This is a genomic window from Methyloceanibacter methanicus (genome assembly GCF_001723285.1).
Lineage (GTDB): Bacteria > Pseudomonadota > Alphaproteobacteria > Rhizobiales > Methyloligellaceae > Methyloceanibacter > Methyloceanibacter methanicus.
In genome coordinates this window covers 229,604-287,274 of sequence record NZ_LPWG01000010.1, presented here as the reverse complement: position 1 = coordinate 287,274, position 57,671 = coordinate 229,604, and the positions used below count along the sequence as shown (strand labels likewise).

Genomic DNA, 57,671 nt, shown 5'->3' with positions numbered 1-57,671 from the left:
GCGCGTTGGAGAAATAGGACGACGCATCATGACCGGGACGATGGCGGCAATGCTTCTGGAGCGGGCCGGGCAACCGCTCCGGTCCGCCGCCTTGCCGGTCCCCATGCCAGGGCCCGGGCAAATCTTGCTCAAGGTCCTCGCCTGCGGGGTCTGCCGCACCGACCTCCATATCTATGACGGCGAACTCGACCGTCCCAAGCTTCCGCTGGTCCTGGGCCACGAAATCGTCGGCCGCGTCGAAGCGCTCGGGCCGGAGACCTCCGGTTTTCAGGCCGGCATGCGCGTCGGGGTGCCGTGGCTCGGCTATACGGACGGCACCTGCCGCTACTGCCGCGAAGGACACGAGAATCTCTGCGATGCACCCCGTTTCACGGGTTACCAGATCGACGGGGGCTACGCGGCCTATACGGTCGCAGACGAGCGCTATTGTTTCGCGATCCCAGACGGTTACTCCGATGCGGAGGCCGCGCCGCTGCTTTGCGCAGGGCTCATCGGCTACCGCTCCTTGAAGATGGCCGAGGATGCGCTGCAGGGCGAGACCAAGCGGCTCGGCATTTACGGCTTTGGCGCGGCCGCGCATATCGTGGCGCAAGTGGCGCGGTATCAAGGCTGCGCGATCTATGCCTTTACCAGCCCCGGCGACACCCAGGCGCAGGAGTTCGCCCGGTCCCTCGGGGCCGTCTGGGCCGGCGGTTCCGACGAAGCCGCCCCCGACGAACTGGACGCGGCGCTCATCTTCGCGCCCGTGGGCCCGCTCGTGCCCGCCGCGCTGCGTGCGCTGCGCAAGGGCGGCGTCGTTGTTTGCGGCGGCATCCACATGAGCGACATTCCGCGTTTCCCTTATGATATCCTTTGGGAAGAACGCGAGATCCGGTCCGTCGCCAATTTGACGCGAGACGATGCCCGCGAGTTTCTTGCCCTCGCGCCGCAAGTTCCCGTCAAGACGACGGTCGTGCCGATGAAGCTTTCGGAGGCGAACGAAGCGCTGAGACGTCTCCGCGAAGGGGCCCTGACGGGCGCCGCCGTCCTCATTCCGTAAGAGTCGTACGACTTTTTGAGGATTGCGGCGGACTGCATTTCGGGTTTTCCGTGTTGGATGACCCAATAGCTAGGCGGCCGCAAACGATGACGAAGATCCTGATCGTCGACGATCACCCTATGTTTCGCGAGGCGTTGCGGAGCGCCGTCAAGTTCTCGCGCGACGACGCCGAGATCCTCGAAGCGGGGAGCATCGAGGCCGCGCACGAGGCCATTCAGGCCGAGCCGGGGATCGAAATCGTATTGCTCGACCTGTCGCTGCCTGGAACGACGGGGTTCGAGGGACTCATGCTTCTGCGCTCGTCGTTTCCACGGACCCCGATCATGATCGTTTCGGGCCTCGACGATCCCAAGATCGTCCACGAAGCCATCCGGCTTGGGGCCGCCGGCTTCGTCTCGAAATCCGTCGACAAGGCCACGCTGGCGAAAGGGCTCTCGGAGGTGTTGAGCGGTTCCGTCTTCGTCCCGCCCGAGTTGGCGCAGAAAACCGGCGGATCCAGCGAGGCGACGGATGCGAACGACATCGCCGACCGCGTTGCCGGCCTCACCCCGGCCCAGCTGCGTGTCCTACAGCTCATTCGCCATGGCCAGCTCAACAAACAGATCGCGCACGAACTTGGGGTCAGCGAGACGACCGTGAAGGCCCACGTATCGGAGATTTTGCGCAAGCTGAATGTGGTCAGCCGCACGCAAGCGGTAATCAAGACCTCGCAGCTCGATTTCGAGGCCATCATCGGCGACGACGCCGCGCCCTCGAGCGGCTAGGACGCCGGCGCGGAGGCCGCTCTCAAGAGGTGAGTCATCAGGGCGCGCAGTTCGGCCGGCCGCGTCGGCTTGCAGAGCAATTCGCATTGCGCCGCCGTCACATCGGCGGCAACGGCGTGGCTCCGGTCGCCCGTGACCACGATCGCGGGAAGCTCAGGGCCGAACCGCTCGCGCAGGGCCCTCACCATGTCCACGCCGGTCCGCCCTTCGTCGAGATTGTAGTCGACCAGCGCGATGTCGGGCGGACGCCCGAACGCGGCCAAGGCCGGTTCCAGATCCTCAAGCCGGGTGGCGGCCAAGGTGCGGCACGACCAGTTGTCGAGCAGCCTGACGGTGGCCTCCAGGACCTGCCGGTCATTCTCGATCACGACCACGGCTGCCCCGTGGGTAATGTCCAGGTCGGCATGGGCCTTCGTTTGAGCGGGCGCAACCAACGGCGCCGCGCCGTCACACGCCACGATCAGCCGAAACGTCGACCCCTTGCCAGGGGTGGACGTGACCTCGAGCCCGTGCCCCAAAGCCTGGACCGTGCGCTGGACGATGGAAAGACCAAGCCCCAGCCCGGCATGGTCGCTCTTCGCGGCTGCTGTGCCGCGATAGAACTCCTCGAACATGGTCTCGCGCTCGCTTTCGGAAATGCCGCAACCCGTATCGACAACGTCGATCAGGCAGTCCGTGCCGCGCTGCCGCGCGCCCACGACGACACCGCCCTGCGCCGTGTAACGCACGGCGTTCGAAACAAGGTTCTGAAGCACCCGCTGGAGCAGCAACGGATCGCTGTTGACGAGGAGGCCCGACCGGCGGACTTCCAGCTTGAGTTGTTTCGCCCCCGCCAGCGGCGCGAAACTCGCCTCGAGCCCGCTCAGCACCTGGTCGAGCGGAAAAGACTGGTAGTCCGGGGTCACGACGCCCGCGTCCAGCTTCGAAATGTCGAGCAGCGTCTTGATCAGGTCTTCGATGGTCTGGAGGGATTGGTCGACCCGCCCTGCCAGGCGGCGCGCGTCGTCGCTTTCCTGCATATCGGATAGAACCGATATCGAAAGACGCGCGGCATTCAGCGGCTGCAGGAGATCGTGGCTCGCGGCCGCGAGAAAACGTGTCTTGCTGAGATTGGCCCGCTCGGCCTCCTCCTTGGCCTCCACCAGCGCTTCGTTCGAGCACTCGAGGCGGCGCAAGACCGCGGTCAGTTCCTCGGTACGGGATCGAACCTTGGCATCGAGCCCGATCGCGGTCTGGAACAAGGAGAAGGCATTGCCCTGCTGATCCATCGACCGTTCGACACGATCCATCAGGACCGAATTGATCTTGACGAGCTTCTCCAGCCGACGCTCGAGCCCGTCCGGGTCGAGACCGTCAACCTGCTCGTCCTGCAAATCGTCCGGCATCAGCTGGTTCCGTGCCTCCCGATCGCGACCCCGGTGAAGGTCTGATTCAGATGCATGGCATTGTACTGCTCGCCATAGGTATGGAAACCGACCACGTGATAGCGGCGATACAGGTCGCTGACCTTGTGCTTCACCTGCCGGTTCTCGGCATCGAGCCTTCGGAGGACGCACTCGAACCCCAAGACGAAATCGACACCGCCGATGGCGGTGTCGAGATGTTCCAGTTCGGCTTCCATCGACTTCACCATGTCCCTCGGTTCGGCCACGGTGAGCACCACCCCATCGTCGATGGCACAGAAGAACGAAAGGGATCCATCGTCGTTCACACGTTGGATGGACCGGCAGTAATAGTCTCCGCCTATGCGCACGGTCGGGATGGCCGCGAAGCTCATGGGCGCCAAGGACGACGGCTCAAGGCCCACCGAACTCGCATATTCCTGGGCCGCCGGTTCCGCATTGAGCTCGTACACGGTTCGGGTCGAGGCGTCCGAGGACGTCACCACGAGCTTGGTCTCTGTCGGCTCGAAGTGGTCGCAATAGAAGCTGCGCACCGGATGGGCCGTTTCGACGAGAAGCAGCAAGGCGGCGCCCCGGTGGACCTGCCCGTCGTGCAGCAGGCTCGTCCCGGACAGCGTGAGGCCGTCGCCCGCGGAGCCCCCGACCAGTGGAATGTCGCCGAGCGCCCAGGCAATGGCCGAAACGATGGCTTCCTCGCACCTGGACAGCCCGTCGATCAACGACACGGCGAACAGGTTCTGGTAGCGCTTGCCATTCACCCGATCGAGGCCCTGACGCAGGGCCTGCACGGCCTCGGTCGCGCGTTCCACGCTCAGGGCCCGCACCTCGGGAATGACGCGGCTGACGAATCGGAAATCCGTCTTGGGGAAGGCCACCACCAGGACGCTGCGTTCGCTGAAGCCCGCCGGCGTGATCTCACCGGATGTACTGCAGCCCGCGACGGGCACGCCGGGGAATGCCTCCGACAAGGCCTGACTCAGCGCCTCGGCTTGGTAGGGCTGGGAGAAAAACACCAGGAGTTGGCCGAGATCCGATGGGTCAACGACCTCGGCGATCGCCGCGACTGCCGCCTCTGGGCTCTCGGCGCTCGTCCATGCGGTCTGGACACCGCAAGCCCGGCGGTTTGCATGCGCTCGGCGCACTGAACGCGTCCTCCATCGTCCACGACACGCCCGGTTCGTTTCGATCTGACCGAGGTCAACAAAATCCGGGTCTTTTTTGCCACACCTGCTGGCACTAATGGCGTTCTTCGACCAAAGTACAATACCGACGCTCAGAAGCAATAAATAGCGTTCTGGTTGAGGGTTAACGTGCGCGCACGAATAACAGCACACGACCCGCCGGGGGCGCTTTGCATCGCGCAAAGCTAAATATAGCAGGGAGAATAAACATCATGGGTCACGGACTTACAGGCGGAGCCAGCCGCATTGCGATGGCGGCCGCGCTGGGGCTTGGCATTGGGGCATATGCCCTGAGCGCGAGCCCTGCGAGTGCGCAAGGCTACGGGGGTGGCTGCTGCGCGGACTTGGAAGAGCGCGTTGCCGAACTTGAGGCGACGACGGCGAGCAAAGGCAACAAAAAGGTTTCGCTGACGATCTCGGGCTGGGTCATCAAGGCGATGAACTGGTGGGACGACGGCGATATGAGCTCGTTCTACGTGGGCGACAAGAGCTACGACCTTGGTAGCCGGTTCGCCATGACGGGCTCCGTGACGTTCGCGCCGGGCTGGTCCGCGGGCTACAACCTCACCGTCAACACGATGGGCTCGCAGTTCGGCACCGCCGGCACGGGCGCCGCTTCGAACCAGGTGAACGAGAACGCCGGCACATTCGGGTCGATCTCGACGCTGTACTCCTACATGTACATCAAGAGCGACGACTACGGCACGTTCAACTGGGGCCAGCTGAGCCCGGCTTCGGACAACGCCACGGTTCTGGCGGACATTTCCGGGACGGTGATCGAATCGAACGCACCGTTCTTCGAGGGCGCGAGCTTCTTCCTGCGTCCGAATGGCGGAAACGGCTCTTACACCGGACTTGCCGCCATTACCTGGGCGAGCTTCCTGCAGTGTAACGGCCTCCTGGCCGGTGGCGCAGGCATCGGCGCGGACTGCTTCGGCGCTGCAAACGATGCGATCCGGTACGACTCGCCGACGTTTGGCGGTTTCCGGTTCGAGACCTCGTATGGCAAGAACGACATCACCGGTCCCGCGTTCACGACGACACCGAATGCGCAGTTCTGGGATATCGCCCTGTTCTACAACAACGATTGGGGCAACTTCAAAGTGTCGGCGGCTTACTCCTACACTTGGCAGGAGACCGCTTGGGCATCGGTCATCAACCCGACGTCGGGCAAGACCAGCGGCAGCTCGCTTAATCAGATTGGCGCGACGGTGATGCATTCGCCGTCCGGCCTCGGCGTCTATGGCCTGTACCAGAACGAGCAGGTCGGCGACCTGCCCGACACGAACGTCTGGTACGTGAAGCCCTTCTGGAAGACGTCCCTGAACGCGCTGGGTATGACGACCTTCTACGGCGAGTACGCTCAGTACCTGGATATGTACGGCTCGATCGCGGGCGCGATCAGTGCGCGTCGTTCGCCGTGGCTGGCACCCGCACAGGCAACTTCTGCGGCGCCAACGCAGCCAACACGCTGTTCGTGACGGGCTCGGAGGTGGAGCGCTGGGGTCTTGGCGCGGTTCAGGAGATCGACGCGGCTGCCATGCACGTGTTTGCGCGCTGGTCGCTTCAGGAGATCGATCTGGACTTCGCCGGCGTGAACTCAGTCAACCAACGCCGGAACGTGAATCAGGGCTTCGACAGCTGGAACCTGTTCCAGGTCGGCGGAGTCATCTTCTTCTAGTTCTCCATAAACCAACTGACTAGTCCTACTTCGAGGCCGCCTTTCCCCAAACAGGCGGCCTCTTTTTTGTCTGCGCGCAGGCCCCTGCCCTTTGCTCCCAAAGTAGGATTTTGCCTTTACCGAAACTCGCCTAGTCTGGCGGCCAACCTGTCGAGCAGATCGGACCACCCCGCGTGGTATCGATGCTAAAATCCCGCTTGACGTTGGGTAAGAATTGGCAAAATCGCCGAGAGTTTCAGGGAGGTAACAATGCTTCACGAGGTCATCGAAACCCTCACGCGCGGGTGGCTGTCAGAACCCGCTACGACAATTTCATCGGCGGCGAATGGGTCGCGCCGGTCGACGGACGCTATTTCGACAATCTGAGCCCGGTCACCGGCAAATCCGTCTGCGAGATCGCCCGCTCCCAAGCGGCCGATGTCGAACTGGCCCTCGACGCCGCCCACAACGCGCGCGAGGCGTGGGGCAAGACGGCACCGGCCGAACGCGCCAAACTCCTCAATCAGATCGCCGATCGCATGGAGGAGAATCTCCAGCTCCTGGCCGCCGTCGAGACCATCGACAACGGCAAGCCGATCCGCGAAACGACGGCAGCCGACATCCCGCTTGCCATCGACCATTTCCGCTACTTCGCCGCCTGCGTCCGCGCCCAGGAAGGCACGCTCAGCGAAATCGACCACGAGACGGTCGCCTATCACTTCCACGAGCCTCTTGGCGTCGTCGGCCAGATTATTCCGTGGAATTTCCCGATCCTGATGGCGGCCTGGAAACTCGCGCCCGCGCTTGGCGCCGGCAACTGCGTGGTGCTGAAGCCGGCCGAGCAGACGCCCATGTCGATCATGGTGCTGATGGACGTGATCGCCGACATCCTGCCCCCGGGCGTCCTCAACGTGGTCAACGGCTTCGGCGTCGAGGCCGGCAAGCCCCTCGCCCAGAGCCCGCGCATCGCCAAGATCGCCTTCACGGGCGAGACCACGACCGGGCGTCTCATCATGCAGTACGCCTCGGAAAATCTGATCCCGGTGACGCTCGAGCTCGGCGGCAAGTCGCCGAACATCTTCTTCGCCGACGTCATGGCCGAGGACGACGACTTCTTCGACAAGGCGCTCGAAGGCTTCGCCATGTTCGCGCTGAACCAAGGCGAGGTCTGCACCTGCCCGTCGCGTGCGCTGGTGCAGGAATCCATCTACGACCGCTTCATCGAAAGGGCGGTCGAGCGCGTGGAGAAAATCAAGCTCGGCAATCCGCTCGACATGGACACCATGATCGGCGCGCAGGCCTCCAACGATCAGCTGGAAAAGATCCTGTCCTATGTCGATATCGGCAAGAAGGAAGGCGCCGAGCTCCTGACCGGCGGCGAGCGCGCCGTCCATGAGGGCGATCTCGCCGAGGGCTACTACGTGAAGCCCACGGTGTTCCGCGGCCACAACAAGATGCGCATCTTCCAGGAAGAGATCTTCGGGCCGGTACTGTCGGTGGCCACGTTCAAGGACGACGCGGAGGCGCTCGAGATCGCCAACGACACGCTCTACGGCCTTGGATCGGGCGTTTGGACCCGCGACATCAACCGCGCCTACAATTTCGGGCGTGGCATTCAGGCCGGCCGGGTCTGGACCAATTGCTACCACCTCTACCCGGCGCACGCGGCCTTTGGCGGCTACAAGAAGTCGGGCATCGGGCGCGAAACGCACAAGATGATGCTCGACCACTACCAGCAGACCAAGAACATGCTGGTGAGCTACAGCCCCAAAGCGCTAGGCTTCTTCTAGCCGCCTGGGGTTTCACCCAAGACGAACCTTCAGCGGCCTGGCGGGACCCCCCGCCGGGCCGTCCTGTCATAAGGGGTAGAGCGATGGTAGAGCGGGTTTTGGCGACGGACGGGGCGCTCCAGCTGATCGAAAAGCTAAGAGCCATGCATGGGCCCTTGATGTTTCATCAGTCGGGCGGGTGCTGCGACGGCTCGGCCCCGATGTGCTATCCGGCGGACGAGTTCCGGGTGGGCGCAAGCGATGTCCAGCTCGGAGAGATCGGCGGGTGTCCCTTCTATATGAGCGCCGACCAGTTCGACTATTGGAAGCACACCCAGTTGACGATCGACGTCGTCCCGGGCCGCGGGTCCGGGTTTTCGCTCGAAGCGCCCGAGGCGTCCGGTTTCTGACCCGTAGCCGCGTGTTCACGGACGAAGAGGCCGATGCGCTCGCGCCGCCGCGAGCTAGACGTCTCGGCATGGTGCGGCGCTAGCGCCCGCGAATGGGACCGGCATTCGCCATCCCGGTCACCGCATCGGTCAGTGGCCGCTCCTGCGCGTTCAATTCGCCCAGCATGGCCTTGCCGATCTCGTGCTCGCCCATGACCACGAAATCCGCGCCATGCTTGGCCAGGTGGTCGATTTCCGCCTCGGAATGGGCGCGGGCCACGATCCGGAGTTTGGGGTTGATGGCACGGGCCTGCTCGACACTTGCCCCCCTTCCGAAGGCATCGGGAATGGCTACCAAGAGACAGCGGGCCTCGTTGAGGTTGGCCGACTTGATGACCTCGGGGTCGGCCGCATTGCCGTTCAGGGCCTCAACGCCATTCGCGTTCAGATCGGCGGCATCTTCCGCATCGTCCTCGATGATGTAGACCGGCACGCCTCTTTCGAGGAGGGCCTTCGAAACGAATCGTCCAACGCGCCCATGGCCGACAAGCACGACATGGTTCGTCAGCGTCGTCTCGGGGATCGTTCGCGGGGTCGGCGTCGCCTCCTCTGCTTCTTCGCCCTCTTCGCTCTTTGCGTCCGGCGAAGCCTCCTCGATCCGCGCGCGATCCCGCCACTCGTAGTAGCGGTCGAGGGCGGAGAACAGGAGCGGGTTCAGCAGGATCGTGATGATCGACCCGGCCAGGATCAAATCGCGCCCCTCGTTCGGCAAGACTCCAAGCGCAAGGCCAAGACTTGCCAGAATGAACGAGAACTCGCCGATTTGAGCGAGCGATGCGGAAATCATCAGCCCCGTGTCCGACGACTGTCCAAACAGGCGCACCACCCCGAAAGCCGCGATGGACTTCGCAATGACGATGATGGCCACCGTCGCCAGAACCGCGAGCGGCTCCTCGACCATGATGGACGGGTGGAACAACATGCCGACCGAGACGAAGAACAGCACGGCGAAGGCGTCGCGCAAAGGCAGCGACTCCGTCGCCGCCTGCTGGCTCAGCTGGGACTCGCTCAGCACCATGCCGGCGAAGAACGCGCCGAGAGCCAGGGAGACCCCGAACAGCTCGGCCGCCACATAGGCAAAGCCAAGCGCAATCGACAGGACCGCGAGGCGGAACAGCTCGCGGCTCCCCGTATGGGCCACGTAGTGGAGAAGCGCCGGGATCACCTTCTTGCCGACCACAAGCATGGCCAGGGTGAAGACGAGCAGTTTGCCCACCACCTCGGCCACCTGCCGTGTCATCTCGATCGCGTCGGGAGGGGCTTCGCCTTGGAACAGCCCGGTAATGGCGGGCAGCAGAACCAGGGCCAGCACCATGGCGATGTCCTGAACGATCAGCCAGCCAATGGTGATCTTGCCGCGCTCGGTCTCGAGAAGGCGGCGCTCCTGCAACATGCGTAAGAGCACCACGGTACTGGCGACGGACAGCGCGAGCCCGAAGATGAAGCCGGCGGCGGGGCTCCAACCAAGTGCCCAGCCCACGGCCATGCCGAGCGGCGTGGCGACGAGACCTTGGGCAATCGCACCGGGAATGGCGATGGCACGCACCGACAAGAGGTCCTGCACCGAGAAATGCAGTCCGACGCCGAACAGAAGCAGGATGACCCCGACCTCGGACAGCTGGTTGGCGATGTTCTGATCGGCGCCCACCGCGGGGGGGAAGCCGATGACGATGCCGGCCACCAGATATCCCACGAGCGGCGGCAGCTTGAGGCGATGCGCCAGGACGCCGAGGCTAAACGCGAGCACCAGACCAATCGTCAGCGTGGAAACGAGAGGCGGCACGTGAAGCATTATTGGAGGCCCCAACTATCTGGCTTGTTTTCCGAAGACACAGGGGGCACAGCGTCTCAATGAATGCCGTAGACCGCAATCCCCCGGGGCGCAGAACCGTGTCCCCGCGACAATGTGGTACGCCCGATTTCATGTAAACGACATTTTGGCGCCGCCGCCCCGCTCGAAACGACACAGAGAAGCGCGGCAAAACCCGTTCCGCCAGAACAAAGGGCAGGGAAAGCGGTTCCCTGCCCTTAGCTCTTGCAGGTCACCGTTCCGGCGCTACATCGTGGACGCGCCGATGACCTCATGATCGGTGATCACGCAGTGCCAGGAGCCGACCGCCGGAAATTCGTGCAGGTCTTGCCGCTGCTGGAGGAACTGCATGGCAGCCATGTAGCCGCCGCGGCCAAGGCATGCATTGGGCGACATGGCGTCGGCCAGGAAATCCATCGGGACAGGAACGTCGATGCAGCCCGTCGCCAGGAGCAGGGCCCTGCGCTCATCGGCGGTCATCGATTTCTCGTTGTCGTAGATCTTGCCCTGATTGATGGGCTGAAGCGGCGTCTCGACGGCACGACAAGCCTTGACGATGAGTTGGACGTATACGGTTTTTTCCTTGTCCGTGCCCATGCGGGTCGGTTGATCGGAGTCTGCCATGGCTGCCCCCCCGCAAAGCAGGGAGCCGAGCGCAAAGGCGATAATCGCGGGACATTTCATAATCGGCGTCTCACGTTTCGAGAGCTGACGGCCACGCCCTCATGGAGAATCTCGCTTGCGGCTGGCCGGCGCCGCTCCGGAGCTGATGCCCCGATCTCCCCCAACGTTCAATTCTAACGGGAATTGCCAGATTTCCCAAATGGGGCGGGACTGCTTGCGGCGATTTCGGGAGCGCCGGCGGTCACGATGTCGTGACGACTTCGAGGCCGAACGCGGCGGCCGCGCTACGCAGCCAGCCCCAAAAACTGCCGCCCACGCTCCGAAAAAGGGCGATGTCGTAGGCCTCCCCGTCCCGCCAGAGCAGGGCGCCCATGTGGCCAATCGTGCTTGTCGCCGCGGCACCATCGCCAAAAACGCGGGGGTCGAGATCCAGAGCGAGCCCTTTGGCGAGCACCGCGCGGACTTCGGGCCCCTCGAGCCGAATGATGGCACGCCCGCTGCTGTGATCGGCCACGGAGGCAAGGCCCTTGAGCCTCTCCGCCAGATCGTCTGCCAAGGCCTCGTTCGCCAGCGTCTCGGACACGGCAAACCATTGGCCGGGCCCGATGCCGATGAAACGCACGCCTGGGCCGACCGCAGATCCGGGGCCGCTCGGCAGCACGGCGCCATAGGCCGCTTTGACGGCCGCCGTCAGGTCAGCCTCGTGTCCTTTGCGCGCGGCAATGGTGGCGAGGCCGATATCCCGCCGTTCGGATGCGACGACACCCGGTTCCCCATCCTGCTTTCCGTAACGCCCGGGGGACACGATGCCATGAAGCGCCGACATGGATTTCAGACTAGACACGCAACCGCTCCCCATCCGGATCGACAAAATGCGGGCTGCAGACCTCGGCCAGCGTCTCGCTCCCCCGCAAGGGATCGCACACCTTCAGCACCTCTCCGTGGCGCGCCGGCCCATTAGACAGCATGGCGAGCGCGACGAAGCTCTTCAGCTCCGGCGAATAGGCCTGGGAGGTCACGTAGCCCTGATCGTTGGCGGCCACGGCATCGGCCCCTTTCGGCACGAGATGCGCGCCCGCGCTGACGCGTACCTTCGGGTCCAAGGGTTTGAGGCCCACGAGCGCGGCGCGCGCCGGTTCGTTGAGGGCCTCACGCTCGCCCAGGAAGCGGCCGACGAAGTCCTTCTTCTTGGACATCATCCTGCCGAGCCCCAGATCGTGGGCCGTGGTCTGCCCGTTGAGTTCGGGTCCGGCCGCGTGCCCCTTCTCGATCCGCATGACGCCCAGCGCTTCGGTGCCGTAAGGCGCAATCCCGTGCGCGGCGCCCGCATCCATGATGGCGCGGATCAAACCGTCGCCATAGCGCGCGGGCACGCCGATCTCGTAGGCGAGCTCTCCCGAAAAAGATAGCCGGAACAGCCGCGCCGGGACGCCGCCACAAATCTTGAATGTACCGCAGGCCATATAGGGAAAGGCATCGTTCGAGATGTCCTGGCCGGAATCGAGCAAGGCCGCGATCACCGCGCGGGCGTTGGGGCCGGCAACCGCGTACTGCGCCCATTGTTCGGTGGCGGACACGGTCTGAACGTCGAGCTCGGGCCACAACACCTCCTGGCAGAACTCGAGATGTTGACTGACCCGAACCGCGTTCGCCGTTGTCGTCGTCATGTAGAAATGGTCTTCGGCCAACCGCGCGGTCGTGCCGTCGTCCATGGCGAAACCGTCTTCGCGCAGCATCAGCCCGTACCGGGCCTTGCCGACGGCGAGTTTCGAGAATCCGTTGATATAGACCTTGTCGAGGAACGCCGCCGCGTCGGTCCCTTGAACGTCGATCTTGCCGAGGGTCGAGACATCGCACACGCCGACATGGGCGCGCGTATTGGCGACTTCGCGATTGACGGTCTCCTGCGCGCTTTCCTCTGGCCGGGGAAACATCAGCGCGCGCATCCACATGCCGACCTCGACGAAGACGGCGCCCTGCTCCTCGGCCCAGCGATGGGACGGAGTCAGGCGCGTGGGGCGGAAGTCCGTCCCCCGATGGTGACCGGCGAGCGCCCCGATGCTGACCGGCGTGTAGGGCGGCCGGAAGGTCGTGGACCCGACCGCGCCGAGATAGCGCCCCGTGGCCTCGGCGAGAATGGCCGCACCGTTGAGGTTCGACGTCTTGCCCTGATCGGTGGCCATGCCCAGCGTGGTATAGCGCTTGACGTGGTCGGGAACGCGGAAGCCTTCCCGCGCGGCGAGCTTCACGTCCGACACGGCCACGTCGTTCTGGGAGTCGACGAAAGCCTTGCCGCGGCCGGTCTCAACCTGCCACACGGGCGTCGCAGGCGCGATTTGCCGATCCGGCGCGGGACGGCTGGGTGCCGAGGGAGAGAAGCCGCAATCCCTTGCGGCACCGGCACCCGCCGCCTCCCCGCTCGCCAGGCAGGCTTCCGTCGAGACCTCACCCACCGCCGCGCCCGCGACCCGCATTCCGGCCGGCAGGTCGCCGGGGACCAGGCAGGCACGGGAATCGTCCCATCTCGGTTTCCCGCCCAAATGGGTCGTGAGATTGAGCGCCGGGTTCCATCCTCCGGATATCGCCAGCAGATCGCATTTGATCGTCCGCGTTCCGCCCTGGTTGTCTCTGACGCCGACGACCCTGACACCGTGGGCGCCGCGCACCTTCTCGATGACGCCCCGGAGATAAAGCGCTCCCGTCCCGGCGGCGACCTGTTCGGCCGCGGCGGAACCTTGCGGCCGCGGATCGACAATCGCCTGCACGGTCAGCCCGGCATCGGCCAAATCCGTCGCCGTGCGCAGAGCCGCATCGTTGTCCGCGAAGATCACCGCATTTTGCCCGGGCGCCACGCCGAACCGATTGACATAGGTTCGAACGGCACCCGCCAGCATCACGCCGGGGCGGTCGTTGTCGCCGAAGACGATGGGACGCTCGAACGCGCCTGCGCAGACGATCGCCTGTTTGGCCACGATGCGCCACAGGCGCTGGCGCGGTGCGTGCTCCGGCGGGACGGGAAGATGGTCGCTCACCCGTTCCACGGCCGCATAGACCCCGCCGTCATAGGCTCCGAACACCGTCGTGCGGCGGAGGATCCGGCAGTCGGGCGGGCTCGAGTTTGGCCGCCGCGGCCTGCGCCCAGGCGCCCCCGATTCTCCGTCGACGTCGCCGCGTTCCGACAGCAGGCGGCCGCCCAGCGCGAAGTCCTCGTCGCAGAGAATGACGCGCGCGCCGGCCTTGGCGGCGGCAAGCGCCGCCGACAGCCCCGCGGGCCCGGCGCCGATCACGAGCACGTCGCAAAACGCATTGGTCTTCTCGTAGCTGTCGGGGTCGGCCTGTTTGGACGGGTAACCCAGCCCGGCCGCGCGGCGGATCATGGGCTCGTACAGCTTCTCCCAGAAGGCTGCGGGCCACATGAAGGTCTTATAGTAGAAGCCGGCGCCGAGCAGTGGCGCCGCGAGCTGGTTGAGCGACAGCAGATCGGCTTTCAGCGACGGCCAGCGATTCTGGCTCGCAGCCTCCAGACCGTCATAGAGTTCGATCGTGGTCGCCCGGGTATTCGGTTCGCGGCGGGCCCCTTGACGCAGTTCCACCAGCGCGTTCGGCTCTTCGGAGCCGGCCGTGAGAATGCCGCGCGGGCGATGGTATTTGAACGAGCGCCCGACCAGCCGGATGCCGTTGGCAAGGAGCGCCGATGCGAGCGTATCGCCCGGATGACCGGTGAGTTGCTGGCCGTCGAAACGGAACGACACCGTCGTGCCTTGGTCGACGAGACCGTGTCCGCGCAACCGGTTGGTTTGCCGACCGGCCATGTCAGCACCCCTTCCGCGCGAACGCGACGTCCAGAATTTCGTGTGTCACCGTATCGCGCGTCACTTCAAGCCAGGCGTGGCAGCCCGCGCCGTGGTGCCAAAGCTCCTTGTGCGGTCCCGCGGGATTGTCGCGGAGATAGACATAGTCGACCCAGGCCTCCGCGGTGTTTTCGTCGAGACTGTCGGGCCGCTTCACCGTGGCATCGCCGCGATAGGTGAATTCGTCCAGGGCGCGTTCGCCGCAATAGGGACATGTGATCCGCATCGCTTTCGTCCTCAATGAAGATTGGGCTGGGCGCCAACGCCCTTTTCGTCGATCACCCGTCCCGTTCCGAAACGATCGAAGCGGTAAGCGGTCGCGTGAGGGTGGGGTTGGCCGGTCGCGATCAGATGCGCGAAACACCAGCCGGCGGCGGGCGTGGCCTTGAAGCCGCCGTAGCACCAGCCGCCATTGAAATAGAGGCCCTCGACGGGCGTGTGGTCCATGATGGGCGATCCGTCCATGGACATATCCAGCAGACCCGCCCAAGAGCGGAGAATGCGCAAGCGGCCAATGGCCGGCATCAGGGCCATGCCGCCCTCGGCGACATCTTCCACGGCGGGCAGGTTTCCGCGCTGCGCATAGCTGTTGTAACCCTCGATGTCGCCGCCGAACACGAGCCCGCCCTTGTCGGACTGGCTGCAATAAAAATGGCCCGCGCCGAACGTGATCACGGTGTCGAGCAGCGGCTTGATGCCCTCGGTGACGAAGGCCTGCAGCGCGTGGCTCTCGACCGGAAGGCGCAAGCCGGCCATTTGGGCGACCCGGCCGGAACTGCCCGCGACGGACAGCGCGACCGTCTTCGCGCCGATGAAGCCCCTTTCGGTTTCCACGCCGAGAATGCGTCCGTTCTCGATGCGAAAGCCCGTCGCCGCGCAGTTCTGAATGATGTCCACGCCAAGGGTATCCGCGGAACGCGCATAGCCCCAGATGACGGCATCGTGGCGGACGGTTCCGCCACGGGGCTGAAGCAGGCCTCCGCGCACCGGGAACCGGGCGTTATCGAAGTCGATGAACGGCACGAGCGTGCGAACCTGTTCCCTGTCCAGAAGCTGCGCATCCGCGCCGTGCAGGAGCATGGCGTTTCCCCGCCGAACGAACGCGTCGCGCTGCCCGTCGGAGTGGAAGACGTTCAACACGCCCCGCTGGCTCACCATGGTGTTGTAGTTGAGATCTTGTTCGAGCCCTTCCCAGAGCTTCATCGACCATTCGTAGAAGGGCTCGTTCTCAGGCAGCAGATAGTTCGACCGGACGATGGTCGTGTTGCGCCCGACATTCCCGGATCCGAGATACGACTTGTCGATCACCGCGACGTTGGTGATGCCGTGTTCTTTGGCAAGGTAATGCGCCGTGGCAAGCCCATGCCCGCCCCCGCCGACGATCACCACGTCGTAAGCAGGCTTCGGCTCGGGCTCCCGCCAGACCGGTTTCCAATTGCGGTTTCCGGTGAGCGCATTCGCGACAAGGCTTGCGATCGAGTAACGCATGCCCGCAAGTGTGCGCGACTTTCGCCCGCTTATTTGACATTTTGCGACGCATATTTGACCTATTGCGCAGGCACGAGATTTTTCAATCTTCTGGCCCGGGCCGCGGTTGCCGCGACGGCGACGCCCCCCGCCTTGCCGCAACGAGGCATGACGGTCCGGACGGCCGGCGCCAGGTTCGAACTTGGAACATACGATGACCCGCGACGACACACAGCTTACCGTTGGCTTTCTGCTCGTTCCGGACTTCGCACTCATGTCGTACACGGCGGCCATCGAGCCGCTGCGGGCCGCGAATCTCTTGTCCGGCAAGCCCTTGTATCGATGGTGGCACGCGGCTCCGTCCGGAGAGATCGTCACGGCGTCCAACGGCGTCGGAGTCGTTCCGGACTGCAGTGTGCGCACCGAGCGCCGGGCCGACATCGTCTTCGTGTGCGCGGGTGGAAATCCCGCGATGTTCGATGACCGGACGACGTTTGCCTGGCTCCGGCGTCTCGCACGCAAAGGCACGGTGCTTGGCGGGATTTCCGGCGGTCCGTTCCTTCTGGCCCGGGCCGGACTTCTCGACCGGCGCCGCGCGACGCTTCATTGGGAGCACCTGCCGGCCTTCCGCGAAGCCTTCCCGGACGTGGCCGTCGTGCCCTCCCTGTTCGAGATCGACGGCAACCGGATCACGTGCTCCGGAGGCATTTCAGCGCTCGACATGATGGTCGCGCTGATCGAGCGGGATCACGGGCGTCCGCTGGCGGCGGCGGTCGGCGATTGGTTTCTCCACACCCATATCCGCGAGGGCTACGGACCGCAGCGCCTCGACCTGCGTTACCGGCTGGGGGTGGCGGACGAAAAGGTTCTGAGGGTCCTCGGGCTCATGGAGATGAATCTCGAGACGCCCCTGACTCGCGGAGAACTCGCCGAAGAGGCGGGCGTTTCACTGCGTCAACTCGAACGCCTCTTTCAGGTCCATGTGGGCCACGGCATCCACAAACACTATCGGTGGCTTCGGCTCGAGCGCGCACGGCACCTGTTGCGAGAGACACTGCTCCCCGTGCTCGACGTGGCGTTGTCGACCGGCTTTTCGTCGGCAAGTCAGTTTTCGCGCGCTTACGTCAAAACGTTTGGCGAACCGCCGAGCCAGACACGGTCGCGCTCGTAATTTGTCGCGCGTCCCAAATTATTGGTGCTAGGCTTGCGTGTATCTGACCAACGACCTTTTTCGGATTGCCCCCGAAAGGGAACTGATGACGTCTCGGCTGACCACAAAGAAACTTCGCGCGCGGACCCGTGCCCAGCGTTCGACGGATCCCAGGATTGCTGGGGATGACGCCGCCCTGGACGGGTCACTGGCGGACACGTTCTACGTGACCGGTTCGAACGCGCCTACGACCGACCTCAATCTCGAGGCTTCGATCGGCCGGCGCGTGCGGATGCTCAGGCAACGCCTCCAACTCACGGCAACCGACCTCGCAGCTCAAGCGGGACTCTCTCCAGGCATGCTGTCCAAGATCGAAAACGGTGGAATCTCGCCGTCTCTCTCGACGCTTCGATCGTTGTCCGAGGCACTTCACGTGCCCATGACCAGCTTTTTTGCGGATTTCGAGGAGCGGCGGGACTGCTCCTTCGTGCCGGCGGGGCAAGGCGTGCGCATCGAGCGCCGCGGCACCAAGGCCGGCCACCACTACGAACTCCTCGGCCATTCGCTCTCAGGCGACATCGTCGTCGAGCCCTACCTCATCAAGCTGGATGCCGATGCGAGCACCTACACCCAGTTCCAGCACGAGGGTATGGAGTTCATCCACATGCTGACCGGGAAGGTCATCTACCGCCACGCTGACAAGCTTTATCCTCTGTCGCCCGGAGACTCGCTCTTCTTCGATGCCGGCGCCCTCCACGGACCAGAGGAACTCGTTGAGACGCCAATGACTTACCTCTCAATCATCGTCTATCCGCGCCAATAGACGGATCGTTGTCCACACCGATCTGTTTTCTTCTTAGGAAATATTATTTCTTCTGGGTTGACGCCGGCCCGCGCTTCGTCGCATGCTGCCTAGCGTTGAAACCCGGAGGTGCAACCGATGTGTGGCATTGTTGGACTCTTTATTAAGGACCCCGCCCTCGAGCCGGAGCTTGGCCGCCTGACGGCCAGAATGCTCGAGACGATGACCGACCGCGGCCCCGACAGCGCGGGCTTCGCCGTCTATGGCGCAGGCACGGACGGTCAAACCAAGATCACTCTGCGCGGCGTCGCGGCAGACGCGATCGAGGAGACCGTGACAGCGATCGAGAGCGCCTTTCCCGGCGCGACCGCGGTGTTGCACGACACCCATGCGGTTGTCTCGCTCTCGAGCGGCGACGCGAGCCATCTCGGCGACTGGCTTGCCGAGAACAGCCCCGAAACGGAAATCGTGGGACGGGGCAGCCGGATGGAGATCTACAAGGAAGTCGGCTTGCCGGCGGATGTCGCCTCCCGGTTCGGGTTGGCCACCATGCGTGGCACGCATGCGATCGGTCATACGCGCATGGCCACCGAATCCGCGGTCACCACGGACGGCGCCCATCCCTACTCCACGGGTCAGGACCAGTGCCTCGTGCACAACGGCTCGCTCTCGAACCACAACAACCTGCGCCGCGTTCTGCGCCGCGAAGGGATCGCGTTCGAAACCGAGAACGATACGGAGGTGGCCGCCGGCTATCTGTCCTGGCGGATGCGCGAGGGCATGTCCCTCGGCGACGCGCTGGAGGTCGGCCTGACCGATCTCGACGGCTTCTACACGTTCGTTGTCGGCACCGAGAACGGGTTCGGCGTTCTGCGGGACGGCATCGCCTGCAAGCCCGCGATCATGGCCGAAACCGACCAGTACGTGGCCTTCGGGTCCGAGTACCGCGTCCTTGCCGACCTGCCTGGTATCGGCCAGGCGCGAGTCTGGGAACCGGAACCCGCAACTGTCTATTTTTGGGAGCGCTAGGAATGCCTGAAGTCGATCTCGGCATCACGCCACTGAGAGAGCTCAACGGGACACTGCATAATCTGCCTGCGGACACGAACGAGACGCACTGGATCGTTGACAATCCCGCAGGCCGACATGCGATTGCCGCGGGGCTCGACGCGCCGCTGAAAGTCGAGATCAACGGCCCTGTCGGCTATTACTGTGCCGGGATGAACAAGCTCGCCACGGTACAGGTCCATGGCAGTGCCGGCGTCGGTGTCGCCGAGAACATGATGAGTGGCTTCGTGCATGTCAGCGGCGATGCCAGCCAAGCGGCCGGCGCAACCGGCCGCGGCGGGCTGCTTCGGGTCGACGGTAACGCCTCTTCCCGCTGCGGCATATCGATGAAGGGCATCGATATCGTCGTGAAGGGCTCCGTCGGCCATATGAGCGCATTCATGGCTCAGGCCGGAAATCTCATCGTGTTCGGCGATGCCGGGGATGCCCTCGGCGACTCCATTTACGAAGCCCGGCTGTTCGTCCGGGGCAATGTGAAGAGCCTCGGAGCGGACTGTATCGAGAAGGCGATGCGCGACGAGCACAAAGCCGCCGTGCACGACATCCTCACCCGTGCCGGCATCAATGGCCAAATCGATCCTAGCGAGTTCAAGCGCTACGGATCCGCGCGCAAACTCTACAATTTCAACGTCGACAACGCTGGGGCCTACTAATGGACGCGACACCGATCACCACGCCACGCAAGTCGGCGACATTCGACGACTACACGCTTTCCGAAATCCGGCGGGCCGCCGCGACCGGCATCTACGACATCCGCGGCGGCGGCGCCAAGCGCAAGCTGCCGAATTTCGACGACCTGCTCTTTCTCGGCGCCTCCATGAGCCGGTATCCGCTCGAGGGTTATCGCGAGAAGTGCGAAACCGACGTGTGGCTCGGCACGCGCTTTGCCGAGAATCCAATTCATCTCAAAATCCCCGTCACGATCGCCGGGATGAGCTTCGGCTCGTTGTCGGCCCAGGCGAAGGAATCACTCGGCCGCGGCGCGAGCAAGATGGGAACATCGACAACGACCGGCGACGGCGGCATGACGGAAGAGGAGCGCGGACACTCGTCGATCCTCGTCTATCAGTTGCTTCCCTCGCGCTACGGCATGAATCCCGACGATCTGCGCCGGGCCGACGCGATCGAAGTGTCATTGGTCAAGGCGCGAAGCCCGGCGGGCGGCGGCATGCTGCTCGGTCAGAAGATTTCGGACCGTGTGGCACAGATGCGGACCTTGCCGAAGGGAATCGACCAGCGCTCGGCCTGCCGCCATCCTGACTGGACCGGCCCGGATGACCTGGAAATCAAGATCGAGGAGCTTCGCGAGATCACCGACTGGAAGAAGCCCATCTACATCAAAGTGGGCGCCTCCCGGCCTTATTACGACACGGCCCTCGCGGTGAAGGCTGGGGCGGACGTGGTCGTTCTCGACGGCATGCAAGGCGGCACCGCGGCAACGCAGGAAGTGTTCATCGAACATATCGGCCTGCCGCTTCTGGGCGCCATCCGGCCCGCCGTGCAGGCGCTGCAAGACCTCGGCATGCACCGGAAGGTTCAGCTCATCGTTTCCGGGGGCATCCGCACCGGGGCCGACGTGGCCAAGGCTCTTGCGCTCGGCGCGGACGCCGTGTCCGTGGGTACGGCGGCGCTCGTTGCAATCGGCGACAACGATCCGGCGCTCGAGGAGGAGTATCAGCGCCTTGGCACGACGGCTGGTGCCTATGACGACTGGCATGAGGGCAAATGCCCGGCCGGCATCAGCACGCAGACCCCCGAGCTCGCGGCGCGACTCGATCCGGCGCTTGGGGGACGGCGCCTGGCCAACTACCTGGCGGTGCTGACGCTTGAAGCCCAGACCATCGCGCGGGCTTGCGGCAAGAGCCATGTCCACAACCTGGAACCTGAGGATCTTGTGGCCCTCTCCGTCGAGGCCGCGGCCATGGCGCAGGTGCCCCTGGCCGGCACGAAATGGATTCCGGGAGTGACCGGCGCATAATTTCATTGAAGACATTAGGCTCGCCTTCGCGAGCCTTTTTCATAAGGAAGGGACGACTATGGCGATCGATCTTGCAGCGGAAGCCGCGACCGGGGCATCAAGTATTTTCTCATCTCGTTTGTCGACCTGTTCGGCACCTTGCGGGCCAAGCTGGTCCCTGCTTGCGCGATCACCGACATGGCCGAAGACGGGGCGGGATTTGCCGGATTTGCGAGCTGGCTCGACATGACGCCGGCGACCCGGACATGCTCGCCATCCCTGACCCCGAAAGCCTTATTCAGTTGCCCTGGAAACCCGAAGTCGGCTGGCTCGCAGGCGACCCCGTCATGAACGGCAAGCCTGTCGATCAGGCTCCGCGCAACGCGCTCAAACGGATGCTCGAAAAGGCAGAGAACGCCGGTTACACCATGAAGACCGGCGTCGAGTGCGAATATTTCCTCGTCAGTGCGGACGGCGAGGCGCTCAGTGACCTGACGGACACCCAGTCCAAACCCTGCTACGACCAGTCCGCCTTGATGCGCCGCTACGACGTCGTGAAAGAGATCTGCGACTGCATGCTCGAGCTGGGCTGGGGTCCCTATCAGAACGACCATGAGGACGCCAACGGCCAGTTCGAGATGAACTGGGGCTTCGACGATGCCCTCAAGACCGCGGACCGGATGGTGTTCTTCAAATACATGGTGAAGGCCATTGCCGAGAAGCACGGGCTGCGCGCGACATTCATGCCGAAGCCGTTCAGCCACCTGACCGGCAATGGCTGCCATATGCATATCTCGATGTGGCAGGGCGACAAGAACGTCTTCGAGAACGAGGACGACGCGATGGGCCTGTCGGGGGATGCGTATCACTTCATCGGCGGCATGATCGAACATGCCGACGCCATGTGCTCCATTACGAACCCGACAGTAAACTCCTACAAGCGCATCAACGCACCGGCGACCTCGTCGGGGGCCACATGGTCGCCGAATACCGTGACCTTCGCCGGGAACAACCGCACCCACATGATCCGCGTCCCTGGCGGCGGCCGGTTCGAATTCCGTCTCGCCGACGGTGCGACGAACGCGTATCTGTACCCCGCCGCCGTTCTCGCCGCCGGTCTCGACGGCGTGGCGCAGAAGATCGACCCTGGCACCCCGCTCGACATCGATATGTATGCGGAACCGCACAAAGCGCCCTCCAACGTCAAGAAGCTGCCGCTCAATCTGCTCGACGCACTCCGGCTCACCGGCGCTTCGGCAATGTTGCGGCGGGAGCTGGGCGACGAACTCATCGACGCGTACATCAAGCTCAAGATGAAGAACTGGAACGAATACGCGCGGGAGCTGACGAGTTGGGAGCGCGCCAACACACTGGACTGCTAGTGCCGGAGGACCCACGAGTCCTGATCCGCGACCCGGAGCCGGGCGACGAGGCCGCCTGGCGCCATCTCTGGTCCGGCTATGTGGCCTTCTATGAAGCCAGCGTGCCCGAGGCAGTGACGGCTCAGACCTGGGCGCGCATCCTCGATCCGGACAGTCCCGTGTTCGCAACGCTCGCCCGGCTCGACGGCACGGTCCTGGGCTTCACGGTCTCGGTCCTTCATCCCTCCACATGGACGAGCGCCCCAAGCTGCTACTTGGAAGATCTCTTCGTCGCGCCGCAAGCGCGCGGCCGGGGTGTCGGGCGCGCACTGCTCGACGACCTCGTCTCCCGGGCGAAGCAGAACGGTTGGAGCCGGCTCTATTGGCACACGAAGGCCACCAACGAGACGGCCCGGCGGCTCTACGACCGCTACACGCAAGCGGACGGTTTTGTACGGTACCGTCTCTCGTTTCCGGCTTAGCCGCGCTGGATGCATCATGACGTCGCTGTCGAGTTAACGATGCGGCCCACGAGGGCTGGTCATCGACCCGCGCGCCGATCAAATCCTGGTTATAGGGACGGCTCATCCTGGCTCCGTTCCGCTTCTGCCCCTAAATTCGGCGGTGGAAGCGGTAAGCCCGGCCGCTTGACCTTTCTTCATCGTAATGTTCTGAGCGGGGGGCCTGGACTACCATTGGCTACCATGTCGCCGACGCAACCGTGAGAGTTCGATGGACTGGCGCTTGACGACCACGACCCGCAGCCGTTCCGGTCTGCGCCGGAATGCCCTCGGTAGCCTGGCGCTCGCTGCCGTCTGCGTTGCCGCCGCGGCGTATCCCGATGCGCCGGCGGACGCGCAGCCCGTTCCGCCGGTCGAGACCGAGACGGTGCACAAATCGCCCGTGATCCGGAAGCTGGAACTGTCGGGGAGCGTGTCCTCGCCCCATGCCTCGCAGATCTCCACCTTGGTGGCGGGGCTCGTGAGCACGGTCCATTTCGACAGCGGCGCTTTCGTGAAAAAGGGCGATCTCCTGCTGGAGCTCGATTCGGAGCTTGAGGAAGCCGCGTTCGAGCAGGCCCAAGCACATGCCGCCCAGGCCGCCGGAGAGGTGAAGGACGCGAAACGGCGCCTCGGGATCGCCGAGAGCCTCGCCAAACGGAAATACGGACCGCAAAACGAAGTCGAGGCCCGCCAGGCGGAAGTCGAAATCGACACCGCGACCTATGACAGCTACGTCGCAGAGCAGAAGCGGCGCGCGGTCCTCCTCGACCGTCACAACTTGCTGCGCCGTTTGACGGGGTGATCTCGAAACGGATGGTCGAAGTCGGCCAATGGGTGACGCCGGGCACGGCCGTGTTCGAGCTTGTCGCGATGAAGAATTTCCGTGTCGACGCGCCGGTGCCGCAGGACTACTACGCGCAGCTTCGCGACGGTGCCGATGTGGCCATCGCGATCGACACGCTGCCTGGCGAAGAGATTCCGGCCAAGATAGGGGCGCTGATACCGGTGAGCGATCCGGACGCGCGGACCTTCACGCTGCGGGTCCTGCCCACGCGCAAGAATATCCCCTACGCCCGGCATGTCGGCGCGCGTCCTCGTCGACCTCGACACGGGCCGGCGGGACGTGGTGGTCAGCCGGGACGCGCTGATCCGTTATCCGGATGGGCGCATCACCGTTTGGATCCTGAAGAACGATGGTGACAAGATGAGCGTCACCGAGCGCCGGATCGAGATCGGGCTTGCCTTTGACGGATTGGTCCAGGTGCTCTCCGGCCTTGAAGAGGGAGAGCGTGTCGTCGTGCGTGGCAACGAATCTCTGCGCGAAGGTCAAGCCGTCCGGCTGGCAAGCTAAGCCGCAATGGAAGAGAAAGGCTCTCAATGATTGAGCGGATCGTCCAACGCGGAACCCTGGTGACGGTGGCGGCGCTCATCGTCTGCGTGCTCGGCGTGGTGGCGGCGTTCCGCATTCCCGTACAGATGATCCCCGATCTCGAAGTGCGCACGGTCACGGTCCATACGCGCTGGCCGGGCGCGACGCCCCAGGACGTGGAGAAGGAGATCATCATCGAGCAGGAGGAATATCTCCGCTCGATTCCCAGTCTCGAACGGATCATCTCCCGCTCCTCCAGCGGCGAGGCGCGGATCGAACTGGAATTCCCGTACAATATCGATCTCAACGAGACCCTCATCCGCATCAACAATGCGCTGAGCCAGGTTCCCTCCTATCCGGAAGATGTGGACCAGCCGCGCGTGCGGGCCAGTTCGTTCAGCGCAAATTCCTTCATGTATTTCCGGGTGTCGCCCCTACCCGGCAATCCGCGCCATCTGAACATGGACATGATGCGCGACTTCATCGACGACCACGTGCGCGCGCGGCTGGAAAGCGTGAAGGACGTCTCGGACGTGCGCCTTGGCGGCGGCGCCGAGAAGCAGATTCAGATTCTGTTCGACCCCGCGGCGCTCGCCGAACGTAAGATCTCTCTGACGGATGTGCGCCGGGAGGTCGCCGCGCGCAACCGCGACACGTCGGGTGGCGAAATCGAAAGCGGCAAGCGGCGTTATCTCCTGCGCACGATTGGGCGCTTCGACGATCCCGACGACCTCAAGGATCTCATCATCGCCAGGCGCGGCGACAACATCATTCGGCTCGCGGACGTGGCCGATGTGCGGCTCGGCCATTTCGAGATCTACACCCGCGCCTATGTGAACGATCGGCCCATCATCTTCCTGTCGATCCGCCGCGAGGCCGGCTCGAACGTCATTGCCATCAAGGAGGCGGTGATGCAGGAGGTCGAGGAGATCAATCGCGAGATTCTGATTCCCGCCGGCATGGAGCTGACCCTGACCGCGGACGACGTCACCTATGTGCAGGCCTCGATCAGCAATGTGTGGACCAATCTTTCCATCGGCGCGGTGCTGGCGACGCTGGTGATGTTTCTGTTCCTGCGCTCGGCCAAGGCAACCGTGATCGGCATCCTCGGAATCCCGATCTGTACCATTGCCGCCTTTATCGGGCTGCTCGTGGCGGGACGCACGATCAACGTGATTTCGCTCGCGGGCGTGGCCTTTGCGATCGGCATGACGCTCGACAACACGATTGTCGTGCTCGAGAGCATCGATCTTGAGAGACGGCGCGGCCTCGGGCGTCTCAAAGGCGCGATCGAGGGCGTCCGAAAGGTCTGGCCCGCGATTCTCGCCTCGACGCTCACGACCGTGCTCGTCTTCGTTCCGATCGTGTTCATTCAAGAAGAGGCCGGGCAACTCTATTCCGACATCGCCATTGCGGTGTCTGCCTCCATCCTCGCCTCGATGGTCGTGGCGATCACGGTCGTCCCCACCGCGGCGGCGCATTTCGACCTGACGCCGAAAGACAATCACGCGGTGGACGCGGCCGATGGCGCTATCGTCAGGGGCGTGGGCTGGCTGATGGCGACGACGCTTCGGCGCGCCCTGTGCATCCTGGGGGTCGCGGGTGCGAGCGCCGCGACGATTCTGCTGCTGACCCCGCCGGCCGAATATCTGCCCGAGGGTGAAGAGCCCAAGATGTTCGCCCGTCTCAATGCACCGCCCGGATACAATCTCGAGACGGTGGAGAAGATCGGCGAGGATCTGCAGGCCTGGCTGATGCCATTCGTGAACGACGATCCGGAGCGCTTCCATCGCGGCGAGGCGGAAGTCCCCGCACTCAAATACTCCTTCCTGATGGTGGAGGCGGACGGCCTTCGCATCATTGGCGAGACCATCGATCCAAGCGACATCAACAAGCTGATGACGGTGGTGGGCGAGAGGTACCGGACCTATCCCGGGATGCAGGGCTTCGTCTCACGCGGCTCCATCATCACCAGCAATGACGGCGGCACGCGGAGCGTGAGCTCGATATCTCCGGACCGAGCTTGGAGGAGGTCTACGCGGTCGCCGCCACCGCCTATCGCCGCGCGGGTGAGATCTTCGACAATCCGCGTATCCAGGCCGACCCGGCGACGCTCACCCTATCCCAGCCCTTGATCGAGGTTCGTCCAAAATGGGAGCGGGCCGCGGAGCTCGGCATGACGTCCGACGATGTGGCTTCACCGTGGCGGCGTTGACCGACGGCGCCTATGTGGGCGAGTTCTTCCGCGGCGACGAGAAGATCGACATCTATTTCTACAGCAAGGATGCGCTCCGCACCTCGCTGGACTCGCTCCCGCGGATGCCGGTCTACACGCCGCAAGGGGCGATCGTGCCGCTGTCCGCGGTGGCCGACATCCGGGAGACCGTGGACACGAACACGATCCGCCGTATCGACGGACGGCGAACGGTGACGCTCAACATCATTCCGCCGGACGGCGTCGCGCTCGAGACGGGCGTGGAGATGGTCCGAAGCCAACTCATCCAACATATGAAGCGGTCCGGCGAGGTGCCGTACGAGGTCAGCATGACCATCTCCGGGGCGTCCGATCAGCTCGACGCCACGCGCGAAGCCCTTGCGGGCAACTATCTCGTGGCGATCGTGATCATCTATCTTCTGCTGGTCGCCATCTTCACCCATTGGGGCTACCCGGTTCTGATCATGACAACGATCCCGCTCGGCGTTGCCGGCGGACTCGTGGGACTCGCGCTGATGAACTGGGTCGGCACGATCCTGCCGCGCTTCGGGCTCGACCCGCTCGTCCAGCCCTTCGACATGATCACCATGCTCGGCTTCCTCATTCTCATGGGCACCGTGGTGAACAACCCGATCCTGATCGTGGACCGGGCCATCGCCAATCTGCGCGAGGCCGGGATGGATGCCAAGGAGGCGGTGATGGAGGCCGTGCAATCGCGGCTGCGCCCGATCGCCATGTCGACGGTCACCACGATCTGCGGCCTGGCCCCGCTCGTGTTCCTTCCGGGCGCGGGCACCGAGCTTTATCGCGGCGTGGGGGCGATCGTGCTATTCGGCATTCTAGGTACGGCGATTGTGACGCTTACCTTCCTGCCGGCGCTGTCCATCTTCGTGTTCCGCCTTGCCGGCTATCGAAAAGCATCGGACGCGGCATCGTCCTCGCCTGCGCCGTCTCCCGCTCCGGGCGAGTAGGCCGGACGGGCGCCACGGCTCGGTCCAATCCAGACCAGTCGGCTGACAAGCGAGACCTTCGGCACGACACGCAGCTTCTAGCGCGCGATCTTGACTGTGTCTCTTGCCGGCGCGGCGGCCTCGTACTGCGCCCAGCGGAACCGCGCCCATTTGTAGGCGTCGGTAATGGACAGGGCATAGATGAACAGACCGCCCGCGATCCGGCCGACCACGGAGTGATCGGGCGTCGTCAAGTGAAACGTAATCCACCCGAACAAGAGCATGAAGAAGACGAAGACGAGCCCTCGGCTCGGCATGCCCGCGGCGACATGCCCAACCCCGGGCAACACGATGGCGAGCAGGAGCACGATGTAGGGGTTGATCGGCCGCCGTTCGGGCAGCGGGCGCTTCTGAATTTCAAGCGGCAGCTTCATGGCGTTCCTCTCGATCAGGCGTGCCGGCCAGCGACCGCTGCAAGTGAATCAACCGGCCCACGAGTTCGCGGAATTTCTCGCGATCGAACCGCACCACATCGAATCGCGCCTGGCGCAGGAGAAGATAGTCCGAACGCTGCGCCTCGTCCGCCTGCCAAACAATACGCGCGCCCTTCGGGGAAACAATCAGCTCTTTCGCCTGTGGTTCAGCCAGAAACTGCACATGAGGAGCGAAGATCCACGGATCGGTAAACCGGTCCGGGCCGTCCGTGCGAATGACGGCCCGCTCGGGCCAGTCGGCCGGCGTATCCAACCAATCCGGTAACGTACTGAATGGAGAGAAGAATTCTGCTCCCGATGGCCGCATCATCACGTCAAGAACGGCCCCGACCCTGACCGGCGCTGCCAGAGTGACGCGCAGCCAAAGCGAGGGAAGCTTGCGAAGGCCCATACAGTCGACGATGACGTCGGCCCGAATGGGCTCGCCCTCGTACGTTCCGGACAAGGAGGGATAGCCGAACGCATCGAGGGCGAGCTTGGGGTCGTCGAGAACGGTCCAGCAGTCGTCGAAGAAGGCGGCCCGCCGTGCACGGACTGCATTCCGGTGTTCGCGGTAGCGGTAGGTAAGGATTGCCACTCCCGCGACCGCCGTGATGACTGCTAGGATCGTCATGGACGCCTACCTTACGATCGTGACGGGACAGTTCGCCCGCGCAACGACAGCGTAGGCCGTTGAGCCGAGGATCATACGCGATACGCCCGTATGACCGTGTGATCCCATGACGATCTGGTCGAAGCCGTTGCTTTCGGCATAGGCGGCGATCGCCTCGGCCACATGACGGCTACTGACCACGACGCAGGATACGTTCTCGAGCCCGGCCGATTGCGCCTTTTGACTGACGTTCTCGAACTCGGTCCGGGTGATGCTCGCGCTGGCCTCGAGAACCTTGGAGTCCCAGAACGGGGACTGTGCCATGTCCTCCCTCGAGACCAGCTCGACCGAAAGCACGGTCAGCGGGACCCGGAGTTTCTTCGCCAGTTCGATTGCGTAGTCGACGGCCTTGGCCGAGACCGTCGACCCATCGGCAGCGCAGAGAATGTTTCTTATCATTGTCCCCTCCTTAGTATCCGCGCGCCGGGGCCACGGCATGGTGAATTGATCGCCCCGCCGGACATATTTGTACCGGTGGAAGGCGAACCACAGCGACGCGACGATGTAGAAGCAAATCATGGCGAGGAGCTGCGTGCCGTAACCAAGGAAGGTCGCAAAGTACGTGGTGATGCACAGTGCCAGAAGAACGAGCGCCGGCAACGGATGGTACGGATGAACGTATCCCCGCCGAATCGTACCCAAGGGCCACTTCTTGCGGAACATCCACACATTGATGGGCATGAAGGTGTAGCCCAGCAATCCCGACAGGATCGAGAAGGTGATGACCTGATCGAGCAGTCCCGTGAACGCAAAGCTCACCGCGATGGGAATAAGGAAAAGAATGGCCCGGTACGGTGTGCGATAGCGCGGATGCACGGCACCGAACCACAGCGGCATATACCGGTCCCGTCCCATTGAGAACCAGGCGCGCGACGCATCGTTGATGCAGCCGTTGGCCGAGGCAATCGCCGAGAAGATCGTGCCGACGAACAGGAAGACCTGTAGCGACGTGCTTCCGGTGACACGAGCCGCGTCGTAGAGCGGCGTCGCGGCCTGACCGAGGAATTCCCACGGCAGCAGACCCGTCGCCACATACCACGTCATCGTTGCCGCGATCAGCAGCGTGATGATGCCGCTCATCGTGCCATAGGGCAGTGACCGCGCCGGTGAACGCACCTCCTCGGCCGCCTGACAGGTTCCTTCGATGCCGAGGTAAAACCAGATGCCGAACTGGAACGCCGCGATGACGCCGATCCAGCCGTAGGGCAGATCCGTCAGCAGCTCGCGGTGGTGCAGCATCGCACCCGGGTTCCACGGCTGCACGCCAAGGAACAGGATGACGATCGACAGGAATGCCGCCGCGGTGATGACAAAGTTGACCGAGAGCGTCATCAGCACGCCCCGGTAATTCAGCCATGCGAGAGCGGCGATGGTGAGCACCACGAACGGTCTCGGATCGAGGGCGTCATGGCCCATCTCTCCGGCGACCGACGTGAGCAGATCGCCCACGACGAGCGCGTCGGCTGCCTCGAGCATGGTGTAGGCCATGACGAGGTAAAGCCCGACGTTGAAGGCCATCAGCGGCCCCATAATGTGCTTGGCCTGGGCGTACTGGCCGCCCGCGGCGGCGACCGTGGAGGTCACCTCGGAGTCGATCATAGCGACGCATGTATAGAGCAGTCCGATGACCCAGCAGGCGATCAGAGAACCCAGGGCGCCGCCTTTGCCCACGGAGAAGTTCCACCCCATGAACTCGCCGACAAGAACGATGCCCACGCCCAAGGCCCAAACGTGAGCGGGGCCCAGGACGCGTAATAGTGAAATCCGTTGCCGGTCCTGACCGGCCGTATCCGTCGATGACATGACGCTGTCCCCCTCGTGACTAAGTCAGTTCGTGCCGTTCGGTTTCGTCCTCGAGTTCACCCTCGCGGGACGACGTCAAAAGCTCTTCGTCGAAGTCTCGGTTGACCTGGACAGCGTCGAAAAGCATCCACAACAGGAGCAGCCCGGCGAGACCCCAGGCGGCATATTCAAGGATGTTCCAGAGATCCATTTGCCCCTCCTATTTCTTCTCGCCGAACCGTTCGTCGATTACTTCGCGGTATTCCTTCTCCGACAGACGGATCATGAAAACGAAGTAGCCGAGGATCACGGCGGCGGTCAGAAGGAGCGCCCAGGGATCGATGCTGTAGTCGAACCTGGTGGTGATGAGTTCGGCGGCCGATTCCGGCGTGTAGCCGAGCTTTTCCCATTGCGCAGCCATCTGAGGATTCTGCTGCAGCGCTTCCCAGGTCGGCTCTTCCACCGTTTTGGTGATGGTGCCGCCGCCGGTTAGCCCGAGCACGAGTGGTGCAAAAAGCACGACGTAGACGAGAAGAAGCAGGAAGACCGAATCGAAGACCTGTCCCGCTTTGCCTTGCTCCGGCGGACGATAGATTTTTCCGTTCATCGTGACCTCCCCTCAGGCTCGCTGCACTTCGGCGGATTTGCGTTCCGCACGAGCCTCGCGTGCTGCATCGAGATGCTTGATGTCGAGGCCGTAGATGAAGTCCTTGTCCTCCTTGTAGTGACGAACCATGGCCCCGATGGAGGCCGTGTTGAACACGAGGACAGCGCCGGCGGCAGCCGCGAGAACGATGCGGATCGTCTGATCCGGAACGACCTGCCAGACCATGAAAAGTACGAACAGAACAACGCACCAGAGCAAGACGACAAATGTCCATGCCCCTAGCTTGTCCATTGCGTACATTGCTTCTATACGCTCAGATAAGCTCTTCATTCATTCCTCCCTTATGCCTTCGGCGACTGGTCGCCTCGGCCCCCTTTGGTTTCCACAGGGGAAATTTTTTTTCCTGATACGCCAGCTTCATGCGATACTTCGTCACTGTCGATGGCTCAGATGGAGGGGCTCGATCCTCACAAGGGGGAGAAAGGCCCAAATGGAAACTGGGGGAAAGTCGAATGGATGAGGCAGTCTTACGAGGCTCGGCGCTGCAGCCCGGTCACTACGATTCATACTTGGAGAGCGAGGGCGTACGCACCCTCCGCGTCCTGGTCGCCGACGATCAGACGCTGTTCCGCGCCGGCTTCCGGCGCCTGCTTGCGGAGTTGCTGCCGGGCGCGGTCGTGACAGAGGTGAGCAACGCCGCGGAGGCCTGGAAGACGCTGAACAGGGAGGAGGACTTCGACCTTCTCCTGTTGGACCTGTCGACGCCCGGCATTCAGGAAGGGCCGGGCGCAAACGCTTCGTGGAGAAATGCCCGGGCACCCCGGTCGTCGTTCTCGCTACCCGCGTCCATCCCGATGACATTGCCAGATGCATGGATTTCGGTGCGCGCGGGGTTGTCCCGAAGTCGGTGAGCGAAAGCGTGCTCCAGCATGCCCTCGCGCTCGTCCTCGCCGGTGAGATCTATGTGCCGCGCATCGCCATCCGGCGCGTTCTGACCAAAAGCCCGGTCTCGCGGAGCGACGGCCTGGACGGCTTGCCCGAGGACAATCCGTTACGTCAGCTCACGCCACGCCAGCTTTCCACGCTTTCTCTGATCGTTGGCGGCAGTTCCAACAAAGAAATCGCCCGGAGTCTCAACCTGCTCGAAAGCACCGTGAAGGCCCACGTGAAAGCCATTCTCCGCAAGCTCTCGGCGTCCAACCGGACTCAGGCCGCTCTCATTGCGGCGGACCTTGGATGGCCGCGGCCGAGCCGTCTGAGCGCGCAGTGACGCTATGCCGTCCGGATCTTGCGCGTCAGTCTTTCTTGGCAAGCGCGGAGACGATTGCCTGAGGTTCCTTGGCGGCGCGGCCGCCGGCAGTCGCGTCCATCGGCGGCACGTCAGGTGCGCACGACGTTTCCGGTCCCGGTCGAGGAAGACCCCTCTGACTCACGTCACTCGCGTCATACGCTATGGTCGAAGAAATTGGCGCGCCTAGACGGAGAAACTGCGAACAAAATACTGGACTCTCTTGAGGACTGCGAGGCTCAACTAAATCAACATTGCAGAGCTGTCGCACGGAGAACGGTCTGCAGGAGCGCGGACAGCGAATGGTCAGCCGACGCGCAGTCGCGGGAACGATTTGGGGAGATAGTGCCCGGTAGGATTCGGACCTGCGACCCGCAGGTTAGAACGTAGATGAACTTCAGATCCGCTTCTGAGACCCAGAAAGCTCATCTCGCGATGTCCGCTATGTGCCAAAAGCAGACGTCACCTGAATGGCGGGAGATTTCGTGGCGGTGCCGGGGGCAAAGCATCGCCTTGCTGCCCCCCCCCCGGCACCGCCACGTTAATCGGGCGCTCGCAGTTCTCAGTTCGATACCTGTTTGACCTTCGGCAACAGCTTCCCAGCGTTCGGATCCTTTAGAGCCTTCATGGCTTCCGGCGCAGGCGCATAGTTGCGTATCAGCATGTAGAAGGGACCTTTGGGAGCCGGCAGCCAGTTTGATTCCTTGTCTTTGCCGGGATTGGTCGCCTGCAGATAGATGGTGATCGAGCCATCGTCGTTCTTCTTCAGCTCATTGTCGCTGCCCAGCGAGTAGCGGTTGATCGGGTTCTCGACGGTGAGTTTGCTTCCCAGGTCGTACATGGTGACGGACCAGAACCCGGGAGAGACCACCTTCGTGTACGGGAACGATGCCGGGAACGTCATGGTGTATTTGTTCTCACCCGTCAGCTGCTTCAGGTTCTCGTCATACTGCGACCAGATATAAAACGCCTCATCCGAGTTGTTGGCAGTTAGACCGAGCACGGAATGGACTGCGGCGGTCAGATAGTCGGGACCGGGATTGCCGAAGTTGTAGGGGGTAACGATCCAGCCATTTCCGTTCGGTCCGATCAGGTAGGGAAGATCCGCGATCATCGGGCCGATAGCCGTCCCCACCTTCTTCATCTCGTCAAGAAAGATGGAGTTCAGGACGTTCTCGGGTTTCCAGGGCTTGCCGAGTTCGATCCCCAAATATTTGTACTGGGGCAGAACCGCATCGACCATGTCCTTGCGTGGCGGGTTCTCGTTCATGGCGTCGACGCAGATCGACCAGAACTGCAGTGGATCGTCAAACAGCAAGAGGCTGCTCGCCACATTGGGTTTCAGTTTGGGTTGCACATAGTTGTAGGTCGGCGCCTTGGGCGTAGACTTGCCTTCGTACTCGGACAGCCCCTGAACGGTGATTGCGTCCAGGACTTTTTGTGCCGCCGGTAGGTCAGCCTCATTCTTCACATGTACGCGGGGTTGAACCGTTACCCAGCGTGTCGGAGCATCGATGCGCTTCACATCGCTTGGCAGCGTGCCCTTCCAACCGGGACCGACCAGTGCATACGTACCCCCGCTATAGCCGACGTCTTTGCCCGCGCCATACGCGAAGGTGTCGTCATACATCGATACAAGCTGGACGATGTAGTACCGGCCCTTCGAATCCGGCGTCGTCAGGATGACGGGCTCCTCGGCCAGATCCATAAATCCGAAGCCGTAGATCGTGTTGACGTTGGGTGTCACATAGCCCGACTCCTTCGCGAGCTTAGGCGTGCTTATGTTCGGCATCCGCCAAATGTGATTGGGTTTGGCTTTGGGACTGGCGCCCGTGGCGATATCTTGCCTCAGGTTGTACATTCCGACAGGAGATGCGCAGAAGGTAGCCGCTTGGGTCGCCAGGGAGTTCGCCCATGCCCTGATCCCCTTCTCTTGATCCGGAGAATACTTGACGTCCTCAGCGTGACTTTGGGCAGGGTACCAGACCATACCGCTGAGAGTTGCGGCCAGAATTGCGAGTAATCTCCATTTCATCTCAATCTCCATTGGGTCGTGCCAATAGTGGCCCCGAACGACAAGCCGGACATCCTGTCACGTCTAGACAGGTGGCCATCTTGCTATCCACACTGCGTTTACTGCTTAGGAACGGAACACGAATTGGTTCCTGCGTCCCACACACCGCCACGCTGCCCGCACAGTGTCTTGCGCTTGGTTGCAACGCATTTCCCGGCTTCAAAATCCCATACAGCTCCACGTGCCTTGCAAGCGGCCACGTTTGGCACGTCGTCGTATGGTCCGGCAGACGCCGGGAGCGAGAAGCTAACGACGACAGCTAAGGCTGTGAGTTGAACAAGGCTTTTCATATGGCTACTCCCTAGTTGCTTGCCGTACTGGCTATTTATTGACCGGCAAGTGCACAAGATGGATGGCCTCATCGCCAGGCCATCCTGACGCGACGAAGAAAACTGACACGATCTATCGGCTTCTAGCATTCCGTGATCGTTATCCTCAGGTCAGCAACCGCTTGTCTAAGGCGCTTTGTTGCCGAACTGCATATTGAGCGCGAAGAACACTTGCCATTCCGGATTGCCATAGCCTCGATCCGCGACGCTGTACTGCGGTTCGACGAACAGGTTAAAGACATTCCCATCTCGCTGGATCACCTTTCCCAATCTCAGCCCGAGGGGAAAGCTGTAGTCGTCATTTGCAAAATTGTACGTCCAGATCGGCGCTCCGCCCGTGTACCATCCGTCACCCAATTGATAGAACGCAAATGGTTGGAAGGCGCCCAGCTGGACACGTTGGTTCTTGCCGGTATCTCCGACGCCATTGCTGTACGTGAGCAGATAGCCATACTGAAGCTTAGAGCTGCTCGCATTAAAGAGTACGTTGGCAAAGCCTAGCTGCCATTGATCCGATCCGAGCCCTGCTTCGGTGGCCGTCGGCGCGACAACTTGCGGCCCAACGCCAAAGCTGACGGCTGGATTGCCGGTATCTATGAGATAGGCGGCGAACGCATTGATGTCGCCTAATCCTGTGTCGATGCCAAAATTCGTGCCGACAGGGTAGCTGTTGACGGGGGCCGATAGGCGCAGGAGCCACTTCGATTGGTCGATCGAGAACGGCTGCGCGATGCGCAGGACAAATTGGTTGGCATCGTCCGCGGGTCCGGTCAGTTCTCCGACATAGTAGTTCTGCAGGTTGACGGCAGTGACATTAGCCAAGGGATTGTTCGCTTGGGCTTGGGCATCCTGTGCTAGCGCCGTGGCCGGATTTGACAGCAGGACCAAGATGGAGATGGCTCTCCAGACGTGCTTCATGTCGTCTCTCTGCTTCTTGTAGAACTGTTACTAGCCGACGCATGCCAGGACCGTTGCCGAAGCTTTTGCCCTTCTGACCAAAGCGAAGGCTCCACGCCTTCGGGAGGCGATCTTTTTGTTATAATAGTGATCTGGCGAGAGCAGGAAATCCGGTCTTGGACACGACATCATCGAAATCCCTAAAAGTGGCTATCGGCCGCGTTTATCTGAGTTCGTTCGATCCAGAGGCGATGGAAGAGTCGATCCAGAAGAGCCACTTCGAGCATTACCTGGATAGCCCCGGCCAGTTTCATGGGACGATCCTGCAGGCAACGAATGCCCGGACGCGTTTGGATTGGGGGCGATACAATCTCCCCGTCTTGGCCAGAGGTCCCGCCCCTCCGGACCGGATGACACTGGGCGTGCTACTCAACGAGAGACACGAGTCGCTGTTCAACGGGAGCGTTCTGTCGCCGGGGAGCATGATGGTCTATGGTGAGGGCGAGGAGCTCAACGTTCGGCTGACACCCAACTCCAATTGGCTCTCGATCCAAGTGGATCGGCCCACCTTGGCGGAGATCGGCATTGAGTTTCCGGACTCCGGGTTTCGCTGCTGGGACACGGGCGCGGGAAGAGCCCTGCGCGCTCAAATCTTGAAGAACGCAAGGTTTTTGGAATCGGCATCGCAACGGACGCGCTGGGCCGACACGCTCGCGGCAAACCAGGCCATCAACGACGTCGAAGATGATGTACTGCTCACGCTGGCTGGGTTCACGGAAGGCCGGCGATTCTACTCAGAGTCCTCAATGACAAGCACAGATCGAACACTTCAGACCGTTCGCGAGGCTGCCTCCTACATGGATGCCAATGTCGAGTTTCCGATTACGATGTCCGAGATTTGCTTGGCCCTCAATACGAACATCAAGGCGCTTGAGAGAGCCTTTCTGCGCACCTACGGGCTCGGCCCCAAGCAGTATCTTCTGAAGAAAAGGCTGTCGAAACTCCGCCAGTTGCTGATTTGCGGTTCCGACAGGGAACATGCCCTGATGGATGCCTATTTGAGCTGCGGACTGTTCCACTTCGGACGCGCGGCGCAGAACTACAAAGCGTTCTTCGGCGAGTTGCCGTCGCTCACACTGTCACGGTCACGCTCCTGAAGAACGGCATCGAGTTTGGGTCCGAAGCAGAACCCAAACACGGTCCTTGGCATATCAGGTTTGGGTCAAAGGCCGACCTGAGTGCCTGTCGGATGGCTAGCCCGCATTGTGCAAGAAGCAGACGCCGGGGTCGCCGCGCCGGAGGTTTGTGACACCTCGTCCAAAACTGGCTTTCCTGCCCTCGTCAGATAGCTAAGGTACCAAAAACTGCCTCTCGTACATGTGGGGTTTTGATTCACGTCAGAGACGAAGGACCGCTGGGGACGTAGCTCAATCCGTAAGCGGACGGGCTGCAAAAAGCGGGGTTCCAAGAGGATGATGCGCGCGGCGTGTCAGGCTAACCGGATAGGAGAGTGCTAGATATGCAGAAATTACTGCGGCGGTTTGCGCTCACTTTGTTCATGCTCGTCGGAGTCTCAACGCCGACATTCGCCGACGAGCCGACCGAAGCTGAGCTTCTGCGCGGCTTCCAGGGCAAGATTGAACTCGACGTCCGCAATTCCAAACCGGACTGGAAGCCCTTCATTCCCCCGCAGGCGCCCAAAGGAGCCCCCAATATCCTCTTCATACTCTATGACGACACGGGCCAAGCGGCCTGGTCGCCCTACGGCGGCCGCCTTGAAATGCCGACGCTGGACGGCCTTGCCGCCGACGGGTTGACCTACACCAATTGGCATACCACCTCCCTGTGCTCGCCGACGCGCTCCACGTTGCAGACAGGCCGCACCCACTGGATGAACGGGTATGCCAATGTCGCCGAAGGTGCGGAGGGATTCCCGGGCTACAGCACTCGCTTTCCCAAAGAGGTAACGACCATTGCCGAAGTGTTGCAGGCCAATGGCTACGCCACCTTATGGCTCGGCAAGAACCACAATGTGCCGGAAGTTGACGTAGCGCCGGGCGGGTATCGCGGCGAGTGGCCGCTGCAGAAGGGGTGGGACCGCTTCTATGGCTTCCTCGGCGGCGAGACCAACCAGTGGTATCCGTTCCTGGTCAAGGACAATGATTTCATCGAACAGCCTTATATGCCGGAAGACGGTTACCACCTGTCCAAGGACCTCGCTGACCAGGCGATCGAGATGCTCCGTAACAAGAACGCCTCCAACCCGAGCAAACCCTTCTTCATGTGGTTCAATCCTGGCGCCAACCATGCGCCCCACCAGGTTCCCAAGGAATGGATAGCGAAATACAAGGGCAAATTCGACGACGGTTACGATGCCTATCGCGAATGGGCAACCAAACGCATGAAAGAGAAGGGCATTATTCCCGAAAACACCGTCAACACCGCCGTCAATCCTCTTCCGAAAGACGTGGCCAACCCGCTGGATTACGTCCGTCCGTGGGATTCCCTGAACGACCAGGAGAAGAAACTGTTCAACCGCATGGCAGAGGTCTGGGCAGCCTATTCCTCTTATACGGACCATGAGATCGGTCGTGTCATCGACTACCTGAAGGAAACAGGCCAGTACGAAAACACCCTCATCATCTACGCTGCCGACAACGGTACCTCCGGAGAGGGCTCGCCCAATGGGTCGGTGAACGAGAACAAGTTTTTCAATAGTTTTCCGGACAGTCTCGCCGACAACATGAAGTACATAGACAAGCTGGGCGGCCCCGACACCTACGAACATTTTCCTACCGGCTGGGCCGCGGCCTTCTCGGCGCCGTACAAAATGTTCAAGCGCTACTCAGAGTACGAGGGGGGTACCGCCGATCCGCTGGTTATTAGCTGGCCCAAGGGTATCAAGGCACGTGGCGAGCTGCGCCACCAGTACCACCATTCAACGGATATCGTTCCTACGCTGCTCGAAATCACCGGCCTCAAGATGCCGGAGTTCAATCACGGTGTGAAGCAGTACCCGGTCTACGGTGTTTCCATGGCCTACACGTTTGATGCCAAACCGGACGACCCGACGAAAAAACAGGTCCAGATCTACGAGATGTTCGGCACGCGGGGCATCTGGAAGGACGGCTGGCAGGCGTCCTCCGTACACGTACCGCTGGGCGGTAAGGGCCACTTCGACAAGGACGAATGGGAACTCTACAACATGGAGGAGGATCGCTCGCAGTCCAACAACCTCGCCGACAAGTACCCGGACAAGCTTAAGGAGCTCAAAGACCTCTGGATGAAACAGGCGAAAGAGAACAACGTACTGCCATTGGATGATCGCCTGGCTGTGGAAATTATAACAACCCCGCGCCCCACCGGGGAACCTCCCCGCGACACCTACAAATACTACCCGGATACGGAACCTGTTCCGGAAGGTGCGGCGGTCAACGTGCGCGGTCGTCGTACAAGATCCTTGCCAACGTCGAGATCACCGATAAGACCGAAGGCGTGATCTTCGCTATGGGCTCACGCTTCGGCGGCCATTCGCTGTTCATCAAGGATAAGAAGCTCTACTACGTGTACAATTTCCTTGGCATCAAGCCGGAGCAGGTGTTCGAGTCCAACGTGACACTGAAGCCGGGCAAATACACGCTGGGTATGGAGTTCGAGAAGACCGGCAAGGGCGAGCATGGCGAGTTCCTGGGCGAGACCAAGCTCTACGTCGACGATAAAGTGGTGGCTTCCGGCAAGATGCGCACCCAGCCTGGCAAGTTCAGCTTCTCCGGCGAAGGCCTCTGCGTAGGCTATGACAGCGAGGACGCGGTGAGTACCCTGTACAAGGCTCCGGGCAAGTTCACCGGCGGTAAGATCCAGGGCGTTGCGGTATCGGTCAAAGGCGAGCCCTACGTGAACATCGAGGCCGAAGCCAAGCGGATGATGATGAAGTGGTGATCTAACCGCAACCAAAGCAGACGAGCCAGGTGCGTTGTCCGCTTTGGGTCATTAGCGGACATCGGGCGGCTGCTGGGGAATGTCCGCTTTAGCCGCAGCAGCGGACATGAAGCGCGGCTGCAACCGACCGCCTCAGAGTCCTCCGAAGTGCTTGCCTGCTCACGCAAGGAAGGTCCCTGTTTCCGCTCCGGAATTCTCTGTTTCGTCTGAAAGATTCCCTGATCCGCAGCTTAGGGAATTTTGCTATTTCCTGTTGATGCAAAACGGAAAGACCGGTGTCAGGAGGGCAGGGTGGCGCAAGAAGAGCCGAAATTCCCTGTAACTTCCCGCAGATCAGGGAATTCGAAAGCGGAGACGCGTTCGCTGCTGACTGCCAGCACAGCCACACTAAGTCGTGGCCTTTCTGGTTCTCTCCGCGTACTCACCATACGGTCCGGAAAAAGCGCGGAAGTGCGCCACGACTTGGCAGGCGTCCCGAGAGAAGAGTGTAGGGCGTATGACCCCTTGACGTATGCCGGGTGCGGTGGAGGCCATCTCTGCCTGGCCCGCTCGATGGACGTTCACGGCGAGTGACACATACAGAGCGGCAAGTCCCGTCAGCGCCATCAGCCATCCTTGCCACATACCCCAAGCGAACGCGCCGATCGCGAACAAGGCGGCAACCTGGGCCAGCGCGAAGCGCTGGGTGCCGCGCGGCAGGCGGTAAAGCGACAAGATGACGGCGGAACCCGTTGCCACGAACAGGATGACGCCGACGGCACCCAGCTCGTACCATGTCTGCAGGAACGCGTTATGCGCATGGGTGCCCGCGTGCCACCCGAACCCCTCGGTCTTGCGCTTCTTTCTCCACTGCATCTGGCGATTGGCCGGCGACTGATCGATCTTGCGGGTGGACGAGCCGCCGATGCCGAGGAGTGGCTTGGCGGGGACGTGCTCGGCGGTATAGGCCCAGAGTGTCACGCGGCTTGCGCCGAGAACGGAAGGCTCTCAGATTTGTGCAGCTCAGCCTTGTAAGCCACGGTGGCCAGTGGAATCACAAGTGCGAAGGCAAGGCACCAAACGAGCCACAGGCCTTTTCGAGTCGCGGCGGGCCAGGGGATCGCGAGCGCGAAGACGAAGAGGCTCGCGACCAAACCGACTTTCGACGACTCGTGATCCGAAAGAAAGACTGCCGCGGTTGCCGCGGCGAACAGGGCGCCGGCAACAAGAGAGCCGCTTCTCTCGCCAAGCCGCGTCACCACACAAAGTAGCGCGGGCCACAAGGCTAACAACATCACGGCGATCATGGCGTTCAACTCGCCCGGAGCGATCTGTACGATCTCGCCGTTGCGGATGACGAAGTCCTTGAGACTATTGGGCTGCGTGAACGGAAGGGTGTGATAGAGGGTCAAGGTAGCGAGCCGGCCCGTGGCCGCCTCGAACAGGACGAAGGCAATGCCGACCCCGACTCCGGTCCCAAAGGCCGTACCCGCCATGCGCAAGGAGCGCTCCGGCCAGCGGGCGAGGGCGCGGCCTGAGCCGTAGCACATGAGCACGACCAGTACGAACCAAGTGGCCGCCGTGAACGCCCGTTCCGGGTCGAGCGACCAACTGGCGTTCATGAACAGATAGGCGGCGGTCGCGCCGAACAACGCCAGGGACGCGTTGATCCGAAACATACCCTTGAGCTCGCCGCCGCGCGCAAGATCCAGGCCCACGCAGCAGAGGAACAGCACAATCAGGGTCGCGATAGTCGTTTTCGGGACCAGAAGCGTGATGAGGGGCCCAAGGAAGAACAGCGAACAGATGATCGCGGGCTCTCGCCGGAGCGCAAGTATGGCAAGGTGCCGCATGGAAATTCCGGTGTCGTGGCGCAGCCTCAATGGCCCCGTGGTGCCCTTTACCAGACGAGGACAGGCCCCAGCCAATAGCATGTCGCAAGCGCACCCGGAAGCACCCGCTGCAACATGGAGACAGCCATCCGGCCGCGCGCTCTAAACGTTTTGCGCTGGTTGAGATGACTTGCTGCATGGTGATCGTGGCGGCGCTCCCGCCGCGCAATAGGAGCGCGGGCGTCGGTGTGTCCCAAGCGCCGATGTAGGTGTCGTGTGACCTATTGTACGAAGCAGACTTCTCGTGCCAGTCACAATGGAGCCATGCCGCCTCGAATGGCACACTCGCCGCCCGGCAAACGAAAGGCCCGCTCTGCTCGCAACGTCCACTCAGGAGTTGGCAAACGAAGCGGCTTGGAGCACCGTGCGGATTGTGGAGTACGCTCAAACTCAGGCCTCTGGGCATGCACTGACACCATGAAGGACAATCTTCGAGACGACGACACATGAGCATTCGCACCCACACTTGCTACAACCTAGCCGGTGCGGCGGTCCCGATACTCTTATCGCTCGTCACGATTCCCATATACATCGGCGCCATTGGCGAGGCGCGCTATGGAATCCTCGCCATAGCGTGGCTGCTCATGGGCTATTTCAGCCTCTTCGACTTGGGAATGGGCAGAGCCGTGGCTCAACGCGTGGCTTCGATGCGCAACGCCCCAGAGAGCGAGCGTGCCCAAGCCGTCTGGACAGCACTGGTATTCACGCTGGTCTGTGGCACCATCGGCGGGTTGCTGCTCTGGTTGGTGGCGACGCTGTCGTTTGAGCTCGCGTTCACGGTGACGGACGAGTTGCGCCGCGAAATGCTCAATGCCGCAGGCTGGATGGCCCTTGGCATTCCGCTCATGACCGTTTCAGGCGTTCTCGCGGGCGCACTCCAAGGCGCGGAGCGTTTTCGGGAGCTCAACATCATTGTGGCCGTGGGCTCCGCGCTGTTTCAGCTTCTGCCGCTCATGGTGGCGCTGACGATTGGACCGGACCTTTCCTATCTGCTCCCGGCCGCGATCTTGGCTCGCCTCCTCAGCCTGACGATGCTCTTCGCAGTCTGCCGCAATCATTTTCTGAGCGGGCACCCCATTGCCACCTCGGTCGAGACCGCCCTCCACCTCTTGCGCTTCGGAGGCTGGGTCACCGTGACGTCCGTGATCGGGCCAATCATGGTAGGCTTCGACCGCCTTGCGATCGGAGCAGTCTTGGGGGCGAAGGCAGTCAGCCATTACAGCGTCCCTTTTCAGTTGGCGGAGCGCTCGGGGATTATCCCGACCGCCGTCGTGTCGGCGCTTCTTCCGCGCTTAGCGGGATCGGATCGGGTGGAAACCGAGAGGCTCGCCGGTGAAGCGCTGTCCGCCATCGGACTTGCGATGACCCCGCTGATGGGGGTTGGCATTGTGGCGCTAAGGGAATTCCTCTCCGTGTGGCTATCGCCAGAGTTCGCTAGCCAAGCAGCGCTTGCGGGTCAAATTGCCTTCGTTGGCTTCTGGCTGAACAGTTTCGCAAAAGTGCCCTACATGCAGTTGTTGGCCCAGAAGCTTCCGGACATTGTCGCGAAGTGTCATCTGGCTGAGTTCGTCCCGTATGTGCTGGCGCTTGGCGTGGGCCTGACGCTCTTTGGCCTGCCCGGTGCAGCCGCGGCGTTCACGCTTCGCGTCATGCTCGACTTCGCCTTGCTGGCACATTTTGCCGGCGTTCTGAGACAATCGCTGCGCAGCCTTGTCGGGCCTTTTTCGTGGATTGCGGCCGCTTTCTCCATTGCGGTTGTCCCGCTCGATCAAGGCTTCTTGTGGTTCGCGATCGTCGCGACCTATCTCGTTGCAATCTCGATTTGGACCTGGCTAAGGTCGCCGCCGGATTTGAAGACTTGGCTGGGAGCTGCCTTGCGGTCCCGTCACACTGGATAGGCGGGCCGATTTTTCGGGTGGGGGCGCCAAGCGCCCCGGTTCAACGCGTGAACACGGCCCGATCAGGCTCCGGCAAAAGGCGAACGATGCAAGCGGTGACAAGCACCTCGGAATTGCCAGCGGAAGGCCTCGATGCGCTTGGTGCGTGTCCTGTTTGCGGGAGCAGCGACCGGACTCTTCTCTACGACAATCTCAAAGACATCGTCTTTGGCTGCGCGCCGGGTCTTTGGACGATGTGGCGGTGCCAGAGCTGCGCTTCGGGCTACCTCGATCCGAGACCGTCGAGCGCGGCCATCCCGCTCATCTATCAACGCTACTACACGCACGAGGCGCCCAAGGACTCGCACCGCAACGACACGGCATTTTCTCTAAGGCGCCTGCGCCATCTGTTGGCCAACGGGTACCGCAACCGGCGCTACGGAACACGGTATGAGCACAACCTTGCGGCCGGGTATTGGCTGGCGCTGCTCTATCCACGTGTGCGCGAAATTTTGGACGTCGAGTTTCGCCATCTCCGCCGGCTGAAGCCCGGAGAAAGAGCGCGTTTGCTGGATGTCGGGTGCGGAAATGGGAGCTTCATGGCCAAGGCACGGGACGCTGGCTGGGACGTGTTCGGCTGTGACCCAGACACGTCCGCACTCGAACTCGCCCGCGCCAGGGCCTTGAGGTCCGGCAAGGCGACGCATCGGCTTGGGAAGACATGAAGGGTAGCTTCGATGTCATCACGCTCAGCCATGTGCTTGAGCACGTACCGGACCCTGGCACCACGTTGATGCAGCTTCGGGAACTGTTGCGGGGCGGCGGCCACCTCTACATCGACACACCCAATATCGATGCCATCGGCCACGAGGTGTACGGCAGGTACTGGCAAGGACTCGATGTGCCGCGCCACTTGAGCGTCCTGTCACAGCGCGCGCTGGTCGACCTGCTCGGCAAGACGGAGATGACGAACATCTCCTTCCTGACACGAGCGAACGTCTTACTCGAAATCGCCCGCAAGAGTGCGCGAATGAAGCTGGGGTTCAGTCCCTATGATGAGAAGGTGAACCAGGGCCTGATGCTTCCGTCAGCTTGGCAAAGGCGGCGGTCACGCTTGTCACCGGACAGGGCCGAATTCAGTACACTAGTTTGCCGCAAAGCGTGAGGCCGCAAGCGTGGTGACTGCCTCCATCGCAATGACGACGTACAACGGCGAGTCTTTCATCGCCGAACAGCTCGCGAGCTTTCTCGACCAGCAGCGTTTGCCCGACGAATTGATTGTCTGCGACGACGGTTCAACCGATACGACCGTCGACATCGTTCAGGCCTTTGCCCAATCGGCTCCCTTTCCCGTCACCGTCGTCCGAAACGCCTCACGGCTGGGATTTTCGCGGAATTTCGAAAATGCATTGTCCCGGTGCACGAGCGACATCGTTCTCATGTCGGATCAGGACGATGTTTGGTTCCCTGACAAGATCGCACGCGTGATCGACCACATGACCCAAAACCCCGATATCTGGGTGCTAGCCCATGACGGGCTCCTCACGAACAGGCGGTTGGAGTGGAACGGCGCCACGAAGATTGGGCAGATCCGGTCCGGGTACGGGGGCTTGGGATCTTTCGCGACCGGCGCACTAACGGCGGTTCGCCGAGAGTTCCTCACGCGCGCTCTGCGGATTCCCCATGAGGTCGTCAGCTACGACATCTGGCTGCACAGGTTGAGCGGCTGCCTGCCCGGGCGGCGCGTCGTGATAGAGGACCGCCTGCAGTCCATACGCCGTCACGACGAGAATACGTCCGACTGGATCGTGAACTCGGTGAAACCAATCGGCCGTGCAGATATCTTGCGGGATCAAGCCAGTGCACCCCCCTGCCTAGACTACGGCCCTGGCATCCAATTGATCGACAGGTTGCTGGAGCGCCTCGAGGTCTTGGCACATGGAAAGACGTGCCGATCGAAACCGCCACCCGCGAGCTCAAGCAGGAACGCGCTGCATTGGCCGCAAGGCAGCGCCTGATCGATTCCGGCCCAGTTTCACGAAGGCTCCAGGCGATGGATATGCTCGCGCGCGGCCAGTATCACTATTTTACGGGCATCTACAGCTTCCTGCGCGATATGCTGCGATAATGCGCTGAGGCGATCGTGCGGCCTGCGGCAGCACTGAGATTGCAGCTTGGAACAGCGCCTGCTCTGTTGGTATAGAAGCTGCCGAACGTCATCTCGGCGTTTGCTCAATGCATACCCTCGACACCTTACTCCCCACAACGCGCTCAATTGGACGATAGCAGACCTGACCAGAGATGAGTCCGTTGCACATCTGCATCATCTTTGCGGTTTTTGCGAGAACCGGTGTGCCGCTTGCCCAGATACGCATGGCGCAAGCCTTCGCAGATCGGGGTCACAAAGTAGATTTGCTGGTGGGGCATGTATTGCCAGGCAGTTCCGCACAAGAGTTGGAGCAGTTAAGGGGTGTGAATGTCGTGATCCTCGGTCGCAGCCGTGTCTCCGCGATGGTCCCCTTCTTCATCCGCTATCTCAAAGAGGCACTGCCGGACGTAGTGTTCTCTGCGCAAGATCACCTCAATGCCGCGGTGTTAATCGCCGCCATTGTCTCCGGGTCAAAGGCCAAGATCAGCGCCTCCTCTAGAACGTATCCTCTATACGAATATCCTGCGGGCCCGCTGACGAAGAGCTGGTGGCTCTATAAACTGATGCGGACGGTTGCTCGGCGCGCGAATGCTCTGACCTGTGTGTCCGAAGGAGTGGCCGCGCAGTACCGCTCAATGTCTGGAGATCAACGCTACGTCTGCGTGCACAACATTGTATCCACACCCAGTCAGAGAGAGCGTGTTGCCGAAAAGCTGTCTCATCCCTGGTTCACCGACGGCTCGGTACCTACCCTCGTTGCCGCCGGCCGACTTCTGGATGTCAAGGGATTTGACATCCTAATCCGCAGCGTCGCACTTCTTCGCGAGCGGCGTCCGGTTCGGCTTGTTCTACTTGGGGAGGGACCGGAACGCCCGCGCTTGGAGGCGCTGATCGAGGACCTGAATTTACGGCACTACGTCCGGCTGGAAGGTGAGGTCGAAAATCCTCTCGCTTACTTCGGCCGCGCCGATGTTTTTGTTCTTTCCTCGCATTTCGAGGGCATGCCGAACGTACTGATCGAGGCGATGATGGCTGGATGCACGCCCGTGGCGACGGACTGCAATAGCGGTCCGTCCGAGGTCATCGCGGATGGCGAGACCGGCTATCTCGTCCCCGTCAATGATCACAAGGCGCTAGCTGCCGGAATCGAGCGCGCGCTGGCCTCGCCTATTGATTCGAACGATCTTGTGCGCGCCGTGCGTCCCTTCGAAGAGGATGTGGTCATCGACCAGCACTTTTCACTACTGGGACTGCAATAGACCTCCCGTCACGTGAGCTATGCAGATTGGGGAATGCGCCATACTCTGCGGTGCAGCTATACTGATCGCAATTAGCCGCCCATGCTGCACTCTCAGCCTTTAGAGCCATCCGATTTTTGTCGAGCAGTTCGGCCGGCACATTGCGTGCAGTCGTTACCAAAACCCCAATAGAGCTAGTAATTCCCCTTGACAGCGACAGACCGCTGCCATTTCCATAGCCCGGCCAATTCGCCTGAGTTGGAAGCGCTTACAAACCTCAGTGCTGGTTACCTAGTATCGGCCACGCAGTTTCTATGCCCATTGTCAAAGCCACGAAGGTCAGAACCCAACGACCTCATAAGTCCAGTCTGTGGCACGCCCAGCAAGAAACGCGTTCAAAAAGTCTTTATCGAATGCGCCGCCGACATACGCTGCTTCGGTTGAAGAACCATGCGCCGGGGCTGCGAACGCGGCCCATGCCTTCGATCTCATGCTCGATCCGAAATCGCGCAGTCAGAGTATTCGTATAGTGAGTCGAGCGGCGCCGCCTAAGCTCAGCGAAGTGCAGATCGGCGTGATCGGACTCGGTTTTGTCGGTCTACCGCTTGCTGTGTTTATGGCCCAGCATTTCCCGGTAACGGGCTTCGACGTTGACGCAGCCCGAATTGAGCAACTCCAGCGCGGAGTCGATCGGACACGCGAGGTGACGAGCGACGAATTTGCGGCAGCAAAGGCACTGGATTGCACGACAGACCTCGACGCGCTCCGTCCATGCAACGTCTACATCGTCACTGTACCGACACCGATCAACGACAAGAGGCGTCCCGATCTTAGCCCCCTCTTGGACGCAAACCGAACCGTTGGCGCAGTTCTCTCTCCAGGGAACGTCGTCATCTACGAGTCTACTGTCTATCCTGGCCTAACCGAGGAGTTCTGCGTCCCAGAGCTGGAGCGCGTCTCCGGTCTCACATTCAACCAGAACCTCTACGCTGGCTATTCGCCCGAGCGCATCAATCCCGGCGATCCAACGCATCGGCTTCCCGACATCGTCAAGGTTACGTCGGGCTCGACTCCCGAGACCGCCGATCTCGTTGACGCGATCTATGCGAAGATCGTCACTGCCGGCACACACAGAGCAAGCTCGATCCGAGTCGCCGAGGCCGCTAAAGTCATCGAGAACGTCCAACGCGACGTGAACATCGCGCTCGTCAACGAGCTCGCGATGTTGTTCAAGGAACTCGGTCTTGAGACTGCGGAGGTGCTGGAGGCGGCCGGCACGAAGTGGAACTTCCAGCCCTATCGACCGGGCCTCGTCGGCGGCCATTGCATCGGTGTCGACCCTTACTATCTGACCCGCAAGGCGGAGCAGATCGGATTCCATCCGCAGATGATCTTGGCTGGGCGGCGCACAAATGACGCCATGGCGTCCTTCGTGGCCGACGACATTCTCAAAGCTATGAGGCGGAATGGGCAGAGCCCCGCACATGCACGTGCTCTGGTGATGGGCTTCACCTATAAGGAAAATGTGCCCGATACGCGCAACACCAAGGTCATTGACCTCGTCCGTGCTCTTTCCGGTTCAATAGGCGAGGTCCTGGTCTACGACCCGTTGGCCGATCGCGATCTTGCTAAGCACGAATATCATATTGACATCGCGAGTTCTTTGCCCGCTGGCACGTTCGACGCAATCGTCCTCGCGGTGAAGCACGTTCAGATTTGTGATCTGGGAGAGGCCGGTATCAACGCCCTGCTGGCCCCGGATGGCCTGATATACGATCTCAGTAGCGTTCTGCCCCGCGGGGCCAGTCACGTGCGGATCTAAGGTCCTAGTTTAAAGCTCGATTTTGGATTTCATCGAAATCCCTAACCACACAATGCCACCTGCTACTTTGGCGGCGTGCCGCTTAATGGGAGCGGACCCGTATCGCTTTCAAAGAGGCACGCTACCGCCGGAAGCCTACCGAAAAGGCAGGCATCGCGAGCCAGTTTGTCTTCTATGGGGCTATTTCAGCTTCGGCGCTCTAACCGGAATCGGGTCTGGCGACAGATTGGCGCTACACCCTATCGCGTGCAGCATCATCCTGGTGGAAGCAATGATCGGTCAGCTTTATCGCCAACGCTATTGGCGCGGATCGTGACGTTGGACGTCGAGGAGCGACGTCGTTGTCAGTTCTGCTTTGGGTCAAAAGGAGACGTGGGCGCGCTCATCTGAGAATCTCTGCTTTGTACTGAGAGCTGACATTAGTAGCAGGTTGTGCTGCAGACCAGGGCGCAGTCGTGCGGCAGCTGCTAGATAGGGATCAACTTCGATGATCTGCCGTGACCGACGAACCTGTGATCTAGTTGGCGAACCCAAGTAAGGGGACGGCGTGAACTACCGCCCCCGCTCGAAATCCTGTTTCGCGCGAACGCGCTGGAGCGCGCGAGCGTGGCCGTTCTCGAAGCCCTGGCGGGCGGACTGGAGACGCTCTTCGAGATGTTTGATGCGGCGTTCGGAGGCGTGGTCGAGTCCGCGGCGAACTTCCACGGCCTCCGCGCCTTGTGGCGTGAGCTGGATTTCGACTTTCGGCTTGGGCCGCGCGGCGATGCGCTGATCCAGCTCCGCTTGGTGGCCGCACCGCTTGAGGCTTGGTCGAATCCCTTCATGACTTAACGCTCCATGCCGGAGCCGTCGAAAACCTTCTCGCGTCCGTCTCTCAGCATCAGCGTCAAAAGAACGCCGAGCAAACGCGCAACCGCATGCGGGCCCGCGCAGCCAATGGCTATTGGGGCTTCGGCGCGCCGGTCGGATATCGCTACGAGAAGCTCGCGGGGCACACCGGCAAGGTGATGGTGCCCGACGAGCCTCTGGCAACCACAATCCGCGAAGCGCTGGAAGGCTTCGCATCAGGCCGATACGAGACCCAGGCCGAGGTGCAGCGCTTCCTGCTCCAATGCCCGCACTTTCCGAAGGACCGCAAAGGCGAAGTCCATCCACAGCGCGTTGCCTCATTGCTCGCGCAGGTGCTCTATGCCGGTTACCTCTCAATGCCCGAATGGAACCTCGTTCTCCAGCCCGCCAAGCATGAGGCGCTGATCAGCTACGAGACCTTCACCCGCATCCAGGAGCGCCTGGACGGCAGGACCACGACGGCCCCCGTGCGGCGCGACGCCAATGAGGACTTCCCTCCGCGCGGCTTCGTTGTCTGCGGGTGCTGCGGCCACCCCCTCACTGCTGCGTGGTCGCGTGGCAAAGGCGGACGCTACGCCTATTACTCCTGCTACCAAAAAGACTGCGCGGAGAGCCGCAGATCCATCCGCAAGGAGACGATTGAAGGCGCGTTTGACGAGTTGCTCGATTCGATCTGCCCGTCAGAGGACGCACTCTTCACCGCGCATGCCATGTTCAAAGAGCTGTGGGACAACAGCAAAGCCTCCGCACAGCAAGCCGCCAATGAAGCCAGGCGGGAACTGGAAGCCGTCGAAGGCAAGATCGGCCAGCTCCTGGAACGGATCGTTGAAGCGAGCAGCGACGCGCTCGTCGAAGCCTATGAAACGCAGATTGAAAAGCTTGCAGCCCGCAAGGCCCTGCTCAGCGAAAAAGCCGCCGCAAACGGCACCCCGCGCAAACCCTTCGAGCAGAGTTTTCGAACTGCCTTCAACTTCCTCGCAAACCCGCGTGTTCTATGGGATTCCGGGCGCGCCGACCTGCGCAAGACCCTACTCAGACTCACGTTTAAGCGCCGTATAGCCTATGACCGTTTGAAGGGTTTTCGAACCCCCGAAACCACCTTGCCCTTCAAGGCTTTGCGCGATTTCGCGGCGGGGGATTCAGGTTTGGCGCGCCGGGGAAGATTCGAACTCCCGACCCCCAGATTCGTAGTCTGGTGCTCTATCCAGCTGAGCTACCGGCGCAAAAGCCCAAGAACCGCAACAAGTTGGCGGCTCGGCGCATGAAAGGCATGCCGTGACCGGCGCCCTCAAGTCCCGCCTAGCTAATACCTAGGGACATCGATAGCAAGAGCTTCCGGCCAAACTTGTCGCAAATTGGCTCCGAGAGAGGTCCAAAGCCGGGCGAACCCCATGTTCGCATCGTCTGAAACGCTGTTACACAACACTCCCGGATATGAGAGCCTCAAAAATACAATGTCCTCAACGAACCAGCCCGATTTTCTAGCCAAGCCTCTCTACGAGATGAGCGAGCAAGAATGGGAATCCCTCTGCGACGGCTGTGGGCTCTGCTGCCAGATCCGAGCCGAGGATATCGACACGGGTGAAATCGTACTGTCCAATGCAGCCTGCCGCTTACTTTGCTTGGATAGCCTTCGCTGCACGGACTACGCAAACCGTAAAGCCAGGGTCGCGGATTGCGTCAAGATCACGCCTCAGAATGTCTCTCAGCTAAATTGGCTTCCCCACACCTGCGCCTATCGCATGGTGTTCAGAGGGGAACCGCTCGAAGAATGGCACTATCTCATCTGCGGCGACAGAAACCGCGTCCACGAAGACGGCCCGTCCATGAAAGACGAGCTTGTCAGCGAGGACTCGGTTGATTGGAGCGACTTTGAGTGAGAGGCTCCGGCCCAACACGACAGCGACAGAAACCCGACATGTTTTTTCCGCTATACTCGTGCCCATAACTGTCAAGGGAGAAGTACGATGACCAAATACGTTTCGAGATGGGCCGCCATGCTCGCCGCCGTAGCCCTGGCCTTCACGCTCGCCGGTTGCGACGACACGCCAACCGAGGGCGATTCCGCCACGGACGGCAGCGGCTTTGTCGGCAGCTACTCGACCAAGGACACCCAAGGCAACGATATGACGGTGACCCTCGACGAGGAGGGCTCGGCCAGCGGCAATCGCGCCGGCGACGACCTGACTGGCTCGTGGAAGGACGAGGGCAGCACCGTCACGATCACCTGGTCCGATGGGTGGGTGACGAAGATCACCAAGGATGGGGACAGCTACAGCAAGACTGCCTTCAAGGACGGCCAGGAAGAAGGCAGCGCAGTCCCGGCCGAGAAGACGAAGTAGCCCCGTCTCCGGCACGGCCTCTCAGGCCATTCAAGCGCGGCGGCGCCGCGCCCGATCCAATTCCACGACCACGTCGGGGATGGTGATGCGGAATGTGGCGCCGCCCTCGTTGCTGACCAGTTCGATCTGCCCCCCATGGGCCATGACGAGTTCGGCCGAGATCGCAAGGCCGAGCCCGGACCCTCCTTTACGCGCCACGCTCTGAAACGCCTGAAACAGCCGCTTGCGCGCTTGCTGGGGAACGCCGGGCCCCGTATCGGCAACATCGATGCTCACCACCGCGCCGTCCCGGTGTGCCAACACGCGGATCGCCCCGAAACGGCCCGGCTCGGCCTCGAGGGCCTGCACGGCATTGCGGCAGAGATTGGCGAGGACCCGGTAAAGCTGATCGCGGTCGGCTTCGACTTCGAGCCCCGCCTCCAGGTTCAGGTCCCAGTCGATCTCGCCCTCGCGGGGCAGACCGAGCGAGTCTCCAACCTCGTTGACCAGCGGCGCCAGCTCGAAGCGCATCCGTTTTGGCGGCGTCTCCTGGGCCTGACCGAAATCCAGCGTTTGCACGCAGAGGCGAATGGCCCGGTCGAGCGAGGCGATCAGCTTCGGCACAAGACGCTGCACGGTCGGGTCCCTGACTTCGGCCAGGCGATCCGACAGGAGCTGGGCGCTCGACAGCATGTTGCGCAAGTCGTGGCTGATCTTGCTCACGGCGAGACCGAGCGCGGCGAGGCGAGTCTTTTGCGACAGCGTCTGGGAGAGTTCGTTCTGCATCGCGGCCAGTTCGCGCTCCGCCGTACCGATCTCGTCCCGCCGTTTGGATGGCGCGATGATACGGCTCGGGTCCTCGGGCTGCTCTGCGAACCGCACCATATTGTGCGTAAGCTGCGTCATTGGTTTCACGAGCAGCCAATCGAGCGCCAGGAAGACCAGGGTCGCGGTAATGACGGAGATCAGAATCGACAGGCCGAGAATGTCGAGACCGTATTTCAGCATGGCCGCCTTCAACGGCCCTTCCTCCATCACGACATCGACGGTCTCGCCGGGATTGAAGCCCGGCTCGCCGACGACGCGGATCACGCGGTTGTCCGGGGCGACATAGACCATGAGGGCATCGCCGATCAGCGCGGCCCAGGTGGCATTGCGGAGATCGTAGGCGTCGACCTCCTCGGGCGTATCCATTTGCACGATGAGCGCGCGCGAATCCTCGTGCTTCACCGAGATCGCCTTGACCCGAGCCCGGTCGAGAAGCTCGTCGCGCAGCTTGGCCGGAAGCCGACCGCCCGGCGCCGCCTCCGCCGCAAGCGAGGCGATCTGCGCCGCCTGCAGCCGCTCCATCAGCCATTGCCGCCGGAAATTGGAGACCGACGGCACAAAGACCAGGACCTCGGCCACCATGACGAACAGGATGGTCAGCAGCAGCAGCTTGGTGGACAGCCCGGCCACGGTCCGGGTGACCCGCGAGGCAGCAAGCCCCTTGCGCTCTGTCTGATCGTTCACCGGTGTCGCTCGCTTGTTCCGTCCACGGCGCCCGCTTCCTCGGGAAGTCTCCGGCGCCTCCCGACATCATATCCGCAATTGGGGCAATATTCCTTACGCAGCGCCCCGCGTCGAAGATCGCTTCGCGCCGGTTATCCCAGCTTGCGCAAGAGACCGATGATCCAGCGGAGCCAGCCCTTGTTCAGCAAGGGCCGATAGTAGGCGAAGGCCACCCGTTTGGAGATTTCCGAGTAGGTCGGGTAAGGCAGGACCAGCGACGTCAGGTCGCCGATACGCATTTCCTTCGCAATCGCGACGATCCAAAGCTGCAGCAGCTCGCCCGCCTCGGGACCGACGATGGTGACGCCGAGAATGGTGCCGTCCTTCTTGGTGATGACCTTGATGAAGCCGTCGGTCCGCCGTTCGCATTGGGCCCGGTCGTTGTCCGCGAACGGCCAGCGATAGATCCGGATCCGGCGCGACTTGCTCCGCGCCTCCTCCTCGGTCAGTCCCACCTGCGCCAATTCGGGATCGGTATACATCACCCGCGGAATGGGCATGGCGCTCACGTCGGGCTTCAGTCGGAACAGCGCGTTCTTGATCACGATGCTCGCGTGATAATTGGCGAGGTGGGTGAATTGCTGACCGCCGACCGCATCGCCAATCGCGTAGACCTTCCGGTTGGAGGTCTTGAGCTGCTCGCTGACCTTGATGCCGCGATCGGTGTGCGCGATGCCGGCCCGGTCGAGGCTGAGGGGCTTCAGATTGGGCCGGCGTCCGGTCGCGACGAGAAGGTGTGAGCCCTTGACGATGACGTTGTCGGTTCCGTGGTGAAAATGAACCGCCAGCCCTTGGACCGAGGGCTCGATGCGCTCGACGCGCGTGTTGGGATACATCGCCACGCCGGACTCCTCGAGCCGCTTGAGCAGAACGCGCGCCGCTTCAGGGTCTTCCTTGGTCAGGAAGGCACCGGTGTCGAAGATGGAAACCTCGGCGCCGAGCATGGCATGCGCCTGGCCGAGCTCGAACCCGATGGGCCCGCCGCCAAGCACGATGAGGTGCTGCACCCGTTCGCCGATATCGAAGATGGTTTCGTTGGTGAGATAGGGGATCTCGTCGAGGCCCGGGATCGCGGGCACGAACGGCGTGCCGCCGGTGGCGATCACGAAACGGCGCGCGCGCACGAGCACGGGGCCGGCCTCCAGCGTGTCCTTATCGAGGAAGCTTGCTTGCGCCTGGACGACCCGAACGCCGAGCCCGGTGAAACGCTCGATCGAGTCATTGGGCGCGATATTGGCGATCGCACGGTGGACGTGGTCATGGACGGCGCGGTGATCGATCTGGGCTTCGAGAACGTCGATGCCGAACGTGGAAGCGGTTCGAACCGCATCGGCGCGCTTGGCGGCAGCCAGAAGGGCTTTGGAGGGGACACAGCCATAATTCAGGCAGTCGCCGCCCATCAGCCCCTTTTCGACCAGCACGACGGACACGCCGAGCTGAGCGGCGGCGGCGGCCACCGAAAGGCCGCCCGAGCCCCCACCGATCACGCAGAGGTCGGGTGTTAGCTCCTCTTCCATTCTTGTCCTTTTCCCCTCGCGCCGGTCAGGCGTGTGCGTCCTTTAGACCGTCCGGCGCCGAAGCTTCTTCGCCACGACAGGAATGAGCGACACCACGCCCAACGCCACGACGGCGACAATAACGTCCGTGGTCAGCAGCGCGCCCGGATCGATCCCGTAGACACAGGAGTCATGACCGCCCTCCCCCGCCTTTGCAAGGCAGGATTCGTAAGACGCCTGCTGCGCATCGAACACGCTATCGAGTCCGTTTCCGGCCAATGCGAAAGCGAACGTTCCGGGGATGATGCCGATGAAGGTCGTGACGACGTAGGTCCAGAACGGCACGCCGAGCAGCCCCGGTGCGAGATTGACCAGCCAGAACGGAAAGACCGGAATCAGACGCAGGAACAGGAGGTAGCTCAGCGCGTCCTCGCGAAAACCCTCGGCGAAGCGCTGCAGCCTCGGACCGGTCTTTGCGATGAGGACGTCCCGCAGGGCGCTCCTGGCGACGAGATAGACCGCCGTCGCGCCGATGGTCGCGCCGACGATGGAGAGAACACCGCCCAGGAACCAGCCGAACAGAAAGCCCCCGCCGATGGTCAGGACGACGCCGCCGGGGATCGAAACGGCAACCGTAACGGCGTACACCGCCGTGAAAACGGCCAGAGCGAGGGCGTAGTGGCTGGCGATCATCGCGCGCAGGCTCTCGCGGTTCTGCGCCAGATGCTCCAGGGTCAGATAGCGGTGCCAGCCCATGGCCACGATCAGGCCGCCGACGCCCACCAGGAGCAACAACGGCCAAAGCCGTTTCAGCCAATTTGCCGCCCCATGGGTCATGTCTTCGATGTGCTCCATGCCAACCGGCGCTCCTCCAGAGGGAAATCTCTCCTATTTTCCCGGCCCTCTATAGATAGGACCTCGCAAAGGCTTGGGGGAATGGCCTGTCGCGCCCTTGTGATGCGCCGTCAGCGCCCGTGATGGGAGATCGCATCCTCGTTAGCATTCGGAGCGCCATTCCGGGGCAGGAAAGCCCAAAAAGTCGTCCCATTGATTGACTTGGCGGCCCGCCGCACCTATAAGCCGCTCCGAACCATTATTGCCTCCGAGGCCCGCCTTCCCATGGTGAACGGCGCGGACGGACGGCAGGAGAAAGTCCGTGAAACGCACTTATCAACCCTCGCGGCTCGTCCGCAAACGGCGCCATGGTTTTCGCGCGCGCATGGCCACCAAGGGTGGCCGCAAAGTCATCGCGCGGCGCAGAGCCAAGGGCCGCAAGCGCTTGTCAGCCTAGGCGGTCCCAGCCGCCTCACCCCCGGTGACGGCCATCGGACGTCTCAAGACCCGGTCTGAATTCGTGTTCGTGAAGGGCGGAACCCGCTTCGCGACGCCTTCGCTCGTCCTGCAGGCGCGGCGGCGCACCCGCCCGACGCCCAGCCCCGAAATGGCCCGCTTCGGCTTTACCGCGACGAAACGCCTCGGCGGGGCTGTGGTTCGCAACCGGGCGCGGCGGCGTCTCAAGGAGGCCGTACGCTTGGCGGCGCCCTCCAGGGCCCGCGCAGGCTATGATTATGTGTTGATCGCGCGCGGGGGCGCGGTACAACGGCCCTTCACCGAGGTGATCAAGGATCTTCAACGCGCGTTGATCAAGGTGCACGAGCCCTCCGCGGGCCACCGGCGCCGCAACTCCCCTTCGGCCAGCGCCGATCGCACGAACCGAGCACGACAACAGCCACCGGGCCCGAACAGCACATGGACGAGAATAACCGCAATTTCATCTTGGCGATCGTGCTGTCGATGACCGTGCTTTTCGCATGGCAGTTCTTCTTCGTGCCGAAGACGCCGCCCAAGGAGCAGCAGCAGGCCGCGCCCTCCCAGCAGACGAGCGAAGCGGGCCCCCCGGCCCCCTCGGGCGTGAGCCAGGCCCCGCGCCCGGGTGCCGGCACGGCGCCGCAGCCGGAAGGCGCGCCCACCGGCATGACCCGGGAAGCAGCGCTCGCCGCCTCGCCGCGCGTCGCCATCGAAACCCCGAGCGTCCGCGGATCGATTTCGCTGAAAGGCGCCCGGATCGACGACCTGACGCTGAAGGACTACCGGGTGACCGTCGACCCCGACAGCGCCCAGGTGATCCTGCTTTCGCCGGCCGGCGGGCCCCACGCCTATTACGCCGAGCGCGGCTTCGTGGGCGCCGGCGGGGACAAGACGCCGCTTCCTTCGGGCGACACGCTCTGGACGGCCGAGGGGCAGGGCACGCTCACCCCGAACACGCCGGTGACCCTCACCTATGACAATGGCGAGGGCCTGAAATTCACGCGGACCATCTCGATCGACAACAAGTACATGTTCACGATCGACGACAAGGTAACGAATACGGGCACGGCGCCGGTCACGATCTATCCTTACGGACTCGTCTCACGCCACGAATTGCCCGCGGTGCAGGGCTTCTACATTCTGCATGAGGGCCTGATCGGCGTCGTCGACGACGGCCTCCAGGAGATCAGCTACAGCTCGGCCATCGAGGACCCGCCAGCCACGTTCAAGAGCGAGAACGGCTGGCTCGGCATCACCGACAAATACTGGGCGACGGCGGTCGTGCCGGCCCGGAACATTCCCTTCGAGGCCAAATTCTCAGGCTCGGACACGGGCGGCAGCGCGCGTTTCCAGACCGACTATCTGATGGATGCCATGGAGGTCGCGCCAGGTGCCACGGTGAGCACCTCGGGACACGTGTTCGCGGGCGCCAAGGAAGTGAACGTGGTGGACGGCTACGCCAACGCCTACGACATCCCCAAGTTCGACCTTCTCATCGACTGGGGCTGGTTCTACTTCCTCACCAAGCCGCTCTTCTATGCGCTCGACTATTTCTACAGGCTCGTGGGCAATTTCGGCGTGTCGATCCTGATCGTCACCGTGCTGATCAAGCTCGTGCTCTTCCCGCTGGCGAACAAGTCCTACGTCTCGATGAGCCGGATGAAGAAGCTCGCCCCGGAGATGCAGAAGATCAAGGAGCGCTACGGCGACGATCGCATGCGTCAGCAGCAGGCGA

53 protein-coding genes, 1 tRNA gene and 5 pseudogenes (2 of these 59 running past the window's edge) are annotated in these 57,671 nt (G+C 62.3%); 36 read left to right on the top strand and 23 right to left on the bottom strand.

The window, feature by feature from the left end; genetic code table 11:
* The 3 genes from AUC68_RS06320 to AUC68_RS06310 form a co-directional block, all read left to right on the top strand.
* Positions 1–17, top strand: the final stretch of a protein-coding gene (locus AUC68_RS06320) for an Ivy family c-type lysozyme inhibitor (RefSeq protein ID WP_069436839.1). It extends 397 nt beyond the left edge of the window; only the last 17 of its 414 coding nucleotides appear in the window; its start codon lies beyond the left edge, outside the window; it ends in the stop codon at positions 15–17.
* A gap of 23 nt (positions 18–40) precedes the next feature.
* The gene (locus tag AUC68_RS06315) at positions 41–1,039 is read left to right on the top strand and encodes a zinc-dependent alcohol dehydrogenase family protein (protein ID WP_069437055.1); all 999 of its coding nucleotides are present in this window, start codon (positions 41–43) and stop codon (positions 1,037–1,039) included.
* An 86-nt stretch (positions 1,040–1,125) separates the two neighbouring features.
* Complete coding sequence (locus AUC68_RS06310; protein WP_069436838.1) at positions 1,126–1,803, top strand: response regulator; 678 nt, start codon at positions 1,126–1,128, stop codon at positions 1,801–1,803.
* On the opposite strand, the gene AUC68_RS06305 is transcribed toward AUC68_RS06310, so the two are convergent.
* On the bottom strand, positions 1,800–3,188 hold the full coding sequence (locus AUC68_RS06305) for an ATP-binding response regulator (RefSeq protein ID WP_069436837.1): 1,389 nt from the start codon (positions 3,186–3,188) through the stop codon (positions 1,800–1,802). The two genes, AUC68_RS06310 and AUC68_RS06305, sit on opposite strands and share 4 nt — an antisense overlap.
* Positions 3,188–4,348, bottom strand: coding sequence for an FIST N-terminal domain-containing protein (locus AUC68_RS06300; RefSeq protein ID WP_069436836.1), 1,161 nt, complete (start codon positions 4,346–4,348; stop codon positions 3,188–3,190). Before AUC68_RS06300 ends, AUC68_RS06305 begins: the two co-directional genes overlap by 1 nt.
* Positions 4,349–4,599: 251 nt before the next feature.
* On the opposite strand from AUC68_RS06300, the gene AUC68_RS06295 reads away from it, so the two are divergent.
* The 4 genes and pseudogenes from AUC68_RS06295 to AUC68_RS06280 all read left to right on the top strand — a co-directional run bounded on the left by AUC68_RS06295 (position 4,600) and on the right by AUC68_RS06280 (position 8,309).
* A complete protein-coding gene (locus AUC68_RS06295; protein WP_083240480.1) occupies positions 4,600–5,868 on the top strand; it encodes a porin family protein in 1,269 nt (422 codons plus the stop codon).
* On the top strand, positions 5,865–6,068 hold the full coding sequence (locus AUC68_RS06290) for a hypothetical protein (RefSeq protein WP_069436834.1): 204 nt from the start codon (positions 5,865–5,867) through the stop codon (positions 6,066–6,068). The genes AUC68_RS06295 and AUC68_RS06290 overlap by 4 nt, the downstream gene beginning before the upstream one ends.
* Positions 6,069–6,352: 284 nt before the next feature.
* On the top strand, positions 6,353–7,837 hold the full coding sequence (gene adh, locus AUC68_RS06285) for an aldehyde dehydrogenase (RefSeq protein WP_069436833.1): 1,485 nt from the start codon (positions 6,353–6,355) through the stop codon (positions 7,835–7,837).
* An 83-nt stretch (positions 7,838–7,920) separates the two neighbouring features.
* Positions 7,921–8,309 (top strand): annotated as a pseudogene (locus AUC68_RS06280) (DUF779 domain-containing protein).
* Here AUC68_RS06280 and AUC68_RS06275 read toward each other — a convergent pair.
* From AUC68_RS06275 to AUC68_RS06250, 6 genes are all read right to left on the bottom strand, one after another.
* Entirely contained in the window at positions 8,306–10,057 is a 1,752-nt protein-coding gene (locus tag AUC68_RS06275; protein ID WP_069436832.1) for a cation:proton antiporter domain-containing protein, read from the bottom strand. The pseudogene AUC68_RS06280 and the gene AUC68_RS06275 sit on opposite strands and share 4 nt — an antisense overlap.
* 264 nt (positions 10,058–10,321) lie before the next feature.
* A complete protein-coding gene (locus AUC68_RS06270) occupies positions 10,322–10,699 on the bottom strand; it encodes a hypothetical protein (protein WP_069436831.1) in 378 nt (125 codons plus the stop codon).
* 241 nt (positions 10,700–10,940) lie between these two features.
* On the bottom strand, positions 10,941–11,543 hold the full coding sequence (locus AUC68_RS06265) for a sarcosine oxidase subunit gamma (RefSeq protein ID WP_158008249.1): 603 nt from the start codon (positions 11,541–11,543) through the stop codon (positions 10,941–10,943).
* A complete protein-coding gene (locus AUC68_RS06260; protein WP_069436829.1) occupies positions 11,536–14,511 on the bottom strand; it encodes a sarcosine oxidase subunit alpha family protein in 2,976 nt (991 codons plus the stop codon). The genes AUC68_RS06265 and AUC68_RS06260 overlap by 8 nt, the downstream gene beginning before the upstream one ends.
* 1 nt (position 14,512) lies before the next feature.
* Positions 14,513–14,776 carry a sarcosine oxidase subunit delta gene (locus AUC68_RS06255; RefSeq protein WP_069436828.1) on the bottom strand — a complete coding sequence of 88 codons (264 nt, stop codon included), beginning with the start codon at positions 14,774–14,776 and terminating at the stop codon, positions 14,513–14,515.
* Between the two features lie 11 nt (positions 14,777–14,787).
* Entirely contained in the window at positions 14,788–16,038 is a 1,251-nt protein-coding gene (locus tag AUC68_RS06250) for a sarcosine oxidase subunit beta family protein (RefSeq protein ID WP_069436827.1), read from the bottom strand.
* Positions 16,039–16,231: 193 nt separating this feature from the next.
* Here AUC68_RS06250 and AUC68_RS06245 point away from each other — a divergent pair, with 193 nt between their 5' ends.
* The 12 genes and pseudogenes from AUC68_RS06245 (at position 16,232) to AUC68_RS17105 (ending at position 27,413) form a co-directional block, all read left to right on the top strand.
* Positions 16,232–17,188, top strand: a complete 957-nt coding sequence (locus tag AUC68_RS06245; protein WP_069436826.1) for a GlxA family transcriptional regulator — start codon at positions 16,232–16,234, stop codon at positions 17,186–17,188.
* A gap of 85 nt (positions 17,189–17,273) precedes the next feature.
* The gene (locus AUC68_RS06240; RefSeq protein ID WP_083240521.1) at positions 17,274–17,990 is read left to right on the top strand and encodes a helix-turn-helix domain-containing protein; all 717 of its coding nucleotides are present in this window, start codon (positions 17,274–17,276) and stop codon (positions 17,988–17,990) included.
* A 117-nt stretch (positions 17,991–18,107) separates the two neighbouring features.
* Positions 18,108–18,998, top strand: coding sequence for a class II glutamine amidotransferase (locus AUC68_RS06235; RefSeq protein ID WP_069436825.1), 891 nt, complete (start codon positions 18,108–18,110; stop codon positions 18,996–18,998).
* A gap of 2 nt (positions 18,999–19,000) precedes the next feature.
* Positions 19,001–19,690 carry a GltB/FmdC/FwdC-like GXGXG domain-containing protein gene (locus AUC68_RS06230; protein WP_069436824.1) on the top strand — a complete coding sequence of 230 codons (690 nt, stop codon included), beginning with the start codon at positions 19,001–19,003 and terminating at the stop codon, positions 19,688–19,690.
* Positions 19,690–21,015, top strand: a complete 1,326-nt coding sequence (locus AUC68_RS06225; protein ID WP_069436823.1) for an FMN-binding glutamate synthase family protein — start codon at positions 19,690–19,692, stop codon at positions 21,013–21,015. Before AUC68_RS06230 ends, AUC68_RS06225 begins: the two co-directional genes overlap by 1 nt.
* Positions 21,016–21,111: 96 nt before the next feature.
* Positions 21,112–22,376: pseudogene (gene glnT / locus AUC68_RS06220) on the top strand (type III glutamate--ammonia ligase).
* Positions 22,376–22,837, top strand: coding sequence for a GNAT family N-acetyltransferase (locus AUC68_RS06215; RefSeq protein WP_069436822.1), 462 nt, complete (start codon positions 22,376–22,378; stop codon positions 22,835–22,837). The pseudogene glnT and the gene AUC68_RS06215 overlap by 1 nt, the downstream one beginning before the upstream one ends.
* Positions 22,838–23,099: 262 nt before the next feature.
* A complete protein-coding gene (locus tag AUC68_RS06210; protein ID WP_158008248.1) occupies positions 23,100–23,660 on the top strand; it encodes an efflux RND transporter periplasmic adaptor subunit in 561 nt (186 codons plus the stop codon).
* Between the two features lie 11 nt (positions 23,661–23,671).
* Positions 23,672–24,058, top strand: a complete 387-nt coding sequence (locus AUC68_RS06205; RefSeq protein ID WP_141701118.1) for an HlyD family secretion protein — start codon at positions 23,672–23,674, stop codon at positions 24,056–24,058.
* Entirely contained in the window at positions 23,982–24,209 is a 228-nt protein-coding gene (locus AUC68_RS18865; protein ID WP_483127779.1) for a permuted SH3 domain-containing protein, read from the top strand. Before AUC68_RS06205 ends, AUC68_RS18865 begins: the two co-directional genes overlap by 77 nt.
* A gap of 26 nt (positions 24,210–24,235) precedes the next feature.
* Positions 24,236–26,362 carry an efflux RND transporter permease subunit gene (locus AUC68_RS06200; protein ID WP_204376972.1) on the top strand — a complete coding sequence of 709 codons (2,127 nt, stop codon included), beginning with the start codon at positions 24,236–24,238 and terminating at the stop codon, positions 26,360–26,362.
* Between the two features lie 67 nt (positions 26,363–26,429).
* Positions 26,430–27,413, top strand: coding sequence for an efflux RND transporter permease subunit (locus AUC68_RS17105; protein WP_204376971.1), 984 nt, complete (start codon positions 26,430–26,432; stop codon positions 27,411–27,413).
* Between the two features lie 77 nt (positions 27,414–27,490).
* Here the strand turns inward: AUC68_RS17105 and AUC68_RS06195 are convergent, their stop codons facing one another.
* From AUC68_RS06195 to AUC68_RS06175, 7 genes and pseudogenes are all read right to left on the bottom strand, one after another.
* On the bottom strand, positions 27,491–27,826 hold the full coding sequence (locus AUC68_RS06195) for a hypothetical protein (protein WP_069436819.1): 336 nt from the start codon (positions 27,824–27,826) through the stop codon (positions 27,491–27,493).
* A complete protein-coding gene (locus tag AUC68_RS06190; RefSeq protein WP_069436818.1) occupies positions 27,810–28,499 on the bottom strand; it encodes a hypothetical protein in 690 nt (229 codons plus the stop codon). The genes AUC68_RS06195 and AUC68_RS06190 overlap by 17 nt, the downstream gene beginning before the upstream one ends.
* 6 nt (positions 28,500–28,505) lie before the next feature.
* Positions 28,506–28,937, bottom strand: a complete 432-nt coding sequence (locus tag AUC68_RS17610; RefSeq protein WP_244500427.1) for a universal stress protein — start codon at positions 28,935–28,937, stop codon at positions 28,506–28,508.
* A gap of 24 nt (positions 28,938–28,961) precedes the next feature.
* Positions 28,962–30,341 (bottom strand): annotated as a pseudogene (locus tag AUC68_RS06185) (APC family permease); the annotation flags it as partial.
* Between the two features lie 19 nt (positions 30,342–30,360).
* Positions 30,361–30,531 carry a hypothetical protein gene (locus AUC68_RS16930; RefSeq protein WP_193407075.1) on the bottom strand — a complete coding sequence of 57 codons (171 nt, stop codon included), beginning with the start codon at positions 30,529–30,531 and terminating at the stop codon, positions 30,361–30,363.
* A gap of 9 nt (positions 30,532–30,540) precedes the next feature.
* Positions 30,541–30,927 (bottom strand): hypothetical protein, encoded by a 387-nt coding sequence (locus tag AUC68_RS06180; RefSeq protein WP_069436817.1) that lies wholly within the window; start codon positions 30,925–30,927, stop codon positions 30,541–30,543.
* Between the two features lie 12 nt (positions 30,928–30,939).
* Positions 30,940–31,218 (bottom strand): hypothetical protein, encoded by a 279-nt coding sequence (locus tag AUC68_RS06175; protein WP_425283214.1) that lies wholly within the window; start codon positions 31,216–31,218, stop codon positions 30,940–30,942.
* 221 nt (positions 31,219–31,439) lie between these two features.
* Here AUC68_RS06175 and AUC68_RS06170 point away from each other — a divergent pair, with 221 nt between their 5' ends.
* Both AUC68_RS06170 and AUC68_RS06165 read left to right on the top strand, forming a co-directional pair.
* Positions 31,440–31,838, top strand: a complete 399-nt coding sequence (locus AUC68_RS06170) for a response regulator (protein ID WP_069436815.1) — start codon at positions 31,440–31,442, stop codon at positions 31,836–31,838.
* An 8-nt stretch (positions 31,839–31,846) separates the two neighbouring features.
* Entirely contained in the window at positions 31,847–32,197 is a 351-nt protein-coding gene (locus tag AUC68_RS06165; RefSeq protein ID WP_158008245.1) for a response regulator transcription factor, read from the top strand.
* A gap of 580 nt (positions 32,198–32,777) precedes the next feature.
* Here the strand turns inward: AUC68_RS06165 and AUC68_RS06160 are convergent.
* Together AUC68_RS06160 and AUC68_RS06155 are read right to left on the bottom strand one after the other, a co-directional pair.
* Positions 32,778–34,262: a DUF1254 domain-containing protein gene (locus tag AUC68_RS06160; protein ID WP_083240476.1), complete on the bottom strand. Its 1,485-nt coding sequence runs from the start codon at positions 34,260–34,262 to the stop codon at positions 32,778–32,780.
* A 482-nt stretch (positions 34,263–34,744) separates the two neighbouring features.
* Positions 34,745–35,536, bottom strand: a complete 792-nt coding sequence (locus tag AUC68_RS06155; RefSeq protein ID WP_069436812.1) for a hypothetical protein — start codon at positions 35,534–35,536, stop codon at positions 34,745–34,747.
* Positions 35,537–35,721: 185 nt separating this feature from the next.
* Between AUC68_RS06155 and AUC68_RS06150 the strand changes: the two genes are divergently transcribed.
* From AUC68_RS06150 to AUC68_RS17100, 3 genes are all read left to right on the top strand, one after another.
* Positions 35,722–36,672: a helix-turn-helix domain-containing protein gene (locus tag AUC68_RS06150; RefSeq protein ID WP_069436811.1), complete on the top strand. Its 951-nt coding sequence runs from the start codon at positions 35,722–35,724 to the stop codon at positions 36,670–36,672.
* 362 nt (positions 36,673–37,034) lie between these two features.
* Positions 37,035–39,014, top strand: coding sequence for an arylsulfatase (locus AUC68_RS06145; protein ID WP_204376970.1), 1,980 nt, complete (start codon positions 37,035–37,037; stop codon positions 39,012–39,014).
* Positions 39,015–39,022: 8 nt separating this feature from the next.
* Positions 39,023–39,454, top strand: a complete 432-nt coding sequence (locus AUC68_RS17100) for a hypothetical protein (protein WP_204376969.1) — start codon at positions 39,023–39,025, stop codon at positions 39,452–39,454.
* Positions 39,455–39,841: 387 nt separating this feature from the next.
* Here the strand turns inward: AUC68_RS17100 and AUC68_RS06140 are convergent, their stop codons facing one another.
* Positions 39,842–40,414: an O-antigen ligase family protein gene (locus AUC68_RS06140; protein WP_069436810.1), complete on the bottom strand. Its 573-nt coding sequence runs from the start codon at positions 40,412–40,414 to the stop codon at positions 39,842–39,844.
* Positions 40,411–41,286: a hypothetical protein gene (locus AUC68_RS06135; protein ID WP_069436809.1), complete on the bottom strand. Its 876-nt coding sequence runs from the start codon at positions 41,284–41,286 to the stop codon at positions 40,411–40,413. Before AUC68_RS06135 ends, AUC68_RS06140 begins: the two co-directional genes overlap by 4 nt.
* Positions 41,287–41,771: 485 nt before the next feature.
* Here AUC68_RS06135 and AUC68_RS06130 point away from each other — a divergent pair, with 485 nt between their 5' ends.
* From AUC68_RS06130 to AUC68_RS18625, 7 genes and pseudogenes are all read left to right on the top strand, one after another.
* Positions 41,772–43,223 carry a flippase gene (locus tag AUC68_RS06130; protein WP_069436808.1) on the top strand — a complete coding sequence of 484 codons (1,452 nt, stop codon included), beginning with the start codon at positions 41,772–41,774 and terminating at the stop codon, positions 43,221–43,223.
* A gap of 560 nt (positions 43,224–43,783) precedes the next feature.
* Positions 43,784–44,367 (top strand): annotated as a pseudogene (locus AUC68_RS06120) (class I SAM-dependent methyltransferase); the annotation flags it as partial.
* Positions 44,368–44,377: 10 nt separating this feature from the next.
* Positions 44,378–45,220 (top strand): glycosyltransferase, encoded by an 843-nt coding sequence (locus AUC68_RS06115; RefSeq protein WP_069436805.1) that lies wholly within the window; start codon positions 44,378–44,380, stop codon positions 45,218–45,220.
* Between the two features lie 292 nt (positions 45,221–45,512).
* A complete protein-coding gene (locus AUC68_RS06110; RefSeq protein ID WP_158008244.1) occupies positions 45,513–46,610 on the top strand; it encodes a glycosyltransferase in 1,098 nt (365 codons plus the stop codon).
* 469 nt (positions 46,611–47,079) lie between these two features.
* A complete protein-coding gene (locus tag AUC68_RS06105; protein ID WP_083240474.1) occupies positions 47,080–48,411 on the top strand; it encodes a nucleotide sugar dehydrogenase in 1,332 nt (443 codons plus the stop codon).
* A gap of 606 nt (positions 48,412–49,017) precedes the next feature.
* The gene (locus tag AUC68_RS06100) at positions 49,018–49,242 is read left to right on the top strand and encodes a hypothetical protein (RefSeq protein ID WP_069436802.1); all 225 of its coding nucleotides are present in this window, start codon (positions 49,018–49,020) and stop codon (positions 49,240–49,242) included.
* A gap of 86 nt (positions 49,243–49,328) precedes the next feature.
* Positions 49,329–49,907, top strand: a pseudogene (locus tag AUC68_RS18625) (recombinase zinc beta ribbon domain-containing protein); the annotation flags it as partial.
* A 499-nt stretch (positions 49,908–50,406) separates the two neighbouring features.
* Here AUC68_RS18625 and AUC68_RS06095 read toward each other — a convergent pair.
* Positions 50,407–50,483 (bottom strand) — tRNA-Arg (locus tag AUC68_RS06095).
* Between the two features lie 168 nt (positions 50,484–50,651).
* Here AUC68_RS06095 and AUC68_RS06090 point away from each other — a divergent pair.
* The gene (locus AUC68_RS06090; RefSeq protein WP_244500412.1) at positions 50,652–51,140 is read left to right on the top strand and encodes a YcgN family cysteine cluster protein; all 489 of its coding nucleotides are present in this window, start codon (positions 50,652–50,654) and stop codon (positions 51,138–51,140) included.
* 87 nt (positions 51,141–51,227) lie between these two features.
* Positions 51,228–51,602: a hypothetical protein gene (locus AUC68_RS06085; protein ID WP_069436801.1), complete on the top strand. Its 375-nt coding sequence runs from the start codon at positions 51,228–51,230 to the stop codon at positions 51,600–51,602.
* Between the two features lie 30 nt (positions 51,603–51,632).
* Here the strand turns inward: AUC68_RS06085 and AUC68_RS06080 are convergent, their stop codons facing one another.
* The 3 genes from AUC68_RS06080 to AUC68_RS06070 all read right to left on the bottom strand — a co-directional run bounded on the left by AUC68_RS06080 (position 51,633) and on the right by AUC68_RS06070 (position 55,483).
* On the bottom strand, positions 51,633–53,093 hold the full coding sequence (locus AUC68_RS06080; protein WP_069436800.1) for a sensor histidine kinase: 1,461 nt from the start codon (positions 53,091–53,093) through the stop codon (positions 51,633–51,635).
* A 131-nt stretch (positions 53,094–53,224) separates the two neighbouring features.
* A complete protein-coding gene (locus AUC68_RS06075) occupies positions 53,225–54,649 on the bottom strand; it encodes a dihydrolipoyl dehydrogenase family protein (RefSeq protein ID WP_069436799.1) in 1,425 nt (474 codons plus the stop codon).
* Positions 54,650–54,691: 42 nt separating this feature from the next.
* Positions 54,692–55,483: a TVP38/TMEM64 family protein gene (locus tag AUC68_RS06070; protein ID WP_069436798.1), complete on the bottom strand. Its 792-nt coding sequence runs from the start codon at positions 55,481–55,483 to the stop codon at positions 54,692–54,694.
* A 301-nt stretch (positions 55,484–55,784) separates the two neighbouring features.
* Between AUC68_RS06070 and rpmH the strand changes: the two genes are divergently transcribed.
* The 3 genes in view from rpmH to yidC are tightly spaced (at most 24 nt apart) and all read left to right on the top strand, a layout consistent with a single transcriptional unit that may run on beyond the window.
* Positions 55,785–55,919 carry a 50S ribosomal protein L34 gene (gene rpmH / locus AUC68_RS15695; protein WP_083240473.1) on the top strand — a complete coding sequence of 45 codons (135 nt, stop codon included), beginning with the start codon at positions 55,785–55,787 and terminating at the stop codon, positions 55,917–55,919.
* A gap of 24 nt (positions 55,920–55,943) precedes the next feature.
* Positions 55,944–56,426: a ribonuclease P protein component gene (gene rnpA, locus AUC68_RS18620; protein ID WP_083240472.1), complete on the top strand. Its 483-nt coding sequence runs from the start codon at positions 55,944–55,946 to the stop codon at positions 56,424–56,426.
* On the top strand, positions 56,378–57,671 hold the 5' portion of the coding sequence (gene yidC, locus AUC68_RS06065; protein ID WP_069436797.1) for a membrane protein insertase YidC. 773 nt of this gene lie beyond the right edge of the window; 1,294 of the gene's 2,067 nt are visible here — the first part of the coding sequence; it begins with the start codon at positions 56,378–56,380; its stop codon lies beyond the right edge, outside the window. Before rnpA ends, yidC begins: the two co-directional genes overlap by 49 nt.

Excerpts from the sequence above, each read along its gene's own strand:
- AUC68_RS06155 (WP_069436812.1), bottom strand. The coding sequence starts at position 35,536 with ATGAAGCACGTCTGGAGAGCCATCTCCATCTTGGTCCTGCTGTCAAAT.
- AUC68_RS06225 (WP_069436823.1), top strand. The coding sequence starts at position 19,690 with ATGGACGCGACACCGATCACCACGCCACGCAAGTCGGCGACATTCGAC.
- AUC68_RS06310 (WP_069436838.1), top strand. The coding sequence starts at position 1,126 with ATGACGAAGATCCTGATCGTCGACGATCACCCTATGTTTCGCGAGGCG.
- AUC68_RS06250 (WP_069436827.1), bottom strand. The coding sequence starts at position 16,038 with ATGCGTTACTCGATCGCAAGCCTTGTCGCGAATGCGCTCACCGGAAAC.
- AUC68_RS06205 (WP_141701118.1), top strand. The coding sequence starts at position 23,672 with ATGGTCGAAGTCGGCCAATGGGTGACGCCGGGCACGGCCGTGTTCGAG.
- AUC68_RS06145 (WP_204376970.1), top strand. The coding sequence starts at position 37,035 with ATGCAGAAATTACTGCGGCGGTTTGCGCTCACTTTGTTCATGCTCGTC.
- AUC68_RS06160 (WP_083240476.1), bottom strand. The coding sequence starts at position 34,262 with ATGGAGATTGAGATGAAATGGAGATTACTCGCAATTCTGGCCGCAACT.
- AUC68_RS06085 (WP_069436801.1), top strand. The coding sequence starts at position 51,228 with ATGACCAAATACGTTTCGAGATGGGCCGCCATGCTCGCCGCCGTAGCC.
- AUC68_RS06270 (WP_069436831.1), bottom strand. The coding sequence starts at position 10,699 with ATGGCAGACTCCGATCAACCGACCCGCATGGGCACGGACAAGGAAAAA.
- AUC68_RS17100 (WP_204376969.1), top strand. The coding sequence starts at position 39,023 with ATGGGCTCACGCTTCGGCGGCCATTCGCTGTTCATCAAGGATAAGAAG.
- AUC68_RS06305 (WP_069436837.1), bottom strand. The coding sequence starts at position 3,188 with ATGCCGGACGATTTGCAGGACGAGCAGGTTGACGGTCTCGACCCGGAC.
- AUC68_RS06240 (WP_083240521.1), top strand. The coding sequence starts at position 17,274 with ATGACGTCTCGGCTGACCACAAAGAAACTTCGCGCGCGGACCCGTGCC.
- AUC68_RS06180 (WP_069436817.1), bottom strand. The coding sequence starts at position 30,927 with ATGAACGGAAAAATCTATCGTCCGCCGGAGCAAGGCAAAGCGGGACAG.
- AUC68_RS06255 (WP_069436828.1), bottom strand. The coding sequence starts at position 14,776 with ATGCGGATCACATGTCCCTATTGCGGCGAACGCGCCCTGGACGAATTC.
- AUC68_RS06245 (WP_069436826.1), top strand. The coding sequence starts at position 16,232 with ATGACCCGCGACGACACACAGCTTACCGTTGGCTTTCTGCTCGTTCCG.
- AUC68_RS06260 (WP_069436829.1), bottom strand. The coding sequence starts at position 14,511 with ATGGCCGGTCGGCAAACCAACCGGTTGCGCGGACACGGTCTCGTCGAC.
- AUC68_RS06235 (WP_069436825.1), top strand. The coding sequence starts at position 18,108 with ATGTGTGGCATTGTTGGACTCTTTATTAAGGACCCCGCCCTCGAGCCG.
- AUC68_RS06090 (WP_244500412.1), top strand. The coding sequence starts at position 50,652 with ATGTTCGCATCGTCTGAAACGCTGTTACACAACACTCCCGGATATGAG.
- AUC68_RS06190 (WP_069436818.1), bottom strand. The coding sequence starts at position 28,499 with ATGACGATCCTAGCAGTCATCACGGCGGTCGCGGGAGTGGCAATCCTT.
- AUC68_RS06170 (WP_069436815.1), top strand. The coding sequence starts at position 31,440 with ATGGATGAGGCAGTCTTACGAGGCTCGGCGCTGCAGCCCGGTCACTAC.
- AUC68_RS06130 (WP_069436808.1), top strand. The coding sequence starts at position 41,772 with ATGAGCATTCGCACCCACACTTGCTACAACCTAGCCGGTGCGGCGGTC.
- AUC68_RS06135 (WP_069436809.1), bottom strand. The coding sequence starts at position 41,286 with ATGCGGCACCTTGCCATACTTGCGCTCCGGCGAGAGCCCGCGATCATC.
- AUC68_RS06230 (WP_069436824.1), top strand. The coding sequence starts at position 19,001 with ATGCCTGAAGTCGATCTCGGCATCACGCCACTGAGAGAGCTCAACGGG.
- AUC68_RS06175 (WP_425283214.1), bottom strand. The coding sequence starts at position 31,218 with ATGGACAAGCTAGGGGCATGGACATTTGTCGTCTTGCTCTGGTGCGTT.
- AUC68_RS06295 (WP_083240480.1), top strand. The coding sequence starts at position 4,600 with ATGGGTCACGGACTTACAGGCGGAGCCAGCCGCATTGCGATGGCGGCC.
- AUC68_RS06200 (WP_204376972.1), top strand. The coding sequence starts at position 24,236 with ATGATTGAGCGGATCGTCCAACGCGGAACCCTGGTGACGGTGGCGGCG.
- AUC68_RS06075 (WP_069436799.1), bottom strand. The coding sequence starts at position 54,649 with ATGGAAGAGGAGCTAACACCCGACCTCTGCGTGATCGGTGGGGGCTCG.
- AUC68_RS06195 (WP_069436819.1), bottom strand. The coding sequence starts at position 27,826 with ATGAAGCTGCCGCTTGAAATTCAGAAGCGCCCGCTGCCCGAACGGCGG.
- AUC68_RS17610 (WP_244500427.1), bottom strand. The coding sequence starts at position 28,937 with ATGATAAGAAACATTCTCTGCGCTGCCGATGGGTCGACGGTCTCGGCC.
- AUC68_RS06105 (WP_083240474.1), top strand. The coding sequence starts at position 47,080 with ATGCTCGATCCGAAATCGCGCAGTCAGAGTATTCGTATAGTGAGTCGA.
- AUC68_RS06275 (WP_069436832.1), bottom strand. The coding sequence starts at position 10,057 with ATGCTTCACGTGCCGCCTCTCGTTTCCACGCTGACGATTGGTCTGGTG.
- AUC68_RS06070 (WP_069436798.1), bottom strand. The coding sequence starts at position 55,483 with ATGGAGCACATCGAAGACATGACCCATGGGGCGGCAAATTGGCTGAAA.
- AUC68_RS06315 (WP_069437055.1), top strand. The coding sequence starts at position 41 with ATGGCGGCAATGCTTCTGGAGCGGGCCGGGCAACCGCTCCGGTCCGCC.
- AUC68_RS16930 (WP_193407075.1), bottom strand. The coding sequence starts at position 30,531 with ATGGATCTCTGGAACATCCTTGAATATGCCGCCTGGGGTCTCGCCGGG.